The organism is Massilia sp. DWR3-1-1, assembly GCF_049898325.1.
Classification (GTDB): Bacteria; Pseudomonadota; Gammaproteobacteria; order Burkholderiales; family Burkholderiaceae_D; genus JAFCUW01.
Window position 1 is genome coordinate 1 of the sequence record NZ_JAFCXL010000003.1, and the last position, 56693, is coordinate 56693.

Here is a 56693-nt window from a genome sequence, read left to right on the forward strand (position 1 = left end):
CTGCCGCAAAAGTGCTTCCTTGCGCTCTGCTGAATAGTGCTTCACTGCTGCTCTTTTACTCCGCCCCCAGTACGGTTACGATAAATCAGATGACGCGACAACTATGCTGACATAGGGGGGTCACGTGCCCCCCGAAATTCCGAGAGTAAACGCGAATTCGGCAAAGTTTACAAGCCCCTCTGCAACTCATTGAATGTAAACGGCTTTTTTGGTCAGGCTGGATGGCGTTGCGGACTTATGTATAACGGCATGACTATAACCCGCCGGAAATCCGCAAGGTGATTTACACCACCAACGCGATTGAATCGATTAATATGAGCCTGCGAAAAGTCACCAAGGCTCGCAGTTCCTTCCCGACCGATGATGCCGTCAGCAAGTTGTTTTACCTCGCGCTGAACAACATCAGCAAGAAGTGGACGTATGCCGATACGGGACTGGAAATCAGCGTTGAACCGCTTCGCCATCCAGTTTGAAGACCGGGTGCCGCAGACTTAAACAAAAACCCGTTTACCCAGAATTCAGTACACCCCCAATGAATTGGTTGCATAGGAACTCCAGATCTCGGTCTTCTGTATTAACGACTGCCAGATCAAACAGTTTGTGGATGCGATGAGCATTCATGTAGTCGACCATCGTAATGCAGGGGGACCATGACAAAGAGTACTTCATTGCTCTCCTGCCTGACAGGTAGTGACTACGTGTCTTATCGATGTTCTCGCCAACGAGATAAAGAGCCATTCTTTCTAACTTTCGCGTGCACTATGTACGAATAAGTTAGCATCATCGCTCACCACTTACAACACGAAAGTCTGATCTTTGCGTGCGGAGAGCACGCGATAGTTAGACTTTTCCATACTTTCCCTAAGTAAGAGCCTATTCTTATTGGTAGGCGGCACGCCAGCAAATGATGCCCAACGCAAAATGTACCATCGCGACATAGGTGGAGATTTTCTTCTCCCAGCGTATCAGCGCGCCGAAATCGGTTCATCCCACTGTGCGCCCGTTCGACGACCCAGCGGCGTGCTCGTGCGCTGGCGCCCCGCTTTTCGTCCTGTTCCTGGCCGCGTGACTTGATGTGTGCCGTCAAGCCCAACTGCGGCACCAGGACCCGGATCGCCTCGTAGTCGTAGCCTTTGTCCAGACACGAGTGCTGAGGTTTTTCGGGTGCCGCTGCGGGCCGTTCGATCATCAATTGAGATAACGTTTGTTCCACCAGTTTCATGTCATGCCGGTTGGCACCATCAATCTCAACGGCGATCGGGATGCCATGCGCTTCTGTCAGCAAGCTGCGCTTGACGCCACCTCTGCCTCGGTCTGTCGGGTTGGGGCCGATTTTTTTCCCCACCCAATGGCGCCTTCGTCATTGCCCCAGCGAGTGCCAGCCATTCCCAGTCGATTCCCTTGAGCCGGTCATACTCGAGCAGCCCTTGCCGCCAAAATTTTTCAAACATCCCGGCATCAAGCCATTCCCGAAAGCGTTGGTACACAGGCGTGCACGAACAGATGCCGGTTGCATTTAAGGCATTCCACTGCATGCCTGTGCGCAGAACCAGACGGTTGTCGAGTCGGGGCCGATGGCATCCCAGGGGATGCGGCTTAGGCGGCGGCAACAGCGGTTCAAATGCCGCCCACACCTCGTCCGATATGCGCCATCCGTCATCGCGATTCTCCTATTGCTTAGCCATTTTCGCCTCCTCACAAGGAAGCTTGGACGGTTAAGCGGCAAAAAAAATTCCCCCTATAAGAATAGGTTCTTAGGTGCAACGGCGGCCATGCTCCTGTCGAGCGAGGCGCCGCGTGGGGTAGACTAAAGACCTGCGCTAACTCTGCATGGAGATGTGATGATCAAGGCAATCGTAACAGGGCACTCGAAAGGGCTGGGCGCGGCGCTCGCCGCCGATTTGCTGGAACGGGGCGCGCAGGTGCTGGGCATTGCCCGGGCCAGCGGCCAGTCGGCAGAGGGCCCCAGCGCGGGCCTGACCGAGCTGTCGCTGGACCTCGCCGACAGCGCCGCGCTGGCCTTCTGGCTGGCCGGCGACACCCTGCGCGACTGGCTTGCCGATGCCGCCACTGTGCTTCTGATCAATAACGCGGGCACCGTGCAACCGGTCGGGCCGCTCGCCGTGCAAGACCCGGCGGAGGTGGGCCGCGCGGTGGCCGTCAATGTGGCCGCGCCGCTGATGCTGGCGGCGGCCGTGGTGCAAGCCATGCCGGCCGGCGCCGCCTGCCGCATCGTCCACGTCAGCAGCGGGGCCGGGCGCAATGCCTACCCGGGCTGGAGCGTCTACTGCGCCACCAAGGCGGCACTTGACCTGCATGCCAGCGCCGCCGCCCAGGACGACAATGCCAATCTGCGCATCGTCAGCCTCGCCCCCGGCGTCATCGACACCGACATGCAAGGCCAGATCCGCGCCACGCCCATCGCCCACTTTCCCCTGCGCCAGCGCTTCGATGCCCTGAAACAGTCGGGCGAACTGGCGGCCCCGCCGCGGGTGGCGCGCCAGTTGCTCGATTTTATGTTGAGCAAGGACTTTGGCCGCGATCCCGTGGCGGACTTGCGCCAGCTTAAAGCGGTGCGCAAGTAAGCGTCGTCCGGCGGGGCGGGCGCGGCGAAAAGTCACAATGTTGGCGCGCGATTGCCGCGTGCTGCCCGGCAAAGGCGCGCGCACGGTTGGGCGTTCGTGCCGAGAAACCCCGATTGCTCAGGTAAAATTCACAAATCGACCCACCATCGCTCCGCCACAACCTCGCCGGGCAGTACCCCCCATGACAGAAGACGACTTCGAAGACTGCTCGGTGTTGATGATCGACGACGAGCCGTTTGCGCAAGACCTGATCGCGCACAGCCTGCGCGAATTTTCCCGCTTGTGCCTGCGCTACGAAGCCAATCCCGCCCGCGCCGTCGCCGTCGCCGTCGAGGTGGGCGCCACCGTGATCCTGGTCGACCTGCGCATGCCCGGCATCGACGGCTTCGGCGTCATCGGCCTGCTGCGCGCCCATCCCGCCACCGAGCACATTCCCGTCATCCTGCTGTCCTCGGAAGAAGATGCCGACATCAAGGCGCGCGCGTTTGCGGCCGGCGCCAACGATTACCTGGTCAAGTGGCCCGACCCGCGCGAACTGGTGGCGCGCGTGCGCTACCACCACGAAGCCTGCGTGGCCCGCAAGCAGCGCGACGCCGCCTTCATCGAGTTGCGGCGCAGCCAGCAGGAACTGGCGGCCAGCCAGTCCGCCTTGCACCAGGCGCAGAAAATGGAAGCCATCGGCCAGCTGACGGGGGGCGTGGCCCATGATTTCAACAATGTGCTGCAGATTATCGGCGGCAACCTGCAACTGATCAAACTGCTGGGTGGCCTCGGCGACAAAGCCCTCAAGCGCATCGATCTGGCCCTGGCCGGGGTCGAGCGGGGCGCCAAGCTGTCGGCCCACCTGCTGGCATTTGCCCGCCGCCAGCCCCTGCAGGCGGTGGTCATCGACCTGGCCAGCATGCTGCTCGACATGGAAGACATGGTGCGCCGCGTGCTGGGCCCGCGCGCCACCGTGGTCAGCGAGATTGCCGGCGACCTGTGGGCCACCACGGTCGATCCCGGGCAGCTCAACAATGTCCTGCTCAACCTGGTCATCAACGCGCGCGATGCGATGGGCGACGGCGGCACCGTGACGATTCGCTCGCGCAATGTAGTGGCGGACGAGGGCGAGCCCGGCGCGCCCGCCGGCAGCCACGTCATGATCGAGGTGGCCGACAGCGGCGCCGGCATGCCGCCCGAGGTGCTCGCGCGCGCCTTCGAACCGTTCTTCACCACCAAGCCAACCGGCCACGGCACCGGCCTGGGCCTGTCGATGGCCTATGGTTTCGTCAAGCAGTCGGGGGGCGATATCGTGCTCGAAAGCGAGCTCGGCCGAGGCACCAGCGTGAAGATCTACTTGCAGCGCAGCCACGACATACCGGCGCAGCGCGAACAGGGCATCGCCACCCAATTATTTGGCGGCATCGAAACCATACTCGTGGTGGAAGACGAGCCCGACGTGCGCACCTCGACCGTCGAGCTGCTGTCGGCACTGGGCTACCAGGTGCTCGCCGCGCACGACGGCGCCAGCGCCGTCGCCGTCATCGACAGCGGCGTCCATGTCGACCTGGTGTTTACCGATGTGATCATGCCCGGCCCCATCAGCAGCCTGGCCTTGCGTGAGCTGGTGCGCACGCGTTTGCCGCATGCCCAGGTGTTGTTTACGTCCGGCTATGCCGAAGGGGTGCTGGCGCACGAGGGCAAAGTCGATGCCACCGTCCACCTGCTGCAAAAGCCGTACACGCCCGAGGTGCTCAGCGCCCGGATTCGCCACCTGCTGCGCCCGTCGCGTCAGGGCGCCCAGTAGGCGCCTGGAGGCCAGGCGCTTACTTGCCCGGCTTGATGTAACGCGCCGAACCTGGCGGCGGTTCGTTCAATACTGCCCAGAAAATGCCCAGGTCGGCGATGGCGCGCACGAATTCGCCGAAGTCGACCGGCTTGACGACATACGCGTTCACTCCCAATTCGTAGCTGCGGATCAGGTCCTGCTCTTCTTTCGACGAGGTCAGCATCACCACCGGGGTGCTGCGCAGGCCGTCGGTGCTGCGGATCGCCTTGAGCACTTCGAGCCCGTCCACTTTCGGCAGTTTCAGGTCGAGCAGCACCACCGCCGGATTGCCCACCTGGCGGTCGGCATACTGCCCTCGCACGCACAGGTAGTCGAGCGCCTCGGCGCCGTCGCGCGCAATGATCACTTCGTTGGCCAACTGGCTGCGCGAGAGGGCGATCAGGGTCAGTTCGAGGTCGTGGGGGTTATCTTCGACCAATAAAATGGGCTTTAGCATACGTGCCTTCGTGGTTTAAAAATTCAAGACTTTGGGAATGCTGAAATAAAATGTCGCGCCTCCACCGGCGACCGACTCGGCCCACGTGCGCCCGCCATGCCGCTCGACGATGCGGCGCACGTTCGCCAGCCCGATGCCCGTGCCCTGGAAGTCTTCCATGCGGTGCAGGCGCTGGAACACGCCGAACAGCTTGTGCACATAGGCCATGTTGAAGCCGGCGCCGTTGTCGGCGATGCGAAATACCGTGTCGGTGTCGGTCGTGCTGGCGTCGATGGTGATGATGGCGGGGTCTTTTTGGCTGGTAAATTTGACGGCATTCGACAAGAGATTGAACATCGCCAGTTGCAGGAAGGCGGGGTCGGCGACGATGGTCGGCAAGCTGCCCACTTGCCAGCGCACATCGCGGCCCGCGTAATCGGCGCCCAGCCGGGCGATCGCCCCCTTGACCATGTCGTCCATGTTCACCGTGATGGGGCGCAGGGCGGCGCGGCCCATGTGCGAAAAACTGAGCAGGTCGTCGACCAGCTTGCCGGCCAGGCGCGCCGAATCCTTGATATTGGCCAGGAAGCGCTGGCGCGTTTCCGCGGTGCTGTCCTCGCTCGCCTCCATCAGCAGGTTGGAAAAACCGACGATGTGGCGCAGCGGCGCGCGCAGATCGTGCGATACCGAATACGAAAACGCTTCGAGTTCCTTGTTGGCGCGGCCCAGTTCTTCGGCCAGTTCGGCCATCTGTTCGGCGCGCTCGAGGGCAATGCCCAGCAGGGCGCCGCGAAACTCCAGCGCCAGTTCGATTTCGCCCGCGTGCCAGGGCGCGCTGGTGCCGTGGATGGTTTCGCGCCAGCTGGCGAAACTGGTGCGCGGGCTCAGCGACTGGGGCTGACCTGGCGCGGCTTGCTTGGCGTGCGGATTGCCGGCCCAGTCGAGCGTCTGGACCAGCTCGGGCCGGAACCACAGCAGGTAGTGCTGGTGGATGCGCGAGATCGGCATGGCCAGCAGGCCGCAGCCATTGCACAGGAAAGCGGCGGCGGGCGGGTACAGCGCCGACAGGTGGGCGGTGTGGAACAGCTCGCTGTGGCTGTGCACCCCCAGCCAGTCGACCAGCGCGCGGATCTGGCCCTCGTCCGGGGTGTCGCCGTGCACGATCACGCGCGCATCGACGACGATGGCGACGCCGCCGGCGCGGGCAAAGCGCAGCAGTTCGGGAAACACCTGGCGCAGGTTGTCGATGAAGTCGGGGCCCTGGGTCAGGCCGGCCAGCATCGACACCATGATGCGGCGCAGTTCGAGGCGAAACTGCAGATCGTCGGCGTCTTCGCGCGATTCGATGCACATCGACAGGATTTGCCCCAGTTGTTCGCAGGCGCCGCGCTTGTCGAATTCGAGCGGGCGGGGCTGGGCGTGATGGCAGGCGATCAGCCCCCACAAGGCCCCCTTGACCATCACCGACACCGACATCGACGCCAGCGTGTCCATATTGCGCATGTACTGCAGGTGGATCGGCGACACGCTGCGCAGCGCGGCGAAGGTCAGATCGAGCGGCGCGCCCGTGACCGGATTGTTTTGCGGCAGCAGGGGCGCCGGCGTGTAATGGGCGTTGCTGATCAGCCGGATGCGGTTGACACGGTACAGCTCGCGGGCCTGGCGCGGGATGTCCCCGGCGGGGAAATGCTGGCCCAGATAGGCGTGGTAGCCGTCGGCCAGCGATTCGGCGATCACGTGGCCGTGGCCGTCACGGTCGAACTGGTAGACCATCACGCGGCCAAAGCCGGTCAGGGCGCGGATCTGGCGCGCCGCCAGCGCGCTCATCGCTTCAATGGTGGTGGCGCCCGGCAACTGCTGCATCAGTTCGCCCACCAGCGGAAACACCTGGCGGAAGTCGGCTGCCGCGTGCCGCTCGGTGGGTTCGAATTCGAGCAGCAGCAGGCCGTCGATGGCGTGGCCCAGCACATCGAAAAACGCGCCGTTGGGCAGCGCCGCCGAGCCCAGGTAGGTGGGCCGTTCCGGCAACGCCTGCCCGGGCGCCAGCAGGGCGGCGGCGTCAGCGCCCGCCACCGCCGCCAGCGGCTGGCCCAGGGCGTGCGCCGCCGCCATCCCCGCCAGCGCCGCCAGGTTCTCGCTCGCCTGCAGCACCACCAGTTGTTCCGACAGGCACAGCAAGAATCCGTGTGGCTGGATACTGCCGGGAATGCGGATGGGCTCCTGGTCGCAGCTCGACAGATCGAATGGGGCAGTAGCGGCGGAGGGCGTGGCCTGGCTCATCGTTGATTCAGTGGACAGGGTGAAAGAATGCAGGGAAAACATTTTAGCGGGAATCGCCGGCCGATGACGCACGCGGCCCATTGCTGTTGCACATTGCCAACTTGACAGTATGCATACGCAATGGTCAGTCCCGGCCCCGCCAGCGGCGCAATGAACCGAACTCATCCTCGTTCAACGTCGCCGAACGGCGACGATATGGTCGGCACCCGTGTTCGTTTGCGCCAACGCAAACTCAGCAAATCGCTGGCAGATAGCGTTGAGACTGGGCGTTTGAACTGGCAAAAGCAGATCGACGCGCACGAATTTGTCACTTTTTTTTTCACTAACACCTTACATTTTTGCGGGTCAATCGCGCGCAAAAGGGCGGATCTTCCTGCTCTGCCGTGGTGCGCGCTTGCCTTTTTTGCCAGCATGTACTTGCCACCTCATTGTCGGGATAACACCATGAAATTTTCTGCTGCCCTCGATCCCCGTGGCCCGCGCCATCCCCGCGCTGCCCCTGATCGCCCTGATCAGCGCGAACGCCGCCATTCGGGGGCGGGCGCAGTCCTGTCGATCCCGGTGCCGGACGAGGAGCACGAGTTCGCCGCCTACGCCAATATGGTGTGCGATCACTGGCGCATGGTGGCCGGCGTGTTCCTCGCCTTGTTCGCCTGCGCCGCGCTGCTGGCGCTGCTGTTGCCGCCCGTGTACGAGGCCAGCATGCTCATTTACGTGGAAGAGGCCTCGCCCTCGCCCTCGCGCAATGCCCTCAACGACGTCGCCTCCCTGTTCGATACCAAAAAAGCGGCCAGCGCCGAAATGGAACTGCTGCGCTCGCGCGCGGTGGCGGGCGCCACCGTGGAGCACCTGGGCATGGCGATCACGGCCAGGCCCGATACCGTTCCCGTGCTTGGCAAGCTGATGCGCACGTTGCGGCCGGGCCAGTTGTCCACGCCGGGCCTGTTCGGCATCGGCGGCCAGGTGTGGGGCAGCGAATCGATCGACGTGAGCGAGCTCGCCGTGCCGCCCGGCTGGACCCGGCGCACCTTGTACCTGACGGCGCTGGCGGATGGCCGTTACGGGGTCGACGTGCCCACTGCCGGCCTGCATTTTGAGGGGGCGGTGGGCCAGTTGCTGCAAGTGGCCACCGGGGCCGGCCCCTTGCTGCTCAAGGTGGCGCGCCTGCACGCCAGGCCGGGCGCCCGCTTCCTGCTGCGCCGCGAGTCCACCGCCGCCGCCATCGGCGCCTTGCAGCACGACTTGCTAATCACCGAGCAGGGACGCCAGTCGGGCGTGATCGAAGTGCGCTTCGAGGCGGGCGATCCGGAAAGCGCCTATGCGGTGCTGCAGGAAGTGGGGCGCCAGTACATGGCGCAGAACCTGCGTCACAAGAGCGAAGAGGCGGATAAATCGCTGGCCTTTCTCGACACCCAGTTGCCCAAGTTAAAAGCCAACCTGGAACGCGCGGAAAGCGACTACAACAACTTTCGCCACCGCCACGGCACGGTCGATTTCGCGGAAGAGGCCCGGCTGAGCCTGACCCAGGCGGCCGCCGCGCGCGCGCGCCGCAGCGAGCTGGTGCAACGCCGTACCGAGTTGCTCACCCGCTTCACGGTGCGCCACCCGATGGTGCGTGGCGTCACCGGCCAGATCGCCGACATCGACCGCCAGCAGGCGGCCACTGCCGAGCACATCAAGGCGCTGCCGCTGCTCGAGCAGGAAGCGGGGCGGCTGGGCCGCGAAATCAAGGTCAACACCGACTTGTACACGGCGCTGGCCAACACGGCGCAGCAATTGAGGATTGTTTCCGTTGGCAAGGTCAGCAATGTGCGCATGGTTGACGCGCCCATGGTCGACGACGAGCCCGTGCGGCCGCGCCGCAAGGCCATCCTGGTATGCGGCGCCTTGGTGGGTCTGCTTGCGGGCCTGACGGCGGTGCTGATACGAAAAAATTTCGGCGGCGCCGTCGACGATCCCCTGCACATCGAGACGCTGATGGGCGCGCGCGTGGTGACGGCCAGCATTCCGCACAGCAGTGCGCAGGCCGGCCTGGCGCGGCGCGGGGCGCGCAGCGGCAAGGCGGCCCTGCTGGCGCGCGCCGCGCCGGCCGACGGCGCCATCGAAGCGCTGCGCAGCTTTCGCGCCTCCCTGCGGTTTTCCCTGCCGCAGTTCGACAACAACGTGATCATGTTCGCCGGCCCCACCAGCGGCATGGGTAAATCGTTTATATCGGCCAACTTTGCCGCCGTGCTGGCCGCTGGCGGCCAGCGGGTGCTGCTGATCGATGCCGACTTGCGCAACGGCTGCCTGCACCAGGTATTCGGCGTGCCCCGTGGCGACGGCCTGCGCGAGGCGGCCAGTGGCGCCGTGGCGCCCGCCACGGCGCTGGTGCGCGGGGTCGTCCCCAATCTCGACCTGATGACCACGGGCAGCCTGGCGGGCGAGCGAAGCGACCTGCTGCTGCAAGTGGATGTGGGCGCGCTGCTGGGCGCGCTGCGCGGCCACTACGACCTGGTGCTGGTCGATTCGCCGCCCGTGCTGGCGCTGGCCGATCCCCTGGTCATCGGCAGCCACGCGGGCGCCGTCTTCCTGGTGGTGCGCGCGGGCGTTAGCACGGCGCGCGAGATTGCCGAGGCGGTCAAGCGGCTCAACCTGGCCGGCATCGCCCCGGCCGGCATTGTGTTCAACGACGTCAAGCCGCGCCTGTCGTATTACGGCTACAAGTATGCCTATCGCCACGTGGGGCAGCTCGAATTTGCCGCCTGAGGCGGTGGCGGGGCGCGGGCTGCAGGCTGCAGGTCGCTGGCCGGCGCGCCGGCTCGCTTCAGGCGCTGGCCGGCGCCGGGCCACCTGCCGAGAGGCCGCCCGGCGCCGGTGGCCGCTCGCCGATTTGCTGGCGCCACATGGCGTAGTACAAGCCCTTTTGCGCCAGCAAGGCAGCATGGCCGCCGCTTTCGACAATGTGCCCCTTCTCCAGCACATAAATGGTATCGGCGTGCAGCACGGTTGCCAGCCGGTGGGCGATCAGGAGGGTGATGCGATTGCCTTCGGCCGACAGGGCGCGCACGGTGCTGCTCACTTGTTGTTCCGTCAGCGAATCGAGGGCCGAGGTGGCCTCATCGAAAATGAGCAGGGGCGGCTTGCGGATCAGCGCGCGCGCGATTGACAGGCGCTGGCGTTCGCCGCCGGAGAGCTTCATGCCCATTTCACCGATCATGGTGTCGAGACCGGCATCGGATTTGTCGAGCAGATAGGCGCAGGACGCTTGCTGCATGGCCGCGATGATCTCGGCGTCGGTGGCGTCGGGTTTGACGAAGCGCATGTTTTCGCGCAGCGTGCCCGCAAACAGGTGCGTCTCCTGCGTCACAAAACCAATCTGGCGGCGCGCCAGGTTAAAGCGCAGGGCGCGCGTCGACACGCCGTTGTAGCTGACGGTGCCGGCCGCCGGCGTGTACAGGCCCACCAGCAATTTGACCAGCGTCGACTTGCCCGAGCCGGATGGGCCCACGAAGGCGATGGTCTGCCCCAGCGCGGCCGCAAAGGACACCTCGGCGAGGGCGTCGTCGGGCGCGCCGCGGTGGCGAAAAAACACCTTGTCGAACGCCACCCGTTCGATGGGGCCCACATCGATGGCGCCGGGCGGGCGGCGCTCGACGGGCTTGTCGAGCAGGGCGGCAAAGTTGAGCAGGGAGGCTTCGGCCTCGCGCCAGGCCAGGATGAGGTTGCCCAGTTCCTGCAGGGGCGCGAAAATCGCCACCGAAATGAACTGCATGGCGATCAGCTCGCCCGTACTGAGCACGTTGCGAAAGATCAGCCACAACAAGGCGAACAGCACCGCCAGCCGGAGCATCGACAGGGTGGTGCCCTGCAGGAAGGATAGCAGGCGGATCCGTTTGACCTTTTGCATTTCCAGCGCAAAGATGGCATCGGTCTGGGCGCGCAGGCGGCGGATCTCAAAAAAGGTCAGGCCCAGGCTTTTGATCAACTCGATATTGCGCAGCGATTCCGTGATGAAGCCGGAATTGCGGTTGGTCTCGCGCGTGATCGAGCGTTGCTGGCTCTTGATTTCGCGGCTGAGCAAGCCCGTCAGGCCGCCCAGCACCAGCACGCCGATAACAAACACGGGCACCAGCAGCCAGTGCTTGGTCACCGCGTACCACACCAGGAAGCCGATACCCACCACGGCGGCGAAGCCCGTGTTGATGAACGCATTGATGAAGCGCTCGCTGTCGGCGCGCACTTTTTGCAGCAGCGACAGGGTCTCGCCGCTGCGCAAGTCTTCGAATTCCTGGAATTCCAGGCGCAGCAGGTGGCGCAGGCCGTCGTTGAAAATCGCCGTGCCCAGGCGTTGCACGACCAGCCGGGTCAGGTACTCCTGCACGGCCTTGGCCAGCCGCGACAGGATCGCCACCACCACCGCCAGCGCCAGCAGCTTGAGCACGCTGTCGACCATGGCCGCGGTCGTCGCCGTCCCGGGTCCGCTGGCGAACTGGTCGATGATGCGGCCGAAAATGATGGGGTCGACCAGCGCCAGGACCTGGCTGGCGGCGGCCAGCAACAGGGCCAGCGCGGCCAGTTTGCCGTGCGGGCGCAGATAATTCCAGAGGATGTGCATGCGGCCGGGGCAAAGCTTGGTGTGAGGAACTTGATATTAGCAATGATTGACGATATGCGCGGCAGCGGGCCAATCGAACGGGGGCGCGCTGGTGCGGTCGCCGGCGGCGGTTGTCACTGGGACGTGTGCGGTGCGCGCCTGCCCGGGGCGCTCATGTAATATCAATATTGCATGATGGCGCCGGTGCACGCGACCGGCCGACATGGCACGTCCCCACCATAACAACATCGAGGAGAAAAAAACATGAAGATGAGAACATCGCAAGTCCGGCTGGCATGGTTCGCCACCGTGGGCGCACTGGCATTGCTGAGCGCTTGCTCGGGCATGCGCAACACGGCGGAGGCGCCGCTGGCGGTGGAAAAAACCGCGACGGCAATCGATCCCACCCCGATGCCCGCTGGCACCCCAGCGACGGGCATGGGCGCCATGACGCTCAGCGGCGCGCAGGAAGTGCCGCCGAATACGTCCACCGCCAGTGGCCGGAGCACGATCCGGATCGGCGCCGACATGTCGGTGACGGGCTCGCTCGAGGTGAACGGCATGACGCCCACCGCGGCGCACATCCACGAAGCGGCGGCGGGCGCCAACGGACCGGTCGTCGTGCCATTTGCCAGGACGGGCGCGCACAGCTTCGCCCCGCCCGCGGGCGCCACCTTGACGCAGGCCCAGTACGCCAGCTACAAGGAAGGCAAGCTCTACATCAACGTGCACAGCGCCCAGTTTCCGAATGGCGAAATTCGCCTGCAACTGATGCCGAAGTAGTGCGCCTCTGGCCCTGTCGTATGGCCGGGCCAGCCGCGGCGCGCCAGCGTGAGCCTGGCCGGTCGACGGCCGCTCGATGGGGGATGAACCCCGCGCTGGCCGCGGCAGACAGTTCGCTGGCCCAACGGTGGTAAAATTTTTCCCCCGTCCCCAGGTGCACCGCGATGCCGCAGCCAACTCCGATTCCGATCCGCACCGAGTGCCCGCCCGGCGCCTGCGTGTGCGAGCGCGAACGGCTCGATGCACCCGGCGCCGACCGCCGCATCCTGCTGCTCACCCGCGAAGAAGAAAAAAAGCTGGTGGCCAAACTCGAAGCGGCAAGCACCTACGAGGATTTGCGCCGGCTGGTCGAGCGCATGGCGGCCTTGCTGGGACTGCGCCTGCACATCGTGCCTGGCCCCAACGAAGTGCGCACGGTGCGGGGCTTTCACATTGAATTCGACAGCGTGCCCGGCCTGTGCCGCAAGACCCGCCAGGCGATTCCGGCCGCCGTGCGCCGCTGCCTCGAGCGCCATCCGGCGATCGCCTTCGCCATCCTCGACGCCCACGACCTGTTTGCCCAACCCCCATCGGAAGGACCTTGATGCATTCCCGTTCGCCCGCCGTACCGTCACCGCACGCCCCACTGCACGCCCCACTGCACATCCTCACACCCCTGCTCGAATCGGCTGCCCTGTCCCGTCCGGGCCAGGCCGTCTGGCTGAAAATGGAGGCGCTGCAGCCGGCCGGCTCCTTCAAAAGCCGCGGTGTCGGCCACGCCTGCAGCGTCTACGCCCGTGCCGGCGCGCGGCGCTTCGTGTCGTCCTCGGGCGGCAATGCCGGCATCGCCTGCGCTTACGCGGGACGCACGCTGGGCATTCCCGTCACCGTGGTCGTGCCCGAAACGGCGTCCGCCCGCGCTATCGAACTGATCCGGCGTGAAGGGGCCCGGCTGATCGTGCATGGCGCCTCGTTCCAGGAGGCCAACGAACATGCCCAGTCGCTGCTCACCGCCACCTGCGCCTTCATCCACCCCTTCGATGATCCCCTGTTGTGGGAAGGCCACGCCAGCATGATCGACGAGGTGGCCGCGGCCGGCGTGCGGCCCGACGCCGTGGTGCTGTCGGTGGGCGGCGGCGGCCTGCTGTGCGGTGTCGTCGAAGGCTTGCGCCGGCACGGCTGGGACCAGGTTCCCGTGATTGCCGTCGAAACCGCGGGCGCCGCTTCGCTGGCCGCCGCGCTGGCGGCAGATGCGCTCGTCAGCCTGCCAGCCATTACCAGCATCGCCACCTCGCTGGGCGCGCGCCGGGTGGCGCAGGCCGCCTTCGACGTCGCGCGCGTCCACCCGGTGCGCAGTACGGTGGTGACGGACGGCGCGGCGGTGGCGGCATGCCTGCGTTTTATCGACGATCACCGCGTCGTCGTCGAGCCGGCCTGCGGGGCGGCGCTGGCGGCCGTGTACGAGGGGACGGCGCTGGCCGGCTTCGACAATGTGCTGGTGATCGTGTGCGGCGGGGTGACGGCCACCGTGGCGCAGCTGCAACAGTGGGCGGCGACGCTGCCCCACCCCGGGTAAGCTACGGCCCTGCTGTCGCGTCGCCGCAACGCTGGAGCGCGCTTATTTCCCGTCGCTGGCGCTGCCGCCGACGGCGGCGCTGGTGCTGGCATTGCCGGCGGCCCCCTTGGCGCCGGCAACGGCCGCCGCCAGCGTCGCCATGCGCGTATCGACCGGCCTGTCGTCGCGCCAGACCACATTGTTGTCGACCGAATACAGGCGGCAGCGCTGTCCGCCTTTCGCTTCACAGGTGGCCAGCGCGCGCACGTCCGGGTCTTCGCCGTCCTCGGCCCAGCACCAGGCGCCGTTGGCCGACAGGGCGAACGCGCGCGGACTGAGTTTGCCCAGGTACTCGCGGTAGGCCAGTTTGCCCGCCGCGTGCAGGAAGGGCACGGCGTCGACATCGTCGAGCGGCGCGAAGTCGCTTTTCGGCATCGATGGCGCCGGCGCCACCGCGTACAGTTCAGCCGTCGGCATGCCGATGCGGGTCAGGAAACGCGCGGTGTCCGCCCACCAGATTTTTTCGCCGTCGCGGCTGCCGATGAGGCCATGGGCGTCGCGGCGGAACGCGCCGTACTCGACCAGCCGGGCGTCGCCGCCCGCGCGCACATACGCCTGGTGCATGCGGCTGGCCAGTTCGGGACTGAACAGCGAATCATTTTCACCGTACATCCACAAGGAGGGCAGCCGGTTGGCGCTGCCGTAGTGCGCCATCGCGCGCACCAGTGCGGCCCGCCAGTCGCAGCGGTTGGTGTTGTCGCGCAGGCCGCCGGCAAAATTGATCAGGCCGCGTACCCCCGGCGCGTCCTGGGTGCCCATGGCGATGGTGGCCAGGCCGCCGTAGGACTGGCCGGCGACGACGATGCGCTCGCTGTCGATGAAGGGCAGGCCACGGGCGAAATCGAGGGTGTCGCGCACATCGCTGGCCTGGCCAAGCCCGTTGGCGGTCATGTTGCAGCCGTACTCCACGTAGCGTCCGGTCGAGCCGGCGAAGCCGCGCCGCATTGGCACCATCACCGCGTAACCGCGCTTGACGAAGGCGGTGGCCATGTAGATGAAGCGGTCGCGCGCCTGCTGGGCGGGGGCGCCGGCATCCTTGCCATGATTGATGATGATCAAGGGGAAGGGGCCGGGACCGTCGGGGCGGAATACCGTGGTTTGCAGGCGGGCATGGCCACCCTTTCCAGCCGGCACCTGAAAGATTTGCTCATTCAAGCGATAATCGAGCAATTGCACGTGTTCTGCCGCCAGCGTCGGCAGCAGCGTCAGGCAAACAATAAAGCCCAAGGTGGTATTGCGAACAGAGGGAAGGACGCGGACCATAGCAATATATATACCGTGCTGAAATTTCCGGCTGGAATAATTTTATTCTAAGCAGCGGAAATTTCCAGAGCAATACACGATTGCCAATACTGCCAAGTAATTTTTCGTGCGTTGGCAGAACACTAAATTTTGAACATTTGATGAGTCCGCCGCAAATGCGCCTGCTTCGCCAATCCATGCGTGCCCGATGACTGCGCCGAACCACTACGCTCCCGTCGAATGGGCCGCCGACGAAAAGCCGATGTTGCCCGGTTCGCCATCGACGCCGAATCATCCCACCTGGTTGCGGTTCTGCTACTTGCTGGTCGGCATACTTGTCAGCCTCACCGGGGGGCTGGGCAATGCCCTCGTCTCCGTCAACCTGATCGCCCTGCAGGGCAGCTTGGGCGCCTACGGCACCGAGACGGCTTGGCTGCCGGCCGCCTACGTGATGACGAATGTGTCGATGAATCTGCTGCTGGTGAAATTTCGTCAGCAGTTCGGCTTGCGCCTGTTCACCGAGTTTTTCCTGGTGGTGTACGCGCTCGTCACCTTTGCCCACCTGTTCGTGCACGATCTGTATTCGGCCATCGCGGTGCGCGCCGCCCACGGTATGGCGGGCGCGGCGCTGTCGACGCTGGGCCTGTACTACATCATGCAAGCGTTCCCCAAGGTGATCCGCCTGCGCGGCCTGGTGCTGGCGGTGGGGGTGTCGCAGCTGGCGCTGCCGCTGGCGTATATCTTCTCCGATGAACTGCTCGAATTTGCCGAATGGCGCGGCTTGTACCTGTTCGAACTGGGCCTGACGATGGTGGCGCTCGGTTGCGTGCTGCTGCTCAAACTGCCGCCGGGCGACCGCGTCAGGACGTTTGAAAAAATGGACTTCGTCACCTTCGGCCTGTTCGCACCGGGCATGGCGCTGTTGTGCGCGGCGCTCACGTTCGGCCGCCTGCTGTGGTGGTTCGAAACGCCGTGGATCGGCTGGGCGCTGGCCGGCGCCATCGTGCTGCTGGCGGGGGCCATCTGCGTCGAACACAATCGCGCGCGGCCCCTGTTGAACACGCGCTGGCTGGCCAGCGCCGACATCGTGCGGCTGGTGTTGTCGATGATACTCATTCGCGTGGTGCTGTCCGAGCAGGGCACGGGCGCGGTCGGCTTCCTGCGCGGCCTGGGCCTGAACAACGACCAGATGCAGACGCTGTTCATGATCGTGCTGGCCGCCACCATCGCCGGGATTTTGCTCAGCGCGATGACGCTGTCGCTGGCGCACCTGACCGCCCCGGTGGTGTTCGCCCTGTTGCTGATGGCGGCGGGCGCCTGGCTCGATTCGCGCGCCAACAGCATGACGCGGCCGGCGCAAATGTATTTCAGCCAGGCCCTGCTGGCGTTCGGCGGCGCCTTTTTTATCGGCCCCTCGCTCATTGCGCTGATCGGCGGGGTGATCGCCAATCCATCGAACCTGATCAGCTTTTCCGTGATTTTCGGCCTCAGCCAGAATCTGGGCGGACTGATCGGTTCGGCCGTGCTGGGCACCTTCCAGGTGGCCCGCGAAAAATTCCATTCGAGCGTGCTGGTCGAACAACTGAGCCGCCTCGACCCGCTGGTGGCCGCCCGCATCGAGGCCGGCGCCGGCGCCTACGGCCGGCTGCTGGCTGACCCGGCCGCGCGCAGCGGGCGCAGCCTGGCCACGCTGTCGGCCAGCGCCACCCGCGAAGCCAATGTGCTCGCCTACAACGATGTGTTTCTGCTTATTTGCGTCATCGCCCTGGCCACCGCCGCGTGGATTTTCCTGCACGCGGCCTGGCTCCATGTCAACAAGCCGGCGCCCCTGGTCGCGCCGCCACCCACCCCTGAACCCGTAACGGACTGATATGAAAGCACCACTGCCCGCCGACAGCCCACGCCGCAAAGTTGTCCTGAGCGCCTTGATTTTTGGCGGCATCGCCGTCGCCGGCGTGCTCGTCGTGCTGTACGCCTGGAATCTGCCGCCGTTTCACAGCACCATCCAGAGCACGGAAAACGCCCTGGTGCGGGGGCAGGTGACGATCATCAGCCCGCAGTTGTCGGGCTACGTGGTGGACGTGGCGGTGCAGGATTTTCAGCCGGTCCGGCAGGGCGCGCTGATCATGCGGCTCGACGATCGGATCTACCAGCAGAAAGTCGAGCAGGCCAGCGCGCAACTGGCCGCCGCCCGGTCGGCCTTGGCCAACTCGGCCAATGCGCGCGGCAGCGCCGAGGCCACCATCCGCCAGGGCGAGGCGGCCGTGGCCAACGCCGATGCCCAGGCCGCGCGCGCCGCCGCCGATGTGAGCCGGGTGGAAGAGTTGGCCGCCGATGGTTCGCTGTCGGCGCGCGAACGCGATTCGACCCGCGCGGCGCGGGCCCAGAGCGTGGCCGGTGGCGCCCAGGCGCGCGCCGCGCTCGAGATCGCCCGCCAGGGGCTGCAAACCGTCACGGTAGGGCGGGGCAGCCTCGAAGCGGCCGTCGCCAATGCCGAGGCGGTGCTGAAACTGGCGCAGATCGAGCTGTCGAACACGCGCGTGCTGGCCCCCCGTGACGGCCAGCTGGGCCAGGTGACGGTGCGCCAGGGCGGCTACGTCAACGCCGGCGCCCAGGTCACCGCCATCGTGCCCGAGCAATTGTGGGTGATCGCCAACATGAAGGAAACGCAGATGGCCCGCATCGCCATCGGCCAGCCGGCCAGCCTGCGCATAGACGCCTTCGACAACGCCCGCCTGAACGGCCATGTCGAGCGCATTTCACCGGCGACCGGATCGGAGTTTTCCGTCCTCACGCCCGACAACGCCACCGGCAACTACGTCAAGATTGCCCAGCGCATCCCCGTGCGCATCAGCATCGACCCGCAGCAGGCGCTGGCCGGCAAGCTGCGTCCGGGCATGTCGGTGGTGGTCAATATCGACACCGCACCGGGCCCGTCGCGGCCGGCGGCGCAGCCATGAGCGGCTGGCGCGGCCGGGCCGTACCGGGTTTGCTGAGCTTGATGACCCTGGCTGGCTGCAGCCCCTTGAGCACGGCGCCGCCGCCGCCGTCGACGCTGCAGATACCGGCCGCGTACCGCAGCGGCGGTGAAGGCAGCGCTTCCGTGCCCGCCAGCGCAGCCGAGGCCATTTTCTGGCGCGCATTCGGCGACCCGCTGCTGGCCGAGCTGGTGCAAACGGCGCTGGCGAGAAATGGCGATGTGCGGATCGCCATTTCTCGCTTGCAGGAATTTCAGGCCCGCGTACGCCTGGCCGACAGCGCGCGCCAGCCCACCTTGAACGCCAGCCTGGCGCCCGGGCGCGCACGCGCCATCGGCGCCTTCGGCACGCCGGTGGAAGCGACCTCGCTGGCTGGCAATCTGCAATCGAGCTATGAGCTCGATCTGTTTGGCAAGCTGGCCACCACCACGGCGGCCGCGCGCGCCGAGCTGGGCGCGCAGCAGGCGCTGGCCGCCGCCACCGCGCTGTCGGTGGCCGCCAGCACGGCGTCGGGCTACCTGAACTTGCGCGGACTGGACGCCCAGCTGGCATTGGCGCGCGCCACCCTGGTCTCGCGCGAGCGCTCGCTGGCGCTGGCGCGGCGCCAGTTCGAGGTGGGCTACAGCTCGCGCCTGGACTGGGCGCAGGCGCAGGCGGAATACCACGTCACCGCCGCCGTGCTGCCGCAGTTAGAACGCAGCATCACCCAGCAGGAAAACGCCCTGGCCGTGCTGACCGGCGCCAGCGTGGGAAGCGCCGGCGCGGTCATTGCGCGCGGCGCCAGTCTCGGGCAGCTGGCGGCGCCGGCGATTGCCGCCGGCTTGCCGTCGAGCCTGTTGCGCCGCCGGCCCGACATCGTCCAGGCCGAACTGGCCGTGGTGGCGCTCGACGCCAGCCTGGCCGCGGCGCGCGCGCAGATGCTGCCATCGGTGCGCTTGAACGCCGGCACCGGCCTGCAGGCCTATTCGCTGACCCAGTTGCTCAACGCCCCGACGCTGTTGTGGAGCGTGGGCGGCAGCGTGCTCGCGCCCCTGCTCGACGGCGGCCGCCTGCAAGCCCAGGCCGACATCGCCGCCGCCGCCCGCGACCGCGCCATCCTCGGCTATGAAAGCGTGGTGCGCAGCGCCTTCGCCGACACCGACAACGCGCTCGGCGCCGTGCACCGGCTTGACGCGCAGCTGGCCGAAACGGTGCAACGCCAACAGGCGGCGGCCGAGGTGCTGCGGGTGGCCCACAAGCGTTATGCCAACGGCTACGCCTCCTACCTGGAAGAACTCGACGCCCAGCGCAACGGCTTTGCCGCCGACCAGGCCGTGCTGCAACTGCGCGCCGCGGTGCTGGTGGCGCGCGTGGATTTGTTCCGGGCGCTGGGTGGCGGCTGGATTTTATCGACCCAAGATGGTGCACAATAATCATGAATAGCTAGGTTGTGCGCCATTTTGTAGCAAAAAAGCCTTGATTTAATGCAACTATTTGGTGCGGTTTGGACTTTTCCTGCTACCATAAAGTTTCCTTGCATTAACTGAATATTGATATGAAAAATCTGAATATAGGCGCCCGCCTGGCTCTTGGATTCGCCGCCGTGCTCGTGCTGCTGGTGGCCGTCAGCGCCTTCGCCATCTCGCACATGCGCACTGCCAGCAAGCTGACCGACGGGCTGGTCCAGGACCAGGTGCGCAACGAACGCCTGATCGACCAGTGGCAGCTCGTGGTGGAAGTGAACGCGGCGCGTACCACGGCCGCGTACCTGGCGGTCGATCCGGCCGACCAGGCCACCGTGGAGGCCTTGATGAAAGTGTCCTCGGCGCACGCCACCGAGATTCAGAACAAGTTGACCGAATTACTCGATCAGCCTGGCGAAAAAGCCCGCCTGGCCGAGGTGCTGGCCGCCCGCACCGCCTACACTGGCGCGCGCGCCAAGGTCTTCAAGGAGAAGGCCGCCGGCAATGCCGAGGCCGCCAAAGCGATCTACACCAACGAGATGGTCGGCGCGCGCAGCACCTACCTGGCCGCGCTGGCCAAGATGACGCAGGGGCAGCGCGACGAAGTCGACGTCACCGCCAACTCCATCCGCGGCCAGTACGAGAGCGCGCGCACCATGATGATCGCGGTGAGCGCGTTTGCCGTGCTGATAGGAATCGGCTTTGCCTTCATGATCAGCCGCGCCATTACCGTCCCCCTGCGCGAAGCGGTGCGGGTGGCCGAGACGGTGTCGGCCGGTGACCTCACCAGCAACATCGTGGTGACGAGCAGCGACGAAACGGGTCAGTTGATGGGCGCGCTCAAGACCATGAACGACAGCCTGGTGCGGATTGTCGGCGAAGTGCGCGAAGGCACCGAAACGATCGGTACGGCCTCGAGCGAAATTGCCTCGGGCAATATGGACCTGTCGGCCCGCACCGAGCAGCAAGCGAGCGCGCTGGAAGAGACGGCGTCGTCGATGGAAGAGCTGACCTCGACCGTCAAGTTCAATGCCGACAACGCCCGCCAGGCCAATCAACTGGCGATCAGCGCGTCGCAAGTGGCCAGCCGCGGCGGCGCCGAGGTGTCGCAGGTGGTCGACACGATGGGCGCCATTAACGAATCGGCGCGCAAGATCGTCGACATCATCGGCGTCATCGATGGCATCGCCTTTCAAACCAATATCCTGGCCCTGAACGCCGCCGTCGAGGCAGCCCGGGCCGGCGAGCAGGGGCGCGGCTTCGCCGTCGTCGCCTCCGAGGTGCGCAACCTGGCCCAGCGCTCGGCCGCCGCCGCCAAGGAAATCAAGACCCTGATCGGCGATTCGGTCGACAAGGTCGATACGGGCTCGCGGCTGGTGGCGCAGGCCGGCCAGACCATGGATGAAGTGGTCGCCAGCATCACCCGCGTGACCAACATCATGAATGAAATCACCACCGCCAGCGATGAGCAGCGCGAGGGCATCGAGCAGGTCAACATGGCGATCACGCAGATGGACTCGGTCACCCAGCAGAACGCCGCCCTGGTGGAAGAGGCGGCCGCGGCCGCCACCTCGATGCAGGAGCAGGCCGCCCGCCTGACCGGCGTGGTCGGCGTGTTCAAGCTCAACCTGGTGGCGGCCGCGCCACGGGGGGCGGCAGCGACCCGGCCATCGATGGCCAAGGCGGCCCGCCCGGTGCTGGCACCGGTGGCGCCAGCGCCAGCGGCCTCGCCGGCGCCCCGTTCGGCGGCGTTGCGCCGTCCCGCGCCAGCGGCGAGCGCGGCCAAGGACGAGTGGGAAGAGTTCTGAGCGCTTGCGGCGGGCGGCGTGCCTGCGTATGCTCGCGCCCATGAGCATTGATTGCACCCGCCGCGCCGTCTGTCCCACCTGTTTGCGTCCGCAAACGACCTGCATTTGCCGCTGGATCGCCGCCCAGGCCTTCGATACCAGCCTGCTGATCCTGCAACATCCGCTCGAAGTGCGCAATGCCAAGGGCAGCGCGCGCCTGCTGCATTTGTGTGTGCCGGGCAGCGTCATGCTCACCGGCGAAGCCTTCGACCGCACCGTCCTGGCCGCGCACCTGGGCGCGGACGGGCGCACGCCGCTGCTGCTGTATCCGCAGGAACCGGGCGCGCCAGCGGACCCGGTCCAGCCTGATCCGGGACGGGGCGCGGCCGCCGGCCGGCGCCTGGTGGTGCTCGACGGCACCTGGCGCAAGAGCCGCAAGATGCTGCATCTCAATCCACTGCTGGCCACCTTGCCCCGCCTGGCGCTGCGCCAGATGCCCGCCTCGCACTACCGCATCCGCAAGGCCCATGCGCCGGACCAGCTGTCGAGTTTCGAAGCGGCCGCGTACGCCCTGTCCGCCTTGCAGGGCGATGACGCCGGCCCGGCACGCCTGCAAGGGCTGCTGCGCGCCTTCGACGGCTTCGTCGATCAACAGGCGGCGTACGCCAAAATTTCCTAGATTCATTGCCGCTAGCACAGTATCGGCCTCAACTGTTGAGCGCGATCAGACCTGCTGCCGATCGCGCCGACCCAGCGCGCATACCTCGCTAACATCGACTTCGCATCTCCCTGATTGATCACGACTGCGAGGAATAAAAAATGAAGAAAGCTCTGTTGATGGTCGGCGCACTGGCGTCGATCTGGTATGCGGCCGGCGTGGGTGTGGCCCGCGCGGCGCCGGCGCAAGGCCCCGTCACGAAAACCAACACGGTGTCGGCCCTGTTGCCCAATACCTACTGGACCCCGGCCCGCTTCCAGGCCGCCAAGGCACTCGATCTGCCGCTGGCGGCGCCCGGCCAGCGCCACGAAAGCCTTGCCGCGCCAGCGGCGGCGGCGGGCAAGCCGCAGTCGGGCGACCCTGGTCTGCCCAGCGTCGAGGTCAACGGGGCGGTGCTGAACCTGTTCGCCTCGCTCGATCCCCGCAGCCCCAGCCTCGCCGTCACCGAGGGCCCCGTCACGGCCGCCGTCACCAATGCGCTGGACGTCACCCCCAGCGCCGCCGGCACCTTCGGCGCCTACTTCACCAGCAGCCGGGTATTCCCCCTGTTCACCGGTGCCGCCGCCGCCTATTCGGCCGACCGCGCCTACCCGTACCGCACGGTGGGCAAGCTGTTCTTCTCCATCAACGGGGCGCCCTACCTGTGCTCGGCCTCGGTCATCCAGCGCCGCGTGGTGGCCACCGCCGGTCACTGCGTCCACTCGGGCAACCTGGCCACCGGCTTCTACAGCGACTTCGTGTTCGTCCCCGCCTACCGCGACGGCGCCGCCCCCTTCAAGGCCTGGAACTGGCGCCTGGTCAGCACCACCTATGCCTGGGCGACCGGCAATGACGTGGTGCCCAATGCGGCCGACTACGCCATGATCGAGTTCGACGACCAGCCCCTGAGCACGGGCGGCGCCGCCGTCAAACTGGGCAACGTCACCGGCTGGCTGGGCTGGCAGACCAACAGCCTGCAGCAGAACCACACCTCCAAGCTCGGTTACCCCTGCAATCTGGACGCCTGCCAAAAAATGCAGAACGTCACCAGCAACGGCTTCCAGCGAACCGAGCCGAACAACGTCGAATACGGCTCCGACGCCCGCGGCGGCTCCAGCGGCGGCCCGTGGGTGCAAAACTTCCAGGTGCTGCAAACCGGTGGTGGCACCGGCCTGCAGACGGGCAGCAACCGCGTCGTCGGTATCACGTCGTACGGCTACGTGAGCGAAGCGCCGAAGGTGCAGGGATCGTCCATTCTCGACGCCCGCTGGGTACAGCTGTTCAATTCCGTGTGCGGCGCGCGCAGCGGCAACTGTAACTAAGGCACGGCTGCGTGGGCGGCAATGCCAGTGCCGCCTTCAGCGGCGCTTGAATTGCGTCAGGGACGGGCGTAAAATACTGTATAAACGTACAGTCAGGGTGCCCCGTGAATGATCGCCAACAACGAACCGTCGAGCCCGTCGACGAGCACGTGATGCTGCCGCCACGCCCGCTGGCAGCCCGCAAGGGCAGGGGCGCGGTGTCCAATCTGCAGGGGCGCTACGAGGTCGACACCCGCGAGGCCGTCGACGACGGCTGGCCGCAGGACGATGGCAGCGACGCGGGCGATGGTGCCGGCGGCGGCGACGGCGACCGCGACGGCGACGACACTGGCGCTGGCAACCCGGACTCGGCGCACTCGGCGCCGCCCCCGGCGCGCTTGCGTACCATCGTCACCGACGAAGTCGCCAAAACCATCCTCAGCCGCAACGCCTCGCCCGACATCCCCTTCAATGTGTCGCTCAACCCGTATCGGGGCTGCGAACACGGCTGCATTTATTGCTTTGCCCGGCCCTCGCACAGCTACCTGGGCCTGTCTCCCGGGCTCGACTTCGAAACCCGGCTGTTCGCCAAGGTCAACGCCCCCGCGTTGTTGCGGCGCGAGCTGGCGCGGCCCGGCTATGTGCCCGAATCGATCGCCCTCGGGGTCAACACGGACGCCTACCAGCCGTGCGAGCGCGAGCTGGGCATCACGCGCCGGGTGCTCGAGGTCTTGCACGAATGCGCCCACCCCGTGGGCGTGATCACCAAGTCGGCGCTGATCGAGCGCGACATCGACATCCTGGCGCCGATGGCCCGGCAGGGCCTGGCGCTGGCGGCCATCACCCTCACCACGCTCGACCCGGCCATCGCGCGCACGCTCGAGCCGCGCGCGGCGGCGCCGGCGCGCCGCCTGCGCACCATCCGCACCCTGGTCGACGCGGGCATCGCCTGCAGCGTCAGCGTGGCGCCCATCATTCCGTTCGTGACCGAACCGGAGATCGAAACCATCCTGCAGGCGGCCGCCGACGCCGGAGCGAGCGCTGCCCATTACACGGTGTTGCGCCTGCCATGGGAAGTCAACACCCTGTTCCAGCAATGGCTGCAGGCGCACTTTCCCGAGCGCGCCGCGCGCGTCATGAACCGCATCCGGGAAATGCGCGGCGGCAAGGACTACGAGGCGGACTTTGCCAGCCGCATGCACGGCGAGGGCGTCTGGGCCGACCTGATTGCCCAGCGCTTTAGCCTGGCCGCAAAGAAGTACGGCTTGATCGTCAGCGGCCGGCGCCACGAAACACTCGATTGCACGCAGTTTGTGCGCCCCCGCGTGGTGCCGGCCACGCCGGCTGCGGCGGCGCGGCGCGCCGGCCAGCTCGATCTGTTTTAGCGCCGCCCGCCGCCACGGCCCCGCTCAGGGCGCTGCCGGTGCCGCCAATTTTGCCAGCTTGGCCAGGTCGCCGACGACGTAGGTGGCGCGTCCGGCGCCGGTGCCGGTGGTGAGCAGTTCGATCGCGCCCCGTCCGGCGACGGCGATGTGCGAGACGCTGGCGCTGCGCTCGCGCACCAGTGTGCGCACGGCGTCGACGATATAGCCCTGCGCCGGCTGCGCGTCACGCAACACGATCACCGTGCCGGCCGGGCCCGGTGCTGCGCGCAGATCGCGCAAGGCCAGCGGTGCGCCGCGCCAGGCCATCTCGGTCGCGCCCGGCGGCAGCGGCGGCAGGTCCAGCACCGCTTCGATGCCGTCAAGGGGCGTCGAGGCGGTGCTGGCGGCCTCGTACACCAGGTGGCTGCCCACGTTGGTGGCGGTGGTGGTAACCGGCGCGCCGGTGGCGCCTTCGCGGCTGAGCACCGTCTCGGGAAAGCGCGCGTGCAGGGCCGCCATCGACGGCAGGTGAATCAAGGCGCCGTCGGCATCGGCCTGGATGCTGTCGGCCGTCGTGTCCGCCGCCGGCAACTGGACGATGTCGGGCACCTGGTCGATCAGCATGCCCAGCAGCAGGCCGTCGCGCTGCAAAATCGCCAGCAGGGGCGCCGGCGCGGATCCGTCCGCCCACAGCGCGGGAAAGCACTTGGCGATGCTGGTGACGGGCACGTGACGGCCCCGCCACTGGCACAGCCCTTCACTCAGGGGCGAGTGGAACGGCAGCAGCGGCGGCACCGGCAGTACCTCGGCCAGGTCGTTAATGGGAAAGGCGATCCTGCAACCATTGCCCGCCACCACGCCGTAGGTGCGTGGCGCCGCCGCTGGCGCCGCCACGCTGGCGCTGGCGCCAGCGGCGCCGTCATGGCGGGCGCCCGTCTCGGCGCCGTCGCTCCAGGTTTGCGCCAGGGCCATCAGGCGGTCGACGTCGAGCAGGCAGGCCAGGCCGGCGACGCCGGCGCAGCGCACGGTGCTATGAAAGATTTGCTGGGGGTCATCATCATGGCTCAGTTGCTCGATGGCGGTGTGCGCCACCCGCTGCAGGCCGCGCACCTGGTCGACGCCGATCGCCACCATGCGCCCGCCCTGGTGCAGCACCAGCGCGCGCTGGTAGCTGCGGGGCGTCGCCGATGGCGTGCCCAGGTCGACCCACAGCGCCAGGTCGAGCAGCGCAATGGCCTGGCCGAAGTAGTCGAGCACGCCGCAGACGGCGCCGCCCCGGCGTGGCAGGCGGTCGAGTCGGGCAGGCCAGGCGACGGCGCCGGCGACCGCCTCGACGGCGACCGCCAGCACCACCGCGCCCGCATCGGCCAGCACCAGTTGCACGGTGGCCGCGCCGCTGGTGGCGTCGGTCGGGCTGCTCACTGCCTGGCCACGGCGGTGCGTTCGAGGTCGGCCAGCAAGTTGGCCGCATCGTGGGTGGCGCTGTCCTGCGACGAGGTGGCCGCGTGGATCTGGCGGATCGAATCGGAGGTGGCCTCGACCGACGAGACAATATGGCCGAAGGCCTGCTCGACCTCGGTCGAGAGGCGGCTGCCCTCTTCGACGCGGTTGACGGTCTCGTTGATCAGCTTGGCGATTTCGCGCGCCGCCATGGCCGACTTCTCGGCCAGCTTGCGCACTTCGTCGGCCACCACGGAAAAGCCCAGGCCATGCTCGCCCGCGCGCGCCGCCTCGATGGCGGCGTTGAAGGCCAGCAGGTGGGTCTGGCCGGCGATGTCGCTGATGGTGTCGATGATCTCGTGCACGTCTTTCGAGGACTGCTCGATGGCGCCGATCGCTTCGCGCGAGCGGGTCAGCAGGCGCGCGCCGTCGGCGGCCTGCTCGCGCGTCTGGGTCGCCATCTGGCTCGAGCGCAGCGAACTGTCGGCGATGCTGCCCACCGACTGGCCCAACTGGTCGAGCACCGAGGTCATCGCCTTGACCTTGCTGACGATGAGCTGTTCGCGCGCCACCTGGTCGCTGATGTCCATGGCGAACTTGACCACCTTGTACGGTTTGCCGAGGCTGTTGAGGATGGGATTGTAGGTGGCCAGGATCCACACCTCGGCGCCATGGTTGGCGTGGCGCGGAAAACGGCCCGACTGGAAGCTGCCCTGGCCCAGGTCGCTCCAGAATTCGCGGTAGGCGGCGCTTTGCACCATGGCCGTTTCGCAAAACATGCTGTGATGGTGGCCGACCACTTCTTCCTCACCGTAGCCCATCACGCGCAGGAAATTCGGGTTGGCGCTGAGGATATTGCCGCGCAGGTCGAACTCGATCACCGCCTGCGAGCGGCCGATCGCGTCGAGCTTGCCCTCGATCTCGGCATTGCGTTCCTTCTGCGCCGTCACGTCGGTGGCGTACTTGACCACCTTGACGGGCTTGCCTTCGGCGTCGAAGATCGGGTTGTAGGACGCCAGGATCCACACATCCTTGCCGTGCTTGTCGAGGCGGCGGTATTCGCCGGCGTTGAATTCGCCGCGTCCCAGCCGCTCCCAGAACAACTGGTACTCGGTCGAATGGGCAAATTGCACGTCGCAAAACATGCGGTGGTGCTGGCCCTGCACTTCGTCGAGGGTGTAGCCGAGCGCGCGCAAAAAATTGTCGTTGGCGTGCAGGATGCGGCCCGTCAGGTCGAACTCGATGGTGGCCTGGACCCGTTCGATGGCCTGGACCTTGCCGTCGAAATCGGCGGCGCGCGCCTTCGCCTCGGTAATGTCGGATGCCAGCATGACCACCTTGACGGCGTTGCCGTCTTCGTCCTTGACCGTGCAATAGCAGGCATCGAGCCAGATGCGCGCGCCGCTGGCCGTCACGCGCAGGTGTTCGCCGTGTTCCGGAATGCCCGCGAGCAGGCGCGACCAGAATGCGGTGGCGGCCCCCGAATGGGCGAACCCGGCGATGCACAGCTGGCTGTGATGCAAGCCCGTCAACTCGACGGCCGTGTAGCCCATGGTGCGCAGAAAGGTGTCGTTCGCGTGCAGCAGTTTGCCGCCCGTGTCGAATTCGGCCACGCAGTGCGTCAGGTTGATGGCGGCGAACACGGCTTGCGCCGTGCTCGCCATCGTTACGCCGTCGGGCGAGGCTGCGGTGGCAGCGTAGGTATCCATGTTTGATTCCATGCACATATATGATCGTAGTTGAAGTCGCATTGAGCGCCCCCCCCCAGCCGGGCAGACGGACTGAATGTCTGATCATAATGTTACCGTGCGGCAAAATTACGGACAATACTTCAAACGGATTATTCAGGCTGACATGGATCGACTCGCCTTGTATCGCGGGTCAATGGCGGGGCATTCATGGCCGAGATACGATACAGATTGCGATATAAGCAAGAAATATTTGTATCATGACCAGATATGCTTTCTAATAGAGGTCCTTACCGCCTGCCCGGAGACCCCGACCATGACTGACACGACCGCCCGCCCCGGCACCGCCACAATCGCGGTGCGACCATGAAGCTGGCCACCCTCAAGGACGGCAGCCGCGACGGCGTGCTGGTGGTGGTCGACCGCAAGCTGCACGTGTGCCGGCGCGTGCCCGACATCAGCCCCACCTTGCAGTACGGGCTCGACCACTGGGAGCGCATCGCGCCGCGCCTGCAGGCGGTCTACGAGGCGCTCAACGACGGCGCGCCATCGACGGAGCCGTTCATCGAGTCAGACTGCCATTCGCCGCTGCCGCGCGCCTACCAGTGGGCCGACGGCTCGGCCTACATCAATCACGTCGAGCTGGTGCGCAAGGCCAGGAATGCCGAGGTGCCCGCCTCGTTCTACACCGACCCGCTGATGTACCAGGGTGGCTCGGACGCCTTCGTCGGCCCGTGGGACCCGATCTACGCGCTCGACGAAGCCTGGGGCATCGACCTGGAGGCCGAGGTGGCGGTCATCACGGGCGACGTGCCGATGGGCGCCGACCTGGCCTGCGCCGCCGGCGCGATCCGCCTCTTGATGCTGGTCAACGACGTCTCGCTGCGCAATCTCATTCCCAACGAACTGGCCAAGGGCTTCGGCTTTTTCCAGTCGAAGGCGGCCAGCGCCTTTTCGCCAGTGGCGGTGACGCCCGACGAACTGGGCGCGGCCTGGCGCGACCATAAACTGTGCCTGCCATTGCACGTGGCCCTGAACACGCTGCCGTTTGGCAAGCCCAACGCGGGCGAGGACATGACTTTCAATTTTGCCCGGCTGGTGGCGCACGCCGCCCGCACCCGCGAACTGGCCGCTGGCACCATCATCGGCTCGGGCACGGTGTCGAACAAGCAGGGCAATCTGCACGGCTCAAGCATCGGCCACGGTGGCGTCGGCTACTGCTGCCTGGCCGAAGTGCGCATGTATGAAACGATCGAAAAGGGCATGCCGACCACGCCCTTCCTGCGCTTTGGCGACAATGTGCGCATCGAGATGTTCGACGCCGACGGCGCCAGCGTGTTCGGCGCCATCGACCAGGACGTGGTGCGCTACGACGCAGCCGGCGCCGACGCCGACGCCCGCCCGATCGCGGCCCGCCTGCGCGCGGCGGCCCCATGAAGCTCTACACCTACTTTCGCAGTTCGGCCGCCTACCGCGTGCGCATCGCCCTCAATCTGAAGGGCTTGTCTTACGAGGCGGTGCCCGTGCACCTGCTGCGCGACGGCGGCGTGCAGCGCAGCGCCGCCTACCGGGCGGTCAATCCCAGCGCGCTGCTGCCATCGCTCGAGATCGACGACGGCAGCGGCGCCGGCACCGCCACCATCACCCAGTCGCTGGCCATCATCGAGTACCTCGACGAGACCCACCCGGGCGTGCCGCTGCTGCCGCAGGGGGCGCTGGCGCGCGCGCGCACGCGCGAACTGGCGCTGCTGGTCGCCTGCGACATCCACCCGCTGTGCAATTTGCGCGTGCTGCAGCACCTGGCCGCCACCTTCCAGGTCGACGAGTCGGCCCGGAACGACTGGTACCGCCACTGGGTGCGCGAAGGCCTGGACGCCTTCGAGCGGCACCTGGCCCATCCCGGCCACGCCGACGTCGCCCCCGGCCAGTTCTGCGTGGGGGACGCTCCGTCGATGGCCGACTGCTGCCTGGTGCCGCAGGTGTTCAATGCGCGCCGCTTCGCGCTCGACGTCGCGGCCTGGCCGCTGATCGAGGCGATCGACGCCCGCTGTGCGCAACTGCCGGCGTTCCAGGCGGCCCAGCCGGGCGCGCAGCCGGACGCCGAGTAGGGCGGGGCGCACGGCCCCGCCGTTTCGCTTATCATCTCGCCCCATGCATATTTCCCCCTCAGCGGACCTGCCGACGGTCTTCATCGACGCCCTGGCGCTGGCCGACGCCAGCTGGCGCCCCATCCTGCAAGACGGCTTGCGCCGGGTCGCCGCGGCCGATCCGGCCTACCTGCCGGCGCTCGCGCGCGACCAGTACCTGCCCACTGAAAACCGCTTGTTCGCCGCCTTCCGCCTGCCCCTGCCACGGGTACGCTACGTGCTGGTGGGGGAGGGGCCGTACCCGCGCGCGCAGTCGGCCACGGGGGTGTGCTTCATGGACGGCGCGGTGGCGCAGTTGTGGAGCGAGACGGGCCTGTCCAGGAGCGTCAACCGCGCCACCTCGCTGCGCAATTTCGTCAAGATGCTGCTGGTGGCGGACGGTCGCCTGCAGGGGGACGCCACCAGCGGCGCCGCGCTGGCGCCGGCGGTGGCGGCGGCGCGCGCCGACGGCGCCATCGCCACCATGGACCAGTTGCAAGACAATCTGCTCGACGAAGGGTTCTTGTTACTCAACGCCGCCCTGGTGTTTCGCCCCCACGTGGCGCCGCCCGTCGAGGCGCGCGCCTGGCAGCCCTTCCTGCGCACGGTGCTGGCGGCGCTGGCCGGCAGCGGGGCGCAACTGGTGTTGTGGGGAAAAATCGCCGAGCAGCTCAAAACGCTGCCGGAGGCGCAGGCGCTGGGCCAGTTATGCGCCGAGCATCCCTACAACCTGTCGTTCATCGTGCATCCGGGCATGCAGGCGCTATTTGGTCCCATGCAACTGCTGCGCGCGCGCGGGGGCAAAAACGGGGGGTGAAAAGACAAGCGGGCGGGGATTTGATATACTTGACTAAATCATTCAACTAATCCGGTCAATCCACGCTGCATGGGGCTGATGGGATTAAATGCGAATGGACAATATTTTACCATTGACCCCGAGGAAGCGATGCGTCTGACCACCAAAGGCCGATTTGCCGTGACAGCCATGATCGATCTTGCCCTGCGCCAGGGCAAGGGTCCGGTCACGTTGTCGGGCATCAGTCAGCGGCAGGCCATTTCGCTGTCGTACCTGGAGCAGTTGTTTGGCAAGCTGCGCCGCCACGCCATCGTCGAGTCGATCCGCGGTCCCGGCGGCGGCTACAGCCTGGCCCGCAAGGCCGACAAGGTGACGGTGGCCGACATCATCATCGCCGTCGACGAGCCGCTCGACGCCACCCAGTGCGGCGGCAAGGACAATTGCCACGGCGCTGATCCGGCCACGGGCGCGCGCTGCATGACCCACGAATTGTGGTCCACGCTCAACGAGAAAATGGTCGACTACCTCGACTCGGTGTCGCTGCAGGACCTGGTCGACCAGCAGCAGCAAAAGTTGCAGCACGCCCACAACCCCGAACAAGCCGTCGTGGTCATGCACCGCAACCACGCCGCCGCAATACAAGAGTGACCCTGCAAGATTGAGCATACTGGAGTGATAAGAATGAACGCGCCTTTGGACAAGAACCTCGAACACAGCTTTGTGACCGCCCCGCATTTCCCTATTTACATGGATTATTCGGCCACCACGCCGATCGATCCCCGTGTGGCCGACAAGATGATTCCCTACCTGCGCGAGCAGTTCGGCAATCCCGCCTCGCGCAGCCACATGTATGGCTGGACGGCCGAAGCGGCCGTCGAGGAAGCGCGCGTCGACGTGGCCAGGCTGGTGGGCGCCGATCCCCGTGAAATCATCTGGACCTCGGGCGCCACCGAATCGAACAACCTGGCCATCAAGGGTGCGGCGCACTTCTACAAGACCCGCGGCAAGCACATCATCACCGTCAAGACCGAGCACAAGGCCGTGCTCGACACCGTGCGCGAACTGGAACGCCAGGGTTTCGAGGCAACCTACCTGGAACCGCAGGCGAATGGCCTGATCACCGTCGAGCAATTGACGGCGGCGATCCGCCCGGACACCATCCTCGTCTCGGTCATGCTGGTCAACAATGAAATCGGCGTCATCCAGCCGATCGAGGAACTGGCCGCCGTGACGCGTGCGCGCGGCATCATTTTCCACTCGGACGCCGCGCAGGCGACGGGCAAGGTCGCCATCGACCTGGCCAACAGCAAGGTCGACCTGATGACGTTCACCGCCCATAAAACTTATGGCCCGAAAGGCATCGGCGCCCTGTACGTGCGGCGCAAGCCGCGCGTGCGCCTGGAAGCGCAGATGCACGGCGGCGGCCACGAGCGGGGCCTGCGCTCGGGCACCCTGGCGACCCACCAGATCGTCGGCATGGGAGAAGCGTTCCGCCTGGCGCGCGAAGAAATGGACAGCGAGATCACCCGCGTCACCGCGCTGCGCGACCGGCTCGCCAAGGGCCTGCAGGAAATCGAAGAGGTGTATATCAACGGCGACATGGACCACCGCGTGCCGCACAACCTCAACGTCAGCTTCAATTATGTCGAGGGCGAGTCGCTGATCATGGCGATCAAGGACATCGCCGTGTCGTCCGGCTCGGCCTGCACCTCGGCCAGCCTGGAGCCGTCCTACGTGCTGCGCGCCCTGGGCCGCAGCGACGAACTGGCGCACAGCTCGATCCGCTTTACCATCGGCCGCTTCTCGACGGAGGCGGACATCGATTTCGCCATCGCGCTGCTCAAGTCGAAGGTGCACAAATTGCGCGAACTGTCGCCCCTGTGGGACATGTTCAAGGAAGGGATCGACATCGCTTCGATCCAATGGGCAGCCCACTAACCGCATTGCAAGCAGTGTAAAAAATTCAGGAGCATCAAAATGGCATACTCAGACAAAGTGTTGGATCACTACGAAAATCCCCGCAACGTGGGCGCCTTCGACAAGGGCGACGACAGCATCGGCACCGGCATGGTGGGCGCGCCCGCCTGCGGCGACGTCATGAAACTGCAGATCAAGGTGGGCGCCGATGGCCTGATCGAAGACGCAAAATTCAAGACCTACGGCTGCGGTTCGGCCATCGCGTCGAGCTCGCTGGTGACCGAATGGGTCAAGGGCAAGACGCTCGACCAGGCGCTGTCGATCAAGAACACGGAAATCGCCGAAGAGCTGGCGCTGCCACCGGTGAAAATCCACTGCTCGATCCTGGCCGAAGACGCCATCAAGGCCGCCGTGCTCGACTACAAAACCAAGCACCCGGCGATCGTGGCGGCCAACTAAGCGGAGCGCCCCATGGCAATCACACTGACCGAAAAAGCGGCCAAGCACATCAACCGCTTCATGGAACGCCGCGGCAAGGGCATCGGCCTGCGGTTCGGCGTGCGCACGACCGGCTGTTCGGGCCTGGCCTACAAGCTCGAGTACGTCGACGAGTCGGCCGACGAAGACCAGGTGTTCGAGTCGCACGGCGTGAAGGTATTCGTCGACCCGAAAAGCCTGCCCTACATTGACGGCACCGAGCTCGATTTCACGCGCGAGGGCCTCAACGAGGGCTTCAGATTCCACAACCCGCATGTCAAGGACGAGTGCGGCTGTGGTGAAAGCTTCCGTATCTAAAGGCGTATGCAGAACCATTTCGAGCTGTTCAACCTGCCGGCGCGCTTCGACGTCGACAGCAAGGCCCTCGACGCCGCCTACCGCGACGTCCAGGGCCAGGTCCATCCCGACCGCTTCGTCAACGCGGGCGACGCCGAAAAGCGTGTCGCCATGCAGTGGGCCACGCGCGCCAACGAGGCCTATCAAACCTTGAAGAACCCGCAGAAGCGGGCGCGCTACCTGGTCGAATTGCACGGCGTCGACCTGCAGACGGAATCGAACACGGCCATGCCGCTGGACTTCCTGATGCAGCAGATGGAATGGCGCGAAGCGCTGGGCGACGCGTGCGCGGCGCGCGACGAAGCGGCCCTCGACGGCCTCGACGAACAGGTCCAATCGGCGCGCAAGGCGCAATTGGCCGAAGTGGGCCGCCAGCTCGACGGGACCGATTTTGCCGGCGCCGGCCAGACCGTGCGCGCATTGATGTTCCTCGATAAATTCGGCGAAGAGCTGCAGCACGCCTACGCCGCCATCGACGCCTAGCCGGCGCGGTCCGGGGGACCTGGCGCGCCAGCGTTGCCGTCCCTGGCTTTACCATTAAAAAACACGAAGACTCACTCATGGCCCTCCTGCAAATTTCCGAACCCGGCATGTCCACCGCCCCCCACCAGCACCGTCTGGCCGTGGGCATCGATCTCGGTACCACCAATTCTCTCGTGGCCACCGTGCGCAGCGGCATTCCGGAAGTGCTCAGCGATGAAGACGGCCGTCCGCTGCTGCCTTCGGTGGTGCGCTACCTGCCCAACGGCCACGCCCACATCGGCCACAAGGCGCAGGCGTGGCAGACGCGCGACCCGAAAAACACGGTCGTCTCCGTCAAGCGCTTCATGGGCCGCGGCCTGGCCGACATCGCCCACGCGGAAAACCTGCCCTACGATTTCCAGGAGTCGCCCGGCATGGTGCAGATTCGCACCGTGGCCGGCGTCAAGAGCCCGGTCGAGATCTCCGCGCAGATTCTCGCCACCTTGCGCCAGCGCGCCGAGGATTCGCTGGGCGACGAGCTCGTCGGCGCGGTCATCACCGTGCCCGCCTATTTTGACGACGCCCAGCGCCAGGCCACCAAGGACGCCGCCCAGCTGGCCGGCCTGAACGTGCTGCGCCTGCTGTCGGAGCCGACCGCCGCGGCGATCGCCTACGGCCTCGATCACGCCAGCGAAGGCGTGTTCGCCGTCTATGACCTGGGCGGCGGCACCTTCGACATCTCGATCTTGAAATTGTCCAAGGGCGTCTTCGAAGTGCTGGCCACGGGCGGCGACTCGGCGCTCGGTGGCGACGATTTCGACCACCGCCTGTTCTGCTGGATCATGGAGCACGCCAGGCTGGCGCCGCTGTCGGACGAAGACACCGCCACCCTGATGGTCAAGGCGCGCCAGGCCAAGGAGCTGCTGTCGACGAACGACTCGACCACCATCGACGCCATGCTCGATTCGGGCGAACTGGTGCACCTGACGGTGACGGCCGAGGTCTTCATCGACATGACGCGCCACCTGGTCGCCAAGACCATGACGGCGATTAAAAAAGCCATGCGCGACGCCGCCGTGTCGGTCGACGACATCGACGGCGTGGTGATGGTGGGCGGCGCCACCCGCATGCCGCAGGTGCGACTGGCCGTGTCCGAGTATTTCAAGACCATCCCGCACGCCAATATCGACCCCGATAAAGTGGTGGCGCTGGGCGCGGCCATCCAGGCCAATCTGCTGGCCGGCAACCGCGCGGCGGGCGACGACTGGCTGCTGCTCGACGTGATCCCGCTGTCGCTGGGGATCGAAACCATGGGCGGCCTGGTCGAAAAAATCATCCCCCGCAATTCGACCATTCCCTGCGCCCGCGCGCAGGAGTTCACCACGTTCAAGGATGGCCAGACGGCCCTGGCGGTGCACGTGCTGCAGGGCGAACGCGAGCTGGTGTCGGACTGCCGTTCGCTGGCGCGCTTCGAGCTGCGCGGGATTCCGCCGATGGTGGCGGGCGCGGCCCGCATCCGCATTACCTACCAGGTCGACGCCGACGGCTTGCTGTCGGTGGCGGCGCGCGAAACCCGCTCCGGCGTTGAAGCGCAGATCACCGTCAAGCCCTCGTACGGCTTGCAGGACGACGATGTCGCGCGCATGCTGCAGGAGTCGTTCAGTGCCGCCTCGGGCGACATGCTCATGCGCGCGCTGCGCGAAGAGCAGGTCGAGGCCCAGCGCATCTTGCTGGCCACCGAGTCGGCGCTCGCTGGCGACGCGGGTCTGCTCAGCGATGAAGAGCACGCCAGCATCGCCGCCTTGATGGCGCAGGTGCGCGTGGCCGCCGCCGCCACCGAGGGCACCCCGGCCGAGGTGGCGCCAGTACAGGCGGCGCTGCACGAGGCCGTCGACGCGCTGGCGCGCGGCACCGAAGAATTCGCCTCGCGCCGCATGGACCAGAGCGTGCGCACGGCGCTGGCCGGCAAAACGCTCGACGAAGTGTAAGCATCCAGGCGTACCAGCGTAAAATTACAACGATATTGCCAGCGGCCGCATCGACTTCCAGGTCGGCGAGCGCTGGCCTTCCCTGACTCACCCGGGCAAAAGCCGCTTGCTGCTTTTGCCCGCTTATTTTCACGAGGTTATCCGTGCCGCAAATCGTCATCCTGCCCCATCCCCTGTTCTGTCCTGACGGCGCCGTACTCGACGCGCCGGCCGGCAAATCGATCTGCGATCTTTTGCTGGAAAACGACATCGAGATCGAACACGCCTGCGACCGCGTGTGCGCCTGCACCACCTGCCACGTGCTCGTGCGCGAAGGCTATGCCTCGCTCAACGAGCCGCAAGAGACGGAAGAAGACATGCTCGACAAGGCCTGGGGCCTGGAAGCGGTGTCGCGCCTGTCCTGCCAGGCGATCATCGCCGACACCGACCTGGTGGTGGAAATTCCGAAGTACACGATCAATCACGCGGCCGAAAAGAATCACTGATCCATGAAGCGACCCGATTCCAGGGCGGCCAAGCCCGCCGCGCCCCTTGCCCTGCCGCCCGAAGTGCGGCCCGGCCAGTCGGTGGCCCTGCTGCAGGAACTGCACATCCTCACGCGCGACGGCAAACTCAACCAGGACAGCCGCCGCAAGCTCAAGCAGGTGTACCACCTGGTGCAGTTCATCGAGCCCCTGATTCGCCAGATCCAGCAGGATCACCCCCAGGTGTCGCTGGTCGACCATGGCGCCGGCAAGTCCTACCTGGGCTTCATCCTCTACGACCTGTTCTTCAAGCACCTCGACGACGGCTCGCGCCTGTACGGCATCGAAACGCGCGAAGAACTGGTGACGAAATCGCAGGAATTGGCGACCCGGCTGGCGTTTCCTGGCATGCGTTTCCTGAACCTGTCGGTGGCCGAATCGACCGATTCGCACTTGCTGCCCGAGCGCATCGACATCGTCACCGCCCTGCATGCCTGTAACACCGCCACCGACGACGCCATCGACTTCGCCCTGAAAAAGAAGGCGAAGTTCATGGTACTGGTGCCGTGCTGCCAGGCCGAAGTGGCCAGCGTCCTGAAAAAAAACAAGGGCCGCGACCTGGGCAAGAGCGCGCTGACGGAAATATGGCGCCACCCGCTGCACACGCGCGAATTCGGCAGCCAGGTCACCAACGTGCTGCGCTGCCTGCAGCTCGAGGCGCACGGCTACCAGGTCAATGTGACGGAGCTGGTGGGCTGGGAGCACTCGATGAAAAACGAGTTGATCGTCGCCAGCTACCAGGACCTGCCAAGAAAACGCCCCAGCGAGCGCTTGCAGGAAGTGCTGGCCACGCTGGGCCTGGAAGAAATGGGCGAACGCTTCTACACAAAAACGCGCGACCAGCAAGGGATAGCCCCATGAACGAACACTGGATCGACCTGCGTAGCGACACCGTCACCGTGCCCGACGCGGCCATGCGCGCCGTCATGGCCGCCGCGCCGGTCGGCGACGACGTCTACGGCGACGACCCCACCGTCAACCTGCTGCAGGAGCGCGCGGCCGACTTGTTCGGTTACGAAGCGGGCCTGTTCGCCCCGTCCGGCACCCAGACCAACCTGATCGCGCTGCTGCTGCACTGCGCGCGCGGCGACGAATACCTGGTGGGGCAGGACGCCCACACCTATAAATACGAGGGCGGTGGCGCGGCGGTGCTGGGCAGCATCCAGCCGCAGCCGATCGCCAACCAGGCCGACGGCAGCCTTGCCATCGCCGACATCGACCATTACATCAAGCCGGACGACATGCACTTCGCTCGTTCGCGCCTGCTGGCGCTGGAAAACACCATCGGCGGCAAGGTGCTGGGCCAGGCCTATATGGCCGAGGCCACCGCCTTCGCCCACCAGCGCGGCCTGGCCACCCACCTCGACGGCGCGCGCATCTGCAACGCCGCCGTCAAGCAGGGCATCACGCTGCGGCAAGCGGCGCTGGGCTTCGATTCGATTTCCGTGTGCCTGTCGAAGGGACTGGGCGCACCGGTCGGATCGGTGCTGCTGGGATCGAAAGCGTTCATCGAGCAGGGCAAGCGCTGGCGCAAGATGCTCGGCGGCGGCATGCGCCAGTCCGGCATTCTCGCTGCCGCGGGCCTGTACGCGCTCGAGCACAATGTCGCGCGCCTGGCCGACGACCACGCCAACGCCGCCCGCCTGGCGCGTGGCCTGGCGGCGATCGACGGCTTGACGGTGGCCACGCCGCAGACGAATATTTTTTATGTCGAGGTGCCGCCGGCGGCCGTCGACGGCTTGCGCGCGGCCCTGCTGCGCCAACGCATCCGCGCCACCGTGGGCCAGCACACCCGCCTGGTCACGCATATCAACATCAGCGAGGCCGACGTCGACCAGGTCGTCGCCGCCTTCGCGGAATTTTTCAAGGACTGGCACGTCACCCCATGAGCGAGATCGAATTTAAAAAACACCAGGAAGACGATGGCACCATCCGCCTGGCCAAGCGGGTCGCCGAAATGGTGCCGTGCTCGCGCGCGGAAGCGGACAAATACATCGCCGGCGGCTGGGTGCTGGTCGATGGCGCCGTGGTCGAAGAAGCCGGTGCGCGCGTGGCCGACGAGCAGGAAGTGACGCTGCACGAACACGCCACCCTGAGCGAGATCGTGCCCGTCACCATCCTGCTGCACAAGCCCGTCGGCCTCGACGCCGAGGCGGCCATCAAGCTGCTCACGCCGGACAGCCTGATCCTGGCCGAACACGGCAACCAGCGCTTCCTCAAGCGCCACCTGGCCAACCTGACGGTGACGACCCCGCTCGACGAGCGCGCCAGCGGGCTGGTGGTGTACACCCAGGACTTCCGCGTCACCCGCAAGCTGCTCGATGAAGCGGCCCGGGTCGAGCAGGAATTCGTCGTCGAAGTGGCCGGTACCATCCGCGAAGGCGGCCTGGCGCTGCTCAATCACGGCCTCAGTTTCAACGGCAAGCCGCTGCTGCCGATGAAGGCCAGCTGGCAGAACGAAACCCGGCTGCGCTTTGCCGGCAAGGGCATCCGTCCCGGCCAGTTGCTGCACATGTGCCGCATGGTGGGCCTGACGGTGGTGTCGACCCGGCGCCTGCGCGCCGGGCGCGTGCCGCTGGCCAGCTTGCCGTCCGGCCACTGGCGCTACCTGCACGAATACGAGCGTTTTTAAGGGGAAGGTGTCACTCGGTTAGCTTGCGAACAGAGTGGGGATGGCGTGCTGCCATACAGTCAAGATTGACTTCCCCACCATTCAAAGACACCATGGACACCACGCGCGCGGAGCTCGCTCCGCACCAGGCAATCCCCTCCTATCCCGTGCAACTGCGCCTGAATGGCGAAACGGTCGATGTCAGCGTCGAAGCCTGGGTCACCCTGCTCGACCTGCTGCGCGACAAGCTGGGGCTGACCGGCACCAAGAAGGGCTGCGATCACGGCCAGTGCGGCGCCTGCACGGTGCTGGTCGACGGCAAGCGCATCAACAGCTGCCTGACCCTGGCCGTCATGCAAAACGGCAAATCGATCACCACCGTCGAAGGGCTGGCGCTGGGCGAACACCTCGACCCGCTCCAGCAAGCCTTCATCGACCACGACGCCTTCCAGTGCGGCTACTGCACGCCTGGTCAACTGTGTTCGGCCAAGGGCCTGATCGCCGAAGGGCAGGCCGGGACGGTCGCCGACGTGCGCGAACTGATGAGTGGCAATCTGTGCCGCTGCGGCGCCTACCCGCAGATCGTCGCCGCCATCACCGCCGTGATGGGCATGGGCGAGCAGCGCGACGATCCCCAGCGGCCGTATCGGCCGGGCACGGTGCCGGCATGAACCCGATCACCTATTTTGCGCCCGCTGACGTCGACAGCGCCGCCCGCCTGGCCGGCAGCGGCGCCACCCTGATCGCCGGCGGCACCAACCTGATCGACCTGATGAAGGAGCGCGTCGCGCTGCCGTCCGCGCTGGCCGATATCAACCGGCTGCCGTGTGCCGACATCACCCCCACCAGCGGCGGCGGCCTGATGCTGGGGGCGCTGGCGACCAACGCCGACACCGCCTACCACCGGCTGGTGGGCGAGCGCTATCCGCTGCTGCGCGCGGCGATCCTGGCCGGCGCCTCGCCGCAGATCCGCAACATGGCCAGCAACGGCGGCAACCTGCTCCAGCGCACCCGCTGCCACTATTTTTATGACACGGGCACGCCCTGCAGCAAGCGCGACCCGGGCAGCCACTGCAGCGCCCTGCTGGGCCTGACGCGCCAGCACGCCATCCTCGGCGCCAGTGCCCGCTGCATCGCCGTCCACCCGTCCGATATGTGCGTGGCGCTGGCCGCGCTCGACGCCGTCGTGCACGTCCAGTCCGGCAAGGGCAAGCGACGCATCGATTTCGCCCACTTTCACCGGCTGCCGGGCGATACCCCGCACATCGACACCGTGCTCGAGGCGGGCGAGGTGATCACCCACATCGAGCTGCCACCGGGCGAACGTTTTGCCGCCCATTCGGCGTATGTGAAAGTGCGCGACCGCAGCTCGTACGCGTTCGCGCTGGTGTCCTGTGGCGCCGCGCTCGAGTTCGGCAAGAACGGCGCCATCAAGGCCGCCCGCATCGCCCTGGGCAGCGTGGCCGCCAGGCCGTGGCGCCTGCGCGAGGCAGAACAAGTGCTCGAGGGCGAGCAGCCCTCGGCCGCGCTGTTCGGCGCCGCCGCCGATGTGCTGCTGGGCGGCGCCATGGGCCATGGCGCCAACGATTTTAAAATTCCGCTGGCGCGCCGCACGGTGGTGCGCGCGCTCGACTACGCGAGCGCGGGTACGGTCGACAATGCGCACGCCGCCGACGGGCAGGCAGACACCAGGGAGGCCCCATGAGCGAATTGATTCCCGCATTGCGCACCCCCGTGGCCGACGCCGGCACGGGCGCCGTCGCCATCGGCATGCCCGTCTCGCGCGTGGACGGCCGTGACAAGGTGACGGGCCGGGCCCGCTACGCCGCCGAATACCCGGCCGAGGAGGCCGGCTCGCCCCTGTTATACGGCGTGGTGGTCAACAGCACCATCGCGCGCGGCACCGTCAAGTCGATCGACAGCAGCGCCGCCATGGCGGTGCCCGGCATGGTCGAGGTGATCACCCACCAGAACCGGCCGCCCATGAGCGGCTTCGACCTGCTGCACAAAGACATGACATCGCCCGCCGGTTCGCCGTTCCGGCCCCTGTTCGACGCCCGCGTGCGCCACAGCGGCCAGCCGCTGGCGCTGGTGGTGGCCGACAGTTTCGAGGCGGCGCGCCACGCTGCCGGCCTGCTGCGCATCGACTACGACATCGACCCGCACCAGACGGACATGCGCGATCACCTCGACAAGGCGCGCACGCCCAGCCACATCAAGGCCGGCTACACGCCGCCACCGAAGCCGAAGGGCCATCCCGACCAGGTATGGGAAGCGGCGGCCGTGCGCGTCGACAGCGCCTTTCACGAGGGCGTCGAACACCACAATCCGCTCGAGATGTTTACCTCGACGGTGCTGCGCGCCAGCGACGGTCATCTGACCATCTACGACAAGACGCAAAGCTCGCAGAACAGCCGCTGGTACGTCTACCACGTGTTCGGCATCCCGAAGGAGAAGGTCACGGTGCGCAACCCCTACGTGGGCGGCGCCTTCGGCGCTGGCCTGCGGCCCCAGTATCAGCTGGCGCTGGCGGTGATGGCGGCGCTCAAGCTCGAGCGCTCGGTGCGCGTGGTGCTCACGCGCCAGCAGATGTTCACCTTCGGGCACCGGCCGGAAACGCTGCAGCGGGTGCGCCTGTCGGCCGAGCACGACGGCACGCTCACGTCGATCATTCACGAGGCGGTGACGGAAACCTCGCGGCTGGAAGACTACGTCGAGGCGGTGGTCAATTTTTCCGGCATGCTGTACCAGTGCGCGCATATCCGGCTCGGCTACAAGGTGGTCGAAGTCGACCATTTCACCCCGCTCGACATGCGCGCCCCCGGCGCCGCCAGTGGTAACCATGCGCTCGAAGTGGCCATGGACGAGCTGTCCTATGCCCTCGGCATGGACCCGCTGGCACTGCGCCTGAAAAACTACGCGGACATGGACCCTGTCTCGGGCATGCCGTATTCAACCAAGGCGCTGCGCGCCTGCTACCTGCAGGGCGCCGCCCATTTCGGCTGGGACCAGCGGCCGCTGGCCGTGCGCGCGCGCAGGGAAGGGCGCGAACTGGTCGGCTGGGGCATGGCCACCGGCATCTGGGACGCCATGCAGATGTTCGCCCGCGCCGAAGCGGTGCTGCACGCGGATGGCCAGCTCGTCGTCAGCAGCGCTGCCAGCGACATCGGCACCGGCACCTACACGGCGATGTGCATCATCGCCGCCGATGCGCTCGGCCTGAAGCTCGAACACGTGCGCTTCCAGCTGGGCGACTCGACGCTGCCGGTGGCGCCCGTCGAGGGCGGCTCCTCGCACGTGGCCACGGTGGGCTCGGCGGTGCAGGGCGCCTGCGAAAAGCTGCAGCAGGCGCTGTTTAAAATCGCCAAACGCATGCCCGGTTCGCCCTTTGCCAGGGCCAGGTTCGCCGACGTCCAGTTCGCCGACGGCATGCTGGAAATGAAAGGCGAGGGCACGGCGCTGGCGCTGACGGCCATCCTGGCCGCCTCGGGCCAGCCCCGGCTGACGGAAACATTCATGCTGCTGCCGGCCGTCCTCAAGCAGCGCAAATTCGTCCGCGCCACCCATTCAGCCGTGTTCGTCGAAGTGCGGGTGGACGAAGAACTGGGCACCGTGCGCGTCACCCGCGTGGTCAGCGCCGTGGCGGCGGGGCGCATCATCAACGCCAAGGCGGCCAGGAGCCAGATCATCGGCGGCGTGGTGTGGGGCATCAGCCAGGGCTTGCACGAAGAGACCCTGACCGACCATGTGCTGGGCCGCTTCATGAACCATAATCTGGCCGAATACCACGTGGCCGTGAACGCCGACATCCATGAGATCGACGTCATCTTCGTCCAGGAGGACGACCGCATCGTCAGCAAGCTCGGTGCGAAGGGCGTGGGCGAGATCGGGCAACTGGGGGTGGCGGCGGCGATCGGCAATGCGATCCATCACGCCACCGGCAGGCGACTGCGCGAGCTGCCGATGACGCCCGAGAAAATCATGCGCCCGGACGCGCCGCTGGTGTAGGCGCTCTTTTCAAACCTTGCTGGCGAAGTAGGCCAGGAACATCGTCACCGCCACCTCTACCAGCTGCGCCTGCTGCTGCGCATCGAGGGGCGGCGCCCCCATGGTGATCTGCGGCCAGAATGCCACCGCCTTTAACTGGCCCTGCAGCATGGTGGCGGCAAACACGGGGTCGCCGTCGATCAGCCGGCCGTCCCCCTGGGCCGCCCGAATCCAGCGCGTCAAGCCTTCCTCGCGCTCGCCAATGCGGGCGATGATGGGCTTGGCCCGCTCGGGCGAATGGATCGCTTCGGCCACCGCCACCCGCGCCAGGTCGATGAAGTCCTGCGTCGCCTGCATGCGCAATTTGCGCCGCAGCAGCGCTTCGAGCTGCTCGCGCAAGGGCGCGGCGCTGTCGTAGACGGTGTCCGCTTCGCCGGCGGGTGCGTGAAACAGGGCCATCAGGGTGGCGCCGAATAAATCATCCTTGCTGGGAAAGTGGTTGTAGACCGTGCGTTTCGACACGCCCGCTTCGAGCGCGATCTTGTCCATGCTGGTGGCCTCGAAGCCGTGCGCGCGGAACTGCACGGCGGCGGCGTCGAGAATGGCCTGGCGCTTGCGGTCGGTGAGGCGGGTGGGAGTGCTCATGCGCTTATTTTACACCGGGGCGTATACTTTTTATGAAAACAAAACTACACTGTGTAGTGTAATTTATTTCCATTCACCTATTTAAGTGCGATGAAATTCCTCTTCCTGTGTGCCCTGACCGTTGGACTGACCACCATGCCCGATTCCAGTACCGCCGCCGACGCGCTCGCCGTGTCCGTTCCCACCGCCAGTGCGATTGCCCGTTCGCCCCAATTCAAGGACGGGGCGTTTCGCAACGTGGCGCCCATGAGCAAGTAAGGCTTTGGCGACAAGGTCGACATTTTTTGGAAGTTCTTTTTTAATAAGCCGAAGTCCACGGTGCCGTCCGGCGCCATTCCCGTGCAGGCGCTCACGCGGGCGCAGTTGCTCGCTGCGCCCGATGACAGCGTGTTCCGGCTCGGTCATTCGACCATGCTGATCAAGTTGCAAGGGGCGTTTTACCTGACCGATCCCGTGTTCTCGGAACGCGCCTCGCCGGTGCAATGGGCTGGTCCGGCGCGCTTTCACCAGCCGCCCATCAGCATCGCTGACTTGCCGCCGCTCGCGGCGATCATCCTCTCGCACGACCATTACGACCACCTCGACCACGCCGCCGTGCTGGCGCTCGCGCACAAGACGGCCCACTTCATCACGCCGCTGGGGGTGGGCGAGCGCCTGATCGGCTGGGGCATCCCCGCCGCCAAGGTGCGCCAGCTGGACTGGTGGCAATCGACCGAGCTCGGGGGCGTCAAGCTGGTGGCCACCCCGGCCCAGCATTTTTCCGGGCGCACGCCCAACGACGGCAATTCGACCCTGTGGGCCTCGTGGGTGATCGAGCATGGCGGCCTGAAACTGTTTTTCAGCGGCGACAGCGGCTATTTCGACGGCTTCAAAAAAATCGGCGACGTCCATGGACCGTTCGACCTGGCCATGATTGAAACGGGCGCCTACGACGCCATGTGGCCCGACGTGCACATGCAGCCCGAGCAGACCTTGCAAGCGTTTATTGACCTGCGGGGCAAGACCTTGATGCCGGTGCACAACGGCACCTTCGACTTGGGCCTGCATCCGTGGCAGGAGCCGTTTGAGCGCATCATGGCGCTCGCACTGCAGCGGGGCATCGCCATCACCACCCCGCGCATGGGCGAGCGGCTCGACACGCGCCAACCGGCGGCGGGCACGCCGTGGTGGCGCGCCGTCGACCAGGAATAATTCAGGCGCGCTTTGGCAGGGAAATCAGGCGGGTACCGGCCAGCTTGTCGTGCAAGAACTGGCGGTCCTGGTCCAGCAAGGCCGTCAGTGCCCAGGCGGCAATGCCCAGCGCCACCGCCGTGCCCACCTGCGCCGTGCTGCGCAGTTGCCAGAAGTAGCACACCAGCAGGGCCGGCAGGAACCAGCCCCAGGCCAGCAGGTAGCGCACGGCCGCGGCCCGCAGGGGCACCCGGGCGTGGCCGGGCATGACGAGCTTGATGCGCCAGGTTTTCATGGCCAGGGTGTGGCCGCTGCCGGACCAGGCGTGGATGAAATACAGGGCCGCGACCAGGAAGAACACGGCGTTGCGGCCGTGGTCGATGGCGGGGCTGTGGGCATTGCCGGTGGCGAACAGGTAGAGCAGGATGGCCAGCGCTTCGACCGCCGTGATGAGCAGCGCTTCGTAGACCATCACCATCAGGCGGCGCAAGATGGTGGGGCCGGCCCTATTTGACATTGGCAGGTGCGGGCGCTGGTGCTGGTGCGGGCACGGCCGGGGCCGGGGCGGTGGTGGTGCTGGCCGGCGGCGCATTGCGCCTGATCGGCGCCACCGTTTTCAGGTTGGCCTGGGCAGGAGGCGGCAGGTTGGTCAGCTGCTTTTTCGATTTTGCCGCTTCGGCCGCCAGCTTTTGCTTTTGCTCTTCAGGCAACTGCTGGTATTTTTCCCACTGTTCCGATTTTTGCGTGACGTCGAGTTTTTTCGCCTTGGTGTAATTTTCACGCACCAGGCGACGCTCGTCGGGGCTCATGCGCACCCACTCGCGCATTTTTTCGTGCACGCGGGCCTGCTCGTCCGGTTTCATGGCGGCGAAGCGGTTGGCGATATCGAGCCATTTCTGCTTGCGCAGCGGTTCGAGCCGGTCCCATTCGCCCGCCAGTGGCTCGAGCGCCAGTTTTTGCGCCGGCGACAGATTCACCCAGGCGGGCTTGACCAGCGGCGCCACGGCGGGCGCCGCTGCCTGCGGCGCGGGCGATTGCGCCGCCACCGTGCCGGCGCAGGCCAGGGCGATCAGGGCCGCCATGCAAGCGAGCCGGCCCACCTTATTGACCGCGCTGGGCAAGATACTGGTTGAAGCCATGGTCGAGGTAGGCCGTCAGCGGCAGCTCGTCCGACAGCACGGCGGCGTCGAGTTCGGCCAGTTCAGCGATGCGCCGTTCTTCTTCGTACTGGTAGACGCCGGCCAGCGCGGCGACCAGCGCCAGGAGAGGCAGGATGGCGCCGGCGCGGCCCATGGCCGAGAAGTTGAACGAGGACGAAAACAGGGCGCCCACCTGGCCGGCGAAGCCCACGCGTGCGGCGCGCTGCGCCAGCCTGGCGGGCACGTGGGCCTTTTTGCGTGCCATGGCCGCCTGGCGTGCCGCAGCAAGCCGGTCGGTGGTGGCCGCCGGCAGGTCGTCGAGCTGCTCGTTGAGCGCGTGGCGCACCTTGTACGCGAAATTGATATCGTCGGTGTTCATAATGTAAGTCCCTTGGCTTTCAGCGATTCGGCGAGGGTATGGGTCGCCCGCGAACAGTGTGTCTTGACGCTTCCTTCGGAGCACCCCATCGCTTCGGCTGTTTCAGCCACGTCCATGTCCTGCCAATAACGCATGAGGAAGGCTTCCCGTTGACGCGCCGGCAGTTTTTGTACCTCGGCTTCGATCACGGCCAGCGTTTGCGCCCGTTCGACCTGGTCCGACGCGCTTTCGGCTGCGCTCGATCCTTCCTCGGCCTCGTGCGTCTCGAGTATATCAAAGTCGTCATTGCCTTCGGCGCGGGTGCCCATGCCGGAAAACAGGCTGACCCAGGTATTTCTGACCTTCTCGCGGCGGAAGTAATCGAGGATGGTGGTCTGCAGGATGCGCTGGAACAGCATCGGCAATTCGGCGGCCGGCTTGTCGCCGTACTTTTCGGCCAGCTTGATCATGGCGTCCTGCACCACGTCGAACGCAGCCTCGTCTTTGCGAACGGCATAGACGGCCTGCTTGAAGGCGCGTCGTTCGACGTGCTCCAGGAAGTCCGATAGTTCTTTGTCTGTGGCCATGCGGGGAAGGGGGCAGTCGAACGACGGATGCGATCGCAAACCATGCTGAAATGAAAACTGAGGCATCCTAGCAAAAAAGCGCGTCGTTTGCTTGCTTTTAACGCACAACATCGGTGCAATTGCTGATTAATCCACAGTTTTTCTTGACCGATTTGGTGCGACGCAGTAATGTGAACAACGCTTTGGCATCCCGAAGCTGTATGGTCCCGTCGATACCGCCACACAAGGCCAACTCGACGCGACGCGCTTTCATATGTAGGCAGTTTGCTCTAACCCGTGCCACAAGCACGAGAGGTTTGTGTAATCGCCACAGAAACTCACGCCGAACGAGTTGCGCCCAGCGCCGGTTCGAAACGTCACGCCGTTGACGTGGACGATCGCCGTGACCGCAGAAAGAAGGGACGCCTGAGCACTGTCGCGCCACGCAAGCATCGCCAGGAATGAGCATCCGATCACCTCCCAATGGGTCTTGAAAGGAATGTGTTATGACTAACGAAGCAGCGGTTCCCATCACGGGTGCCGAGATTGTCGTCCGCTGTCTGGCGGAAGAAGGCGTCAAGCACGTCTTCGGCTACCCCGGCGGGGCAGTCTTGTATATCTACGACGCTATATTTCAGCAGGATAAATTCCAGCACATCCTCGTGCGCCACGAGCAGGCCGCCGTGCATGCCGCCGACGCCTATTCGCGCAGTTCCAATACGGTCGGTGTCGCCCTCGTCACCTCCGGACCCGGTGTCACCAATGCCGTCACGGGCCTGTCGACGGCCTACATGGATTCGGTTCCCATGGTCGTCATCTCCGGCCAGGTCCCCAGCCACGCGATCGGCCAGGATGCCTTCCAGGAGTGCGACACGGTCGGTATCACCCGTCCCGTGGTCAAGCACAATTTCCTCGTGAAAGATGTGCGCGACCTGGCCGAAACCATCAAAAAAGCGTTCTTCATTGCCCGTACCGGCCGTCCCGGCCCCGTGCTGGTCGATATTCCCAAGGACATCAGCATGCACAAGTGCGTGTTTTCGTATCCGAAGGAAATCGAAATGCGCAGCTACAAGCCGGTCGACAAGGGCCACTCGGGGCAGATCCGCAAAGCCGTCCAGCTGCTGCTGCAGGCCGAGCGCCCCATGATCTACGCCGGCGGCGGCGTGATCCTGGCCAATGCCTCGCCCGAGCTGAACAAGCTGGTCGACAAGCTGGGTTTCCCCGTCACCAACACCCTGATGGGCCTGGGCGGCTACCGCTCCTCGTCCGACAAGTTCGTTGGCATGCTGGGCATGCATGGCACCTATGAAGCCAACCTGGCCATGCAGAACTGCGACGTGCTCATCGCCATCGGCGCCCGTTTCGACGACCGCGTGATCGGCAATCCGAAACACTTCGCCTCGCACCCCCGCAAGATCATCCACATCGACATCGACCCTTCGTCGATCTCGAAGCGCGTCAAGGTCGACATTCCCATCGTCGGCAACGTCAAGGATGTGCTGGTGGAGTTCCTCGCCCAGCTCGATGCCGCCGAAGCAAAACCGAATGCGAGCGCCCTGCAGGACTGGTGGAAGCAGATCGGCGAATGGCGCGGCCGCGACTGCCTGGCATTCCAGGACTCGAGCACCATCATCAAGCCCCAATCGGTGGTGCAAAAATTGTGGGATGTCACGGGCGGCGACGCCTTCATCACCTCGGACGTGGGCCAGCACCAGATGTGGGCGGCCCAGTACTATCCGTTCGACAAACCACGGCGCTGGCTCAACTCGGGTGGCCTGGGCACCATGGGCGTCGGCTTGCCGTACGCCATGGGGGCACAGATGGCCAACCCGGGCGCCACCGTCGCCTGCATCACGGGCGAAGGCTCGATCCAGATGAACATCCAGGAACTGGCCACCTGCAAGCAGTACCACCTGACGCCGAAGATCATTCTGCTTAACAACCGGGCGCTGGGCATGGTCCGCCAATGGCAGACCATCGACTACGGCGGACGCTATTCCGAGTCCTACATGGATTCGCTGCCGAATTTCAAGATGGTGGCGGAAGCCTACGGCCACGTGGGCATGGATATCGACAAACCGGGCGACGTCGAGGGCGCGCTGCGCGAGGCCTTCGCCATGAAGGACCGGCTGGTGTTCATGAATTTCATCACGGACCAGAGCGAAAATGTCTGGCCGATGGTGAAAGCCGGCAAGGGCCTGTCCGAAATGCTGCTCGGATCGGAGGACTTGTAATGCGCCATATTATTTCAGTACTGCTGGAAAATGAAGCCGGTGCGCTCTCGCGCGTGGTGGGCCTGTTTTCCGCCCGCGGCTACAACATCGAGACCTTGACGGTGGCGCCCACGGAAGACGCCACGCTCTCGCGCATGACCATCGTCACCAGCGGTTCGGACGACATCATCGAGCAGATCACCAAGCACTTGAATCGCCTGATCGAGGTGATCAAGGTGGTCGACCTGACCGAAGGCCAGCACATCGAGCGGGAACTGATGCTCATCAAGGTGAGGGCGGTTGGCAAGGAGCGGGAAGAGATGAAGCGAACGGCGGACATTTTCCGCGGCCGCATCATCGACGTCACCGAGAAGACCTACACCATCGAACTGACCGGCAACAAGACCAAGCTCGACGCCTTCATCGATTCGATCGACCGCGCCTCGATCCTCGAGACGGTGCGCACGGGCGGCTCCGGTATCGGCCGCGGCGAGCGCATCCTCAAAGTCTGAACACGCTGTACCAGCAATAACGCACCCACAAATTTACTTAGGAATGAACATGAAAGTTTTTTACGATAAAGATTGCGACCTCTCCCTCGTCAAAGGCAAGAACGTCGCCATCATCGGTTACGGTTCGCAAGGCCACGCCCACGCCCAGAATCTGAACGATTCCGGCGTCAACGTGACGGTCGGTCTGCGCAAGGGTGGCGCGTCGTGGACCAAGGTCGAGCAGGCCGGCTTGAAAGTGGCGGAAGTCAATGACGCCATCAAGGCCGCCGACATCATCATGATCTTGCTGCCGGACGAGAACATCGCCCAGGTCTACCACGACAATGTCGCTCCCCACGCCAAGCAGGGCGCCGTGCTGGCCTTCGCCCACGGTTTTAACGTCCATTATGGCCAGGTGGTGCCACGCGCCGACCTCGACGTCATCATGATCGCCCCGAAAGCGCCCGGCCACACCGTGCGCGGCACCTACGCCAACGGTGGCGGCGTGCCGCACCTGATCGCCGTCTACCAGGACAAGTCCGGCTCGGCCCGTGACATCGCCCTGTCGTACGCGATGGCCAACGGCGGCGGCCGCGCCGGCATCATCGAAACGAACTTCCGCGAAGAAACCGAAACCGACCTGTTCGGCGAACAGGCCGTGCTGTGCGGCGGCGCCGTCGAACTGATCAAGGCTGGCTTCGAAACCCTGACGGAAGCGGGCTACGCGCCGGAAATGGCGTACTTCGAATGCCTGCACGAACTCAAGCTGATCGTCGACCTGATCTATGAAGGCGGTATCGCCAACATGAATTACTCGATCTCCAACAATGCCGAGTACGGCGAGTACGTGACGGGTCCGAAGATCATCACCGAGGACACCAAGAACGCCATGCGCCAGTGCCTCAAGGACATCCAGACGGGCGAATACGCCAAGAGCTTCATCCTGGAAAACAAGGCCGGCGCCCCCACCCTGATCTCGCGCCGCCGCCTCAACGCCGAGCACCAGATCGAACAGGTGGGCGGCAAACTGCGCGCGATGATGCCGTGGATCGCCAAGAACAAGCTGGTCGATCAGTCAAAGAATTAATTGACCGGCAGGGCTTGCTGAAGGGACTGGCGCGTGCCAGTCCCTTTTTTTTGGCGCCGATTTAATTGCAACGAATCATGACAGCCCTCGTCAAGCGGGTGCATACCGGTTACTGTTCGCTTATCAACTTCATACAGGAACCGCCACCATGTCACTGCCCAAGATCGTCCTCGCCGCCAGCCTGCTGGCCGCCACCTCCGCCTACGCCCAGTCCACCAGCGGCACCCTGGTCGTGGTCCCCGCCTTTGCCGAGGTGGTGCACGCCAATGACCAGGCGGTCGCCAGTTTTAATATCGAGGAACAGGACAAGGACAAGGCCGTGGCCGCCTCGCGGGTCAACCAGAAGATGAAGCAGGGCATGGAGATCATCCGCCGCGAAGATCCGCAGGCGGCCCTGAAGACCCAGGGCTATTACACCTACCCCGTGTACGCCGAACAACGTCCGCTGCCGAACGGCGCCGTCGTCAAGCCGCAGCTCACGGGCTGGCGCGTGGGCCAGAGCCTGGAAGTGAAAACCCTGAACCTGGCTGGCCTGTCCAAGACCACCGCCGCCGCGCAAAAAGTGCTGGCCCTCGCCGGGCTCAATTTTGGCCTGGCGCCGGCCACCTTGCGCAAGCTCGACGACGAGCGCATCGCCGCCACCTACAAAAACCTGGGCGAGCGGATTGCCTCGATCGCCGCGGCGATGGGCCGCAACCGCGCCGACGCCACGCTCGACACGGTCGACTTCGAAGGCTCGGGCAATTACGCGGGGCAGGACCGGGCCCAGGCGGCGCCGATGGCGATGAAATCGATGCGCATGAGCGAATCGGCCAGCGTGGCCGAGCCGTCGTTCGAGCCGGGCGAGACCACCTTGCAGATGAACCTGGTGGGCAAGGTGCGTTTCAAATAAGGCGGCGCGGCGTTCCGGCAGCCGTCTCGATTGCGCGGCGGTGGGCGAGGGCGTCCTAACGCACCTCGGCGTTGCTGGATTGCCCACTATAATGAGGGCGACTTCATTGCAGCCTTTATCGGAAACGGAATCACGATGCCCTCATTTACCCCGCGCAGAAAACCCGGCGTCAAGAAGCTCAACCGCTTCGGTCGCCGCAAGCTCGATGCCGCCGGCAACCCGGTGCGCCGCCGCGGCATTTATTTGCTGCCCAACGCCTTCACCACGGCGGCCCTGTTTTGCGGCTTCTATGCCATCGTCCAGGCGATGAACCTGAAGTTCGAGCATGCCGTCTGGGCCATCTTTGTCGCCATGGTGCTCGACGCCCTTGACGGCCGGGTGGCGCGCCTGACCAACACCCAGTCCGAATTCGGCGCCCAGTACGACAGCCTGTCCGACATGGTGTCCTTCGGCGCCGCGCCCGCCCTGGTGATCTATGAATGGTCGCTGCGGGGACTGGGCAAGGCGGGCTGGATCGCCGCCTTCATCTATTGCGCCGGCGCGGCCTGCCGCCTGGCCCGCTTCAACACGAATATCGAAGTGGTCGACAAGCGCTACTTTCAGGGCTTGCCCAGTCCCGCGGCGGCGGCGCTGGTGGCCGGCTTCATCATGATGATGAGCGACTTCGGCGTGTCCGGTCTCGAGGTGTCCTGGTATTCCTTCGTCGTCGCCCTGTTCGCCGGCCTGACCATGGTGACCAATGTGCCGTTCTACAGCTTCAAGGACGTCAATTTCCGCAAGACCGTGCCCTTCATCACCGTGTTCCTGATCGCGCTGGTGCTGGCCCTGATTGCCATCGACACGGCCAAGGTGCTGTGGCCCCTGTTCGTGCTGTACGGCTTGTCCGGCTACATCGTCTACCTGGTCCGTCTGGTCAAGGGCAAGCCCGTCAGCATCATCTCGACGGACGAGCAGGCGGTGAACGCCAACGAGCGCCTGTAGCAAGAGGCGCGCACGCAAAAAAGGGGCAGTCGGACTGCCCCTTTTTTGCGTGCGCGCCGTGTTGCCGGCCCTTCGTTTACGGCTTGGCGGTGATCACCAGTTCGTAGGGCAGGGCCACGGGCGAGCCGGGGAATTGCGCGCTGCAGGCGGCATCCTTGCACAGGCGCAGGCTGAAATTGCCCGTGCGGGTGCCGGCGGCCAGCGTGGTGAGCGTGGTCAGGCGCGCACTGTACTGCGTGTTGCTGGTCTGCGTGATGGCGGGATTGGACTGGATCACGCCAGTGTCGTCGACGATGAAGACATACACGGTGCTGACGCCGTTGAAATCGGCGGGGCGGGTGGCCGTTGCCGTCACATTGAGTGGGGCGGCGGTACCGGCGACGAAGGTGGCCGACAGCTTGGCCGGGCTGAAGGTGACGGCCGGGCTGACCGTTTCTGGAGCGCTCGATGCGCTGCTGCTGCTGCCGCCACCGCCGCAGGCAGTCAACAGGACGGCGCACAGCAGGGTGCACAGGGGGGCCGAATAAGTTTTAAGCATGATCGTTTCCTCAATGGGGTAATACAGACAGTCCGTATTGTTTAATATCCAGTAAGCATAGTTGCAGGAAAAACAATGATGGTCAATCGAATCATTAAGAAAAACGTAAGATTAAAAATTAGTAATCTTTCCTGATTAATTCAGCGAAAAAAACGCCGCTCGTCGTACATGGGATCGGGACCGTTCTGCATCAGGCGCACGATGCCGGCCTCGTCGAAATGCACGTGCATCATCGAATTCCACACGCCCGCTTCCTTGTAGCGGTAGGACCAGACCTCATAATTGTTGAGGTGCACGCGCGAGGTTTCCGCGGGGCGGCCGACGGTGCGCAGCACCTCGTCGCGGGTGGCACTATTTAATTTGATAGTGGCAAATTTTCCCCCCGTCAGCACCTGCTCGATGCTGCGCAGGCGACCATCGCGCCCGAAGCGCGCCATGGTCGTCTGCTGGCCGAACGGGCCGCGCGCATATTCAAACTCCTCGCCGTCGGCCAGCGGGTAGATGGCAGTGGGCGGTCCCAGCTTGGCCAGCACGGCGTCGCGCGGCTCGCCCGGCAGCGGCGGCGGCCCGCCGGGCAAGCCCGCGCAGCCGCTGAAAAATACTTGCGCAGTCAATAAGATCGCGAAAAACGGTGGTTTCATGGGCCTCTCCCGGTCAGTGTTGCGCCCATCATGCCCCAGCTGTCTGTAATCTTCACTGGCCGCACGCCAGCTTTTCCCTTATAATCGCCGGTCTGGCCATTCGGCCGGACTAATCGAAGTTCACGGTGCGCTGGGTTGCGACTCTTGCACCGCATGTGAAAGGTAATATCATGTCCGTAGAAAACATCAACAAGTCGGCGATCATCGCTGACAACGCACGTGGCCAAAACGACACCGGTTCGCCGGAAGTTCAGGTCGCACTGCTGACCGCCCGCATCAACGAACTCAATGGTCACTTCAAGGCTCACGCCAAGGATCACCACTCCCGCCGCGGTCTGATCATGATGGTCAACCGTCGTAAGAGCCTGCTGTCCTACCTGAAGTCGAAAGACGCGACCCGTTATCGCGATCTGATCGCCAAACTCGGCCTGCGCAAGTAATTCTTGCCCATCGGGTTTTGACCGAAAATGCCTGCGCCAGTCTGACTGTCGCGGGCATTTTGCATTGTGCGCACGGAAATAGTTGAAGCTAAGAAGTAAAGATAGCCGTTCGGCTATCTGCGGTGAGGTGAACGACAGCCCCTGAAAATCTGTCGGCAAATAGAAAGGGAATACCCATGTTTAACAAAGTCACGAAAACCTTCCAGTACGGCCAACACCAGGTCACCCTCGAGACGGGCGAAATCGCCCGTCAAGCCTCCGGCGCCGTGCTGGTGTCGATCGAAGACACCGTGGTGCTGGCGACCGTGGTCGCCCGCAAGGATGCCAAGCCAGGCCAGGATTTCTTCCCGCTGACGGTGGACTACGTCGAGAAGACTTACGCCGCCGGCAAGATCCCTGGCGGCTTCTTCAAGCGCGAAGGCCGTCCTTCGGAAAAGGAAACGTTGACCTCGCGCCTGATCGACCGTCCGATCCGCCCGCTGTTCCCGGAAGGCTACCTGAACGAAGTCCAGGTCATCATCCACGTGCTGTCGGTCAACCCTGAGATCGATCCGGACATCGCCGCCATGATCGGCGCCTCCGCCGCCCTGTGCGTCTCCGGTGTGCCTTTCAGCGGCCCTGTCGGCGCCGCCCGCGTCGGTTACGCCAATGGCCAGTACATCCTCAACCCGACCACCACCGAACTGAAAACCTCGCAGATGGACCTGGTCGTGGCCGGCACCGAAACGGCCGTGCTGATGGTCGAATCGGAAGCCCAGCAACTGTCGGAAGAAATCATGCTCGGCGCCGTCGTGTTCGGTCACGAACAGATGAAAGTCGTCATCGACGCCATCCATGAACTGGTGCGCGACGGTGGCAAGGAAGAAGTCCAGTGGGCGCCGCCGGCGAAAAACGAGGCGCTGATCGCCCGCGTGGCGCATTTCGCCGACGCCAAGATCAACGATGCTTACCAGACCAAGGACAAGCAGGCCCGTACCGCCAAGCTCAAGGCCGCGTTCTCGGAAGTGGTCGCCGATCTGAACGCCGAAGCGGCCACGCCGGTGGACGCGTCGGAAGTCGGTAACATCCTGTTCGACATCGAAGCCAAAGTGGTGCGTTCGCAGATTCTCAATGGCGAGCCGCGCATCGACGGCCGCGACACCCGCACCGTGCGCCCGATCTCGATCCGCACCAGCATCCTGCCGCGCACCCACGGTTCGGCCCTGTTCACGCGCGGCGAAACCCAGGCGCTGGTGGTGGCCACCCTGGGCACCGCCCGCGACAGCCAGAAGATCGACGCGCTGATGGGCGAGTACACCGATTCGTTCATGATGCACTACAACATGCCTCCGTTCGCCACCGGCGAAACGGGCCGTGTCGGCACCCCGAAACGCCGCGAAATCGGCCATGGCCGCCTGGCCAAGCGCGCGCTGATCGCCGCGCTGCCTGACGCCGCCGACTTCAGCTACTCGGTGCGCCTGGTGTCCGAAATTACCGAATCGAACGGTTCCTCGTCGATGGCTTCCGTCTGCGGCGGCTGCCTGGCGTTGATGGATGCCGGTGTGCCAATGAAAGCGCACGTCGCTGGTATCGCCATGGGCCTGATCAAGGAAGGCGGCAAGTTCGCCGTGCTGTCCGACATCCTGGGCGACGAAGATCACCTGGGCGATATGGACTTCAAGGTCGCCGGCACCGCCAACGGCATCACGGCGCTGCAGATGGACATCAAGATCATGGGCATCACCAAGGAGATCATGAAGGTCGCCCTGGCACAAGCGAAGGAAGGCCGCGAGCACATCCTGGGCGAAATGCAGAAGGCCATGCCGCACGTGAAAACCGAACTGTCGGACTTCGCGCCACGCCTGATCACCATCAAGATCAACCCGGAAAAAATCCGTGACGTCATCGGCAAGGGCGGCGCCGTCATCCGCGCGCTGACCGAAGAAACGGGCACGCAGATCGACATCAGCGACGAAGGCGTGGTCACCATCGCTTCCGTCGATGCTGCCGCCGGCCAGGAAGCCAAGCGCCGTATCGAAGAACTGACCGCCTCGGTCGAAGTGGGCAAGACCTACGACGGCGTGGTCCTGAAACTGCTCGACTTCGGCGCCATCGTCCAGGTCATGCCGGGCAAGGACGGCCTGCTGCACATCTCGCAGATCGCCAACGAGCGTGTGAACGCCGTTGCCGACTACCTGAAAGAAGGCCAGCACGTGCGCGTCAAGGTGCTCGAGACCGATGACCGCGGCCGCTTGAAGCTGTCGATGAAAGCTGCCGAAGGCAACGAAGCGCCAGCCGCACCGGC

The 56693-nt window shown here is 65.4% G+C and carries 49 protein-coding genes and 3 pseudogenes (1 of these 52 running past the window's edge); 38 read left to right on the plus strand and 14 right to left on the minus strand.

The genetic code is table 11. The features are described from left to right. Positions 1–260: 260 nt before the first annotated feature. A pseudogene (locus ACP7EY_RS04110) lies at positions 261–495 on the plus strand (transposase); the annotation flags it as partial. A 384-nt stretch (positions 496–879) separates the two neighbouring features. Here the strand turns inward: ACP7EY_RS04110 and ACP7EY_RS04115 are convergent. After that, positions 880–1646 (minus strand): annotated as a pseudogene (locus tag ACP7EY_RS04115) (IS5 family transposase). Between the two features lie 195 nt (positions 1647–1841). Here ACP7EY_RS04115 and ACP7EY_RS04120 point away from each other — a divergent pair. Together ACP7EY_RS04120 and ACP7EY_RS04125 are read left to right on the plus strand one after the other, a co-directional pair. Then, on the plus strand, positions 1842–2585 hold the full coding sequence (locus ACP7EY_RS04120) for an SDR family oxidoreductase (RefSeq protein WP_426190765.1): 744 nt from the start codon (positions 1842–1844) through the stop codon (positions 2583–2585). A gap of 181 nt (positions 2586–2766) precedes the next feature. Continuing rightward, positions 2767–4374 (plus strand): response regulator, encoded by a 1608-nt coding sequence (locus tag ACP7EY_RS04125; RefSeq protein WP_426190767.1) that lies wholly within the window; start codon positions 2767–2769, stop codon positions 4372–4374. A 19-nt stretch (positions 4375–4393) separates the two neighbouring features. On the opposite strand, the gene ACP7EY_RS04130 is transcribed toward ACP7EY_RS04125, so the two are convergent. Both ACP7EY_RS04130 and ACP7EY_RS04135 read right to left on the minus strand, forming a co-directional pair. Continuing rightward, a complete protein-coding gene (locus tag ACP7EY_RS04130; RefSeq protein ID WP_426190769.1) occupies positions 4394–4852 on the minus strand; it encodes a response regulator in 459 nt (152 codons plus the stop codon). Between the two features lie 15 nt (positions 4853–4867). Beyond that, positions 4868–7111 carry an ATP-binding protein gene (locus ACP7EY_RS04135; protein WP_426190771.1) on the minus strand — a complete coding sequence of 748 codons (2244 nt, stop codon included), beginning with the start codon at positions 7109–7111 and terminating at the stop codon, positions 4868–4870. Positions 7112–7555: 444 nt separating this feature from the next. Here ACP7EY_RS04135 and ACP7EY_RS04140 point away from each other — a divergent pair, with 444 nt between their 5' ends. After that, positions 7556–9859, plus strand: a complete 2304-nt coding sequence (locus ACP7EY_RS04140) for a polysaccharide biosynthesis tyrosine autokinase (protein ID WP_426190773.1) — start codon at positions 7556–7558, stop codon at positions 9857–9859. Positions 9860–9917: 58 nt separating this feature from the next. Here the strand turns inward: ACP7EY_RS04140 and ACP7EY_RS04145 are convergent, their stop codons facing one another. After that, on the minus strand, positions 9918–11708 hold the full coding sequence (locus tag ACP7EY_RS04145; RefSeq protein WP_426190775.1) for an ABC transporter ATP-binding protein: 1791 nt from the start codon (positions 11706–11708) through the stop codon (positions 9918–9920). Positions 11709–11951: 243 nt separating this feature from the next. Here ACP7EY_RS04145 and ACP7EY_RS04150 point away from each other — a divergent pair, with 243 nt between their 5' ends. The 3 genes from ACP7EY_RS04150 to ACP7EY_RS04160 all read left to right on the plus strand — a co-directional run bounded on the left by ACP7EY_RS04150 (position 11952) and on the right by ACP7EY_RS04160 (position 14025). Then, positions 11952–12470 carry a CHRD domain-containing protein gene (locus tag ACP7EY_RS04150; RefSeq protein WP_426190777.1) on the plus strand — a complete coding sequence of 173 codons (519 nt, stop codon included), beginning with the start codon at positions 11952–11954 and terminating at the stop codon, positions 12468–12470. A gap of 164 nt (positions 12471–12634) precedes the next feature. Then, positions 12635–13054: a hypothetical protein gene (locus ACP7EY_RS04155; RefSeq protein ID WP_426190779.1), complete on the plus strand. Its 420-nt coding sequence runs from the start codon at positions 12635–12637 to the stop codon at positions 13052–13054. Continuing rightward, positions 13054–14025: a pyridoxal-phosphate dependent enzyme gene (locus ACP7EY_RS04160; RefSeq protein WP_426190780.1), complete on the plus strand. Its 972-nt coding sequence runs from the start codon at positions 13054–13056 to the stop codon at positions 14023–14025. Before ACP7EY_RS04155 ends, ACP7EY_RS04160 begins: the two co-directional genes overlap by 1 nt. 42 nt (positions 14026–14067) lie before the next feature. On the opposite strand, the gene ACP7EY_RS04165 is transcribed toward ACP7EY_RS04160, so the two are convergent. Further along, entirely contained in the window at positions 14068–15291 is a 1224-nt protein-coding gene (locus ACP7EY_RS04165) for a dienelactone hydrolase family protein (RefSeq protein ID WP_426190782.1), read from the minus strand. 223 nt (positions 15292–15514) lie between these two features. On the opposite strand from ACP7EY_RS04165, the gene ACP7EY_RS04170 reads away from it, so the two are divergent. From ACP7EY_RS04170 to ACP7EY_RS04200, 7 genes are all read left to right on the plus strand, one after another. After that, the gene (locus tag ACP7EY_RS04170) at positions 15515–17176 is read left to right on the plus strand and encodes an MFS transporter (protein ID WP_426190784.1); all 1662 of its coding nucleotides are present in this window, start codon (positions 15515–15517) and stop codon (positions 17174–17176) included. A gap of 1 nt (position 17177) precedes the next feature. After that, positions 17178–18266 carry an HlyD family secretion protein gene (locus ACP7EY_RS04175; RefSeq protein ID WP_426190786.1) on the plus strand — a complete coding sequence of 363 codons (1089 nt, stop codon included), beginning with the start codon at positions 17178–17180 and terminating at the stop codon, positions 18264–18266. After that, positions 18263–19696, plus strand: a complete 1434-nt coding sequence (locus ACP7EY_RS04180) for an efflux transporter outer membrane subunit (protein ID WP_426190788.1) — start codon at positions 18263–18265, stop codon at positions 19694–19696. The genes ACP7EY_RS04175 and ACP7EY_RS04180 overlap by 4 nt, the downstream gene beginning before the upstream one ends. A 122-nt stretch (positions 19697–19818) precedes the next feature. Then, the gene (locus ACP7EY_RS04185) at positions 19819–21534 is read left to right on the plus strand and encodes a methyl-accepting chemotaxis protein (RefSeq protein ID WP_426190790.1); all 1716 of its coding nucleotides are present in this window, start codon (positions 19819–19821) and stop codon (positions 21532–21534) included. A 40-nt stretch (positions 21535–21574) separates the two neighbouring features. Further along, entirely contained in the window at positions 21575–22192 is a 618-nt protein-coding gene (locus tag ACP7EY_RS04190) for a tRNA-uridine aminocarboxypropyltransferase (RefSeq protein ID WP_426190792.1), read from the plus strand. A 140-nt stretch (positions 22193–22332) separates the two neighbouring features. Next, positions 22333–23532: a trypsin-like serine peptidase gene (locus tag ACP7EY_RS04195; protein WP_426190794.1), complete on the plus strand. Its 1200-nt coding sequence runs from the start codon at positions 22333–22335 to the stop codon at positions 23530–23532. Positions 23533–23684: 152 nt separating this feature from the next. Further along, complete coding sequence (locus tag ACP7EY_RS04200) at positions 23685–24896, plus strand: PA0069 family radical SAM protein (RefSeq protein ID WP_426191234.1); 1212 nt, start codon at positions 23685–23687, stop codon at positions 24894–24896. A 24-nt stretch (positions 24897–24920) separates the two neighbouring features. Here ACP7EY_RS04200 and ACP7EY_RS04205 read toward each other — a convergent pair whose 3' ends face one another. Both ACP7EY_RS04205 and ACP7EY_RS04210 read right to left on the minus strand, forming a co-directional pair. Beyond that, positions 24921–26297 carry a chemotaxis protein CheW gene (locus ACP7EY_RS04205; protein ID WP_426190796.1) on the minus strand — a complete coding sequence of 459 codons (1377 nt, stop codon included), beginning with the start codon at positions 26295–26297 and terminating at the stop codon, positions 24921–24923. Then, on the minus strand, positions 26294–28024 hold the full coding sequence (locus ACP7EY_RS04210) for a methyl-accepting chemotaxis protein (RefSeq protein WP_426190798.1): 1731 nt from the start codon (positions 28022–28024) through the stop codon (positions 26294–26296). The genes ACP7EY_RS04205 and ACP7EY_RS04210 overlap by 4 nt, the downstream gene beginning before the upstream one ends. A 345-nt stretch (positions 28025–28369) precedes the next feature. Here ACP7EY_RS04210 and ACP7EY_RS04215 point away from each other — a divergent pair, with 345 nt between their 5' ends. The 16 genes from ACP7EY_RS04215 (at position 28370) to ACP7EY_RS04290 (ending at position 43269) form a co-directional block, all read left to right on the plus strand. Further along, the gene (locus tag ACP7EY_RS04215) at positions 28370–29440 is read left to right on the plus strand and encodes a fumarylacetoacetate hydrolase family protein (protein ID WP_426190800.1); all 1071 of its coding nucleotides are present in this window, start codon (positions 28370–28372) and stop codon (positions 29438–29440) included. Beyond that, complete coding sequence (gene maiA / locus ACP7EY_RS04220) at positions 29437–30111, plus strand: maleylacetoacetate isomerase (protein ID WP_426190802.1); 675 nt, start codon at positions 29437–29439, stop codon at positions 30109–30111. The genes ACP7EY_RS04215 and maiA overlap by 4 nt, the downstream gene beginning before the upstream one ends. A gap of 43 nt (positions 30112–30154) precedes the next feature. Continuing rightward, positions 30155–30946 carry a uracil-DNA glycosylase gene (locus ACP7EY_RS04225; protein WP_426190804.1) on the plus strand — a complete coding sequence of 264 codons (792 nt, stop codon included), beginning with the start codon at positions 30155–30157 and terminating at the stop codon, positions 30944–30946. A 129-nt stretch (positions 30947–31075) separates the two neighbouring features. Continuing rightward, positions 31076–31573 (plus strand): Fe-S cluster assembly transcriptional regulator IscR, encoded by a 498-nt coding sequence (gene iscR, locus ACP7EY_RS04230; protein WP_426190806.1) that lies wholly within the window; start codon positions 31076–31078, stop codon positions 31571–31573. A 33-nt stretch (positions 31574–31606) separates the two neighbouring features. Continuing rightward, entirely contained in the window at positions 31607–32863 is a 1257-nt protein-coding gene (locus ACP7EY_RS04235) for an IscS subfamily cysteine desulfurase (protein ID WP_426190808.1), read from the plus strand. 39 nt (positions 32864–32902) lie between these two features. Continuing rightward, positions 32903–33301, plus strand: coding sequence for a Fe-S cluster assembly scaffold IscU (gene iscU / locus ACP7EY_RS04240; protein WP_426190810.1), 399 nt, complete (start codon positions 32903–32905; stop codon positions 33299–33301). Between the two features lie 12 nt (positions 33302–33313). Then, positions 33314–33637, plus strand: a complete 324-nt coding sequence (gene iscA / locus ACP7EY_RS04245; protein ID WP_426190812.1) for an iron-sulfur cluster assembly protein IscA — start codon at positions 33314–33316, stop codon at positions 33635–33637. Between the two features lie 6 nt (positions 33638–33643). Continuing rightward, entirely contained in the window at positions 33644–34159 is a 516-nt protein-coding gene (hscB, locus tag ACP7EY_RS04250) for a Fe-S protein assembly co-chaperone HscB (RefSeq protein WP_426190814.1), read from the plus strand. 77 nt (positions 34160–34236) lie between these two features. After that, a complete protein-coding gene (hscA, locus tag ACP7EY_RS04255; RefSeq protein ID WP_426190816.1) occupies positions 34237–36126 on the plus strand; it encodes a Fe-S protein assembly chaperone HscA in 1890 nt (629 codons plus the stop codon). A gap of 143 nt (positions 36127–36269) precedes the next feature. Continuing rightward, on the plus strand, positions 36270–36611 hold the full coding sequence (gene fdx / locus ACP7EY_RS04260) for an ISC system 2Fe-2S type ferredoxin (RefSeq protein ID WP_426190818.1): 342 nt from the start codon (positions 36270–36272) through the stop codon (positions 36609–36611). A 3-nt stretch (positions 36612–36614) separates the two neighbouring features. Further along, the gene (locus tag ACP7EY_RS04265) at positions 36615–37511 is read left to right on the plus strand and encodes a class I SAM-dependent methyltransferase (protein WP_426190820.1); all 897 of its coding nucleotides are present in this window, start codon (positions 36615–36617) and stop codon (positions 37509–37511) included. Next, positions 37508–38539 (plus strand): low-specificity L-threonine aldolase, encoded by a 1032-nt coding sequence (gene ltaE / locus ACP7EY_RS04270; protein WP_426190822.1) that lies wholly within the window; start codon positions 37508–37510, stop codon positions 38537–38539. The genes ACP7EY_RS04265 and ltaE overlap by 4 nt, the downstream gene beginning before the upstream one ends. Beyond that, the gene (locus ACP7EY_RS04275; protein ID WP_426190824.1) at positions 38536–39282 is read left to right on the plus strand and encodes an rRNA pseudouridine synthase; all 747 of its coding nucleotides are present in this window, start codon (positions 38536–38538) and stop codon (positions 39280–39282) included. The genes ltaE and ACP7EY_RS04275 overlap by 4 nt, the downstream gene beginning before the upstream one ends. A gap of 92 nt (positions 39283–39374) precedes the next feature. Next, a complete protein-coding gene (locus ACP7EY_RS04280; protein ID WP_426190826.1) occupies positions 39375–39932 on the plus strand; it encodes a (2Fe-2S)-binding protein in 558 nt (185 codons plus the stop codon). Beyond that, positions 39929–40966: an FAD binding domain-containing protein gene (locus tag ACP7EY_RS04285; RefSeq protein WP_426190828.1), complete on the plus strand. Its 1038-nt coding sequence runs from the start codon at positions 39929–39931 to the stop codon at positions 40964–40966. The genes ACP7EY_RS04280 and ACP7EY_RS04285 overlap by 4 nt, the downstream gene beginning before the upstream one ends. Further along, the gene (locus tag ACP7EY_RS04290; RefSeq protein ID WP_426190830.1) at positions 40963–43269 is read left to right on the plus strand and encodes a xanthine dehydrogenase family protein molybdopterin-binding subunit; all 2307 of its coding nucleotides are present in this window, start codon (positions 40963–40965) and stop codon (positions 43267–43269) included. Before ACP7EY_RS04285 ends, ACP7EY_RS04290 begins: the two co-directional genes overlap by 4 nt. A 9-nt stretch (positions 43270–43278) precedes the next feature. Here the strand turns inward: ACP7EY_RS04290 and ACP7EY_RS04295 are convergent, their stop codons facing one another. Continuing rightward, positions 43279–43893 (minus strand): TetR/AcrR family transcriptional regulator, encoded by a 615-nt coding sequence (locus ACP7EY_RS04295; protein WP_426190832.1) that lies wholly within the window; start codon positions 43891–43893, stop codon positions 43279–43281. Positions 43894–44028: 135 nt separating this feature from the next. Here ACP7EY_RS04295 and ACP7EY_RS04300 point away from each other — a divergent pair. Then, positions 44029–45084: pseudogene (locus tag ACP7EY_RS04300) on the plus strand (MBL fold metallo-hydrolase). A gap of 1 nt (position 45085) precedes the next feature. Here the strand turns inward: ACP7EY_RS04300 and ACP7EY_RS04305 are convergent. Genes ACP7EY_RS04305 through ACP7EY_RS04320 form a run of 4 tightly spaced genes read right to left on the minus strand, consistent with a single transcriptional unit; the run spans position 45086 to position 47147 of the window. Next, the gene (locus ACP7EY_RS04305; RefSeq protein ID WP_426190834.1) at positions 45086–45580 is read right to left on the minus strand and encodes an RDD family protein; all 495 of its coding nucleotides are present in this window, start codon (positions 45578–45580) and stop codon (positions 45086–45088) included. Then, positions 45570–46202 (minus strand): DUF3106 domain-containing protein, encoded by a 633-nt coding sequence (locus tag ACP7EY_RS04310; protein WP_426190836.1) that lies wholly within the window; start codon positions 46200–46202, stop codon positions 45570–45572. Before ACP7EY_RS04310 ends, ACP7EY_RS04305 begins: the two co-directional genes overlap by 11 nt. Further along, entirely contained in the window at positions 46165–46581 is a 417-nt protein-coding gene (locus tag ACP7EY_RS04315; RefSeq protein WP_426190837.1) for a DUF3619 family protein, read from the minus strand. Before ACP7EY_RS04315 ends, ACP7EY_RS04310 begins: the two co-directional genes overlap by 38 nt. After that, positions 46578–47147 carry an RNA polymerase sigma factor gene (locus tag ACP7EY_RS04320; RefSeq protein ID WP_426190838.1) on the minus strand — a complete coding sequence of 190 codons (570 nt, stop codon included), beginning with the start codon at positions 47145–47147 and terminating at the stop codon, positions 46578–46580. The genes ACP7EY_RS04315 and ACP7EY_RS04320 overlap by 4 nt, the downstream gene beginning before the upstream one ends. Before the next feature lie 485 nt (positions 47148–47632). Here ACP7EY_RS04320 and ACP7EY_RS04325 point away from each other — a divergent pair, with 485 nt between their 5' ends. From ACP7EY_RS04325 to pssA, 5 genes are all read left to right on the plus strand, one after another. After that, a complete protein-coding gene (locus ACP7EY_RS04325) occupies positions 47633–49360 on the plus strand; it encodes an acetolactate synthase 3 catalytic subunit (RefSeq protein WP_426190840.1) in 1728 nt (575 codons plus the stop codon). Further along, entirely contained in the window at positions 49360–49851 is a 492-nt protein-coding gene (ilvN, locus tag ACP7EY_RS04330; protein ID WP_426190841.1) for an acetolactate synthase small subunit, read from the plus strand. The genes ACP7EY_RS04325 and ilvN overlap by 1 nt, the downstream gene beginning before the upstream one ends. 49 nt (positions 49852–49900) lie before the next feature. Further along, complete coding sequence (gene ilvC / locus ACP7EY_RS04335) at positions 49901–50917, plus strand: ketol-acid reductoisomerase (protein ID WP_426190843.1); 1017 nt, start codon at positions 49901–49903, stop codon at positions 50915–50917. A 148-nt stretch (positions 50918–51065) separates the two neighbouring features. Next, positions 51066–51809 carry an SIMPL domain-containing protein gene (locus tag ACP7EY_RS04340; RefSeq protein ID WP_426190845.1) on the plus strand — a complete coding sequence of 248 codons (744 nt, stop codon included), beginning with the start codon at positions 51066–51068 and terminating at the stop codon, positions 51807–51809. Positions 51810–51944: 135 nt separating this feature from the next. Further along, the gene (pssA, locus tag ACP7EY_RS04345; protein ID WP_426190847.1) at positions 51945–52790 is read left to right on the plus strand and encodes a CDP-diacylglycerol--serine O-phosphatidyltransferase; all 846 of its coding nucleotides are present in this window, start codon (positions 51945–51947) and stop codon (positions 52788–52790) included. A 76-nt stretch (positions 52791–52866) separates the two neighbouring features. On the opposite strand, the gene ACP7EY_RS04350 is transcribed toward pssA, so the two are convergent. Together ACP7EY_RS04350 and ACP7EY_RS04355 are read right to left on the minus strand one after the other, a co-directional pair. Next, positions 52867–53328 carry a hypothetical protein gene (locus tag ACP7EY_RS04350; RefSeq protein ID WP_426190849.1) on the minus strand — a complete coding sequence of 154 codons (462 nt, stop codon included), beginning with the start codon at positions 53326–53328 and terminating at the stop codon, positions 52867–52869. A 140-nt stretch (positions 53329–53468) separates the two neighbouring features. Beyond that, positions 53469–53969, minus strand: coding sequence for a hypothetical protein (locus tag ACP7EY_RS04355; protein ID WP_426190851.1), 501 nt, complete (start codon positions 53967–53969; stop codon positions 53469–53471). A 170-nt stretch (positions 53970–54139) separates the two neighbouring features. Here ACP7EY_RS04355 and rpsO point away from each other — a divergent pair, with 170 nt between their 5' ends. Beyond that, positions 54140–54409, plus strand: coding sequence for a 30S ribosomal protein S15 (rpsO, locus tag ACP7EY_RS04360; protein WP_426190853.1), 270 nt, complete (start codon positions 54140–54142; stop codon positions 54407–54409). 176 nt (positions 54410–54585) lie between these two features. Next, on the plus strand, positions 54586–56693 hold the 5' portion of the coding sequence (pnp, locus tag ACP7EY_RS04365; RefSeq protein ID WP_426190855.1) for a polyribonucleotide nucleotidyltransferase. It continues 7 nt past the right edge of the window; only the first 2108 of its 2115 coding nucleotides appear in the window; its start codon is at positions 54586–54588; its stop codon lies off the right edge, out of view.

Coding starts and splice junctions, on each gene's coding strand:
- ACP7EY_RS04120 (WP_426190765.1), top strand. CDS start 1,842: ATGATCAAGGCAATCGTAACAGGGCACTCGAAAGGGCTGGGCGCGGCG.
- ACP7EY_RS04125 (WP_426190767.1), top strand. CDS start 2,767: ATGACAGAAGACGACTTCGAAGACTGCTCGGTGTTGATGATCGACGAC.
- ACP7EY_RS04130 (WP_426190769.1), bottom strand. CDS start 4,852: ATGCTAAAGCCCATTTTATTGGTCGAAGATAACCCCCACGACCTCGAA.
- ACP7EY_RS04135 (WP_426190771.1), bottom strand. CDS start 7,111: ATGAGCCAGGCCACGCCCTCCGCCGCTACTGCCCCATTCGATCTGTCG.
- ACP7EY_RS04140 (WP_426190773.1), top strand. CDS start 7,556: ATGAAATTTTCTGCTGCCCTCGATCCCCGTGGCCCGCGCCATCCCCGC.
- ACP7EY_RS04145 (WP_426190775.1), bottom strand. CDS start 11,708: ATGCACATCCTCTGGAATTATCTGCGCCCGCACGGCAAACTGGCCGCG.
- ACP7EY_RS04150 (WP_426190777.1), top strand. CDS start 11,952: ATGAAGATGAGAACATCGCAAGTCCGGCTGGCATGGTTCGCCACCGTG.
- ACP7EY_RS04155 (WP_426190779.1), top strand. CDS start 12,635: ATGCCGCAGCCAACTCCGATTCCGATCCGCACCGAGTGCCCGCCCGGC.
- ACP7EY_RS04160 (WP_426190780.1), top strand. CDS start 13,054: ATGCATTCCCGTTCGCCCGCCGTACCGTCACCGCACGCCCCACTGCAC.
- ACP7EY_RS04170 (WP_426190784.1), top strand. CDS start 15,515: ATGACTGCGCCGAACCACTACGCTCCCGTCGAATGGGCCGCCGACGAA.
- ACP7EY_RS04175 (WP_426190786.1), top strand. CDS start 17,178: ATGAAAGCACCACTGCCCGCCGACAGCCCACGCCGCAAAGTTGTCCTG.
- ACP7EY_RS04180 (WP_426190788.1), top strand. CDS start 18,263: ATGAGCGGCTGGCGCGGCCGGGCCGTACCGGGTTTGCTGAGCTTGATG.
- ACP7EY_RS04185 (WP_426190790.1), top strand. CDS start 19,819: ATGAAAAATCTGAATATAGGCGCCCGCCTGGCTCTTGGATTCGCCGCC.
- ACP7EY_RS04190 (WP_426190792.1), top strand. CDS start 21,575: ATGAGCATTGATTGCACCCGCCGCGCCGTCTGTCCCACCTGTTTGCGT.
- ACP7EY_RS04195 (WP_426190794.1), top strand. CDS start 22,333: ATGAAGAAAGCTCTGTTGATGGTCGGCGCACTGGCGTCGATCTGGTAT.
- ACP7EY_RS04200 (WP_426191234.1), top strand. CDS start 23,685: ATGCTGCCGCCACGCCCGCTGGCAGCCCGCAAGGGCAGGGGCGCGGTG.
- ACP7EY_RS04210 (WP_426190798.1), bottom strand. CDS start 28,024: ATGGATACCTACGCTGCCACCGCAGCCTCGCCCGACGGCGTAACGATG.
- ACP7EY_RS04215 (WP_426190800.1), top strand. CDS start 28,370: ATGAAGCTGGCCACCCTCAAGGACGGCAGCCGCGACGGCGTGCTGGTG.
- maiA (WP_426190802.1), top strand. CDS start 29,437: ATGAAGCTCTACACCTACTTTCGCAGTTCGGCCGCCTACCGCGTGCGC.
- ACP7EY_RS04225 (WP_426190804.1), top strand. CDS start 30,155: ATGCATATTTCCCCCTCAGCGGACCTGCCGACGGTCTTCATCGACGCC.
- iscR (WP_426190806.1), top strand. CDS start 31,076: ATGCGTCTGACCACCAAAGGCCGATTTGCCGTGACAGCCATGATCGAT.
- ACP7EY_RS04235 (WP_426190808.1), top strand. CDS start 31,607: ATGAACGCGCCTTTGGACAAGAACCTCGAACACAGCTTTGTGACCGCC.
- iscU (WP_426190810.1), top strand. CDS start 32,903: ATGGCATACTCAGACAAAGTGTTGGATCACTACGAAAATCCCCGCAAC.
- iscA (WP_426190812.1), top strand. CDS start 33,314: ATGGCAATCACACTGACCGAAAAAGCGGCCAAGCACATCAACCGCTTC.
- hscB (WP_426190814.1), top strand. CDS start 33,644: ATGCAGAACCATTTCGAGCTGTTCAACCTGCCGGCGCGCTTCGACGTC.
- hscA (WP_426190816.1), top strand. CDS start 34,237: ATGGCCCTCCTGCAAATTTCCGAACCCGGCATGTCCACCGCCCCCCAC.
- ACP7EY_RS04265 (WP_426190820.1), top strand. CDS start 36,615: ATGAAGCGACCCGATTCCAGGGCGGCCAAGCCCGCCGCGCCCCTTGCC.
- ltaE (WP_426190822.1), top strand. CDS start 37,508: ATGAACGAACACTGGATCGACCTGCGTAGCGACACCGTCACCGTGCCC.
- ACP7EY_RS04275 (WP_426190824.1), top strand. CDS start 38,536: ATGAGCGAGATCGAATTTAAAAAACACCAGGAAGACGATGGCACCATC.
- ACP7EY_RS04280 (WP_426190826.1), top strand. CDS start 39,375: ATGGACACCACGCGCGCGGAGCTCGCTCCGCACCAGGCAATCCCCTCC.
- ACP7EY_RS04285 (WP_426190828.1), top strand. CDS start 39,929: ATGAACCCGATCACCTATTTTGCGCCCGCTGACGTCGACAGCGCCGCC.
- ACP7EY_RS04290 (WP_426190830.1), top strand. CDS start 40,963: ATGAGCGAATTGATTCCCGCATTGCGCACCCCCGTGGCCGACGCCGGC.
- ACP7EY_RS04295 (WP_426190832.1), bottom strand. CDS start 43,893: ATGAGCACTCCCACCCGCCTCACCGACCGCAAGCGCCAGGCCATTCTC.
- ACP7EY_RS04305 (WP_426190834.1), bottom strand. CDS start 45,580: ATGTCAAATAGGGCCGGCCCCACCATCTTGCGCCGCCTGATGGTGATG.
- ACP7EY_RS04310 (WP_426190836.1), bottom strand. CDS start 46,202: ATGGCTTCAACCAGTATCTTGCCCAGCGCGGTCAATAAGGTGGGCCGG.
- ACP7EY_RS04315 (WP_426190837.1), bottom strand. CDS start 46,581: ATGAACACCGACGATATCAATTTCGCGTACAAGGTGCGCCACGCGCTC.
- ACP7EY_RS04320 (WP_426190838.1), bottom strand. CDS start 47,147: ATGGCCACAGACAAAGAACTATCGGACTTCCTGGAGCACGTCGAACGA.
- ACP7EY_RS04325 (WP_426190840.1), top strand. CDS start 47,633: ATGACTAACGAAGCAGCGGTTCCCATCACGGGTGCCGAGATTGTCGTC.
- ilvN (WP_426190841.1), top strand. CDS start 49,360: ATGCGCCATATTATTTCAGTACTGCTGGAAAATGAAGCCGGTGCGCTC.
- ilvC (WP_426190843.1), top strand. CDS start 49,901: ATGAAAGTTTTTTACGATAAAGATTGCGACCTCTCCCTCGTCAAAGGC.
- ACP7EY_RS04340 (WP_426190845.1), top strand. CDS start 51,066: ATGTCACTGCCCAAGATCGTCCTCGCCGCCAGCCTGCTGGCCGCCACC.
- pssA (WP_426190847.1), top strand. CDS start 51,945: ATGCCCTCATTTACCCCGCGCAGAAAACCCGGCGTCAAGAAGCTCAAC.
- ACP7EY_RS04350 (WP_426190849.1), bottom strand. CDS start 53,328: ATGCTTAAAACTTATTCGGCCCCCCTGTGCACCCTGCTGTGCGCCGTC.
- ACP7EY_RS04355 (WP_426190851.1), bottom strand. CDS start 53,969: ATGAAACCACCGTTTTTCGCGATCTTATTGACTGCGCAAGTATTTTTC.
- rpsO (WP_426190853.1), top strand. CDS start 54,140: ATGTCCGTAGAAAACATCAACAAGTCGGCGATCATCGCTGACAACGCA.